Source organism: Kribbella sp. NPDC049174, from assembly GCF_043197365.1.
Taxonomy (GTDB): domain Bacteria; phylum Actinomycetota; class Actinomycetes; order Propionibacteriales; family Kribbellaceae; genus Kribbella.
Genome location: NZ_JBICSZ010000001.1, coordinates 1,418,772 through 1,473,562, shown reverse-complemented (window position 1 = coordinate 1,473,562; position 54,791 = coordinate 1,418,772). Strand labels below are relative to the sequence as shown.

Sequence of the window (54,791 nt, the reverse complement as noted above, 5' to 3'; positions counted from 1 at the left end):
CTCGTCCGGCGCACCGCCCACCAGCAGACCAGCACGCCTCCGACGGTGTCAATCGATTAAGGCATCTGCCGTAGCGCACCCAGGCCGGCACCTGTCTGCTCAACGGTTGACCTAGGCAAGCAAATGCCCGAAGAGCCGGGTGGCCAGAGCCTCTGCCTCGGGTTGGCTGATGATCTGTCCCGGTACGCGGCTGTGCTCAGCGACCCATGCCTCGGCGGACGAGCGGTCGGCGAGGAAGTTGAGGTAGTCGCAGCAACAGTCTGCCGACGGTCCCCCACCGACGTCAGCACCATGAACACCACCGCCTCGACGGGCTCGCCGCATCACAGCTGCCCGGACCGCCGTCGTGGAGGTGAAACAACTCCTCCAGCTCGTCGAGGGTGAACCCGAGTTCCTGCGCACGCCTCACGAACCGCAACAGCTCCACGGCCGCTACCGGATATTCGCGATAGCCCCCCGGCGTCCGCGGCGGCTCATCGAGCAGCCGCGCATTCCCGGCGACCTGTCCAGGGGCCGTCGCGACGATGTCCGTCACCAGTACGACGCACTCACTCGCGGACCCGAAACACGGCCCTCCCCCGTCGGCGGCCGCAGGCGCCACCTCGAGACGCAGACGCAGACGCAGGCTAGGCCCCGCCCGGGCCGAACAGTTCGGCCATCCGGCGCATCATCTCCTCCGGCGTCACGTCCTCGATATGCGACGCGACGGTCCACCGGTGTCCGAACGGGTCCACGATGTGGCCGTCCCGGTCGCCGTAGAACTGGTCCTCGGCCGGCCGTCGCAGCGTCGCGCCAAGCTCCACCGCGCGCGCGATGACCGCGTCCACGTCCCCCACATAGATGAACAGCGAGGCCGGAGAACCCGGCAACCCGCCGGCCGGCGGTCCGTTGGTCCCCCGCCGGGGATCCTCGTCCTCGACGATCACGACCGAGTCGCCGATCTGGATCTCGGCGTGGGCGATCGTCCCGCCCGGAGCGGGAAAGCGCATCCGCTCGGTCGCGCCGAACACCGCACCGTAGAACTCCAGCGCCTTCACCGCACCCGCCACGGTGAGGCAGGGCGTCACCCGGCGATACGAATCAGGGATCGGATTGGGCTTGGCTGCCGTTGTCATATCGTCCTTCCTCCGTCGGTGTTCCTGCTGTACTGCGGGCGGCTCCGGACGCCGCCCCCTACCAGTAAGACGATCGGCAGAAGCGCGCATGCGACAACCCCTCGGCTTTACAACCCGGCGACACCCCACGTGGCTGCTGGAGGGGCCGCCGAAAGGATGGGTCAGGTACGGCAGCGCTGCCTCCACAACGCCCGGATCCACCGGAGTGGTCGCGGTGGATCAGCTCGGCAACGAGCGCCGGCTTGGTCATCGGGAACTCCTGGGATGGGTCTCGTACATCCGCACGGCCACGATCAGGCCGGATACCGCGGTGAGCGCCGCGACGGTCCACACGGCGGCGGTGATGCCCCACAGGTCGGCGACAAGGCCGGCCAGGAGCGCCCCGACGGCGAACCCGCCGTCGCGCCAGAGCCGGTAGACGCCGACGGAGCGGGCACGCCAGGAGGGGTGAGCGACGTCGCCGATCACCGCGAGCAGGGTCGGGTACACCATCGCGGTGCCGAGCCCGAGCACTGTCACAGCGACGCCCAACGCCGTGAAGCTGGTGCCGATGGCAACCAGTGCCAGTGCCACGGCTTGCACCAGCATCCCGGTCGCGATCAGCCACTTGCGTCCGAGCCGGTCGGACAGGGATCCGGTCGCGAGCTGAGCGAAGCCCCAGACCGCCGGGTAGAGCGCGCCAAGGAGCCCGATCCTGGCGACGCTCAAGCCGTGGCTGGTGAACAGGATCGGGAACAGACCCCAGGCCAGACCGTCGTTGAGATTGTTGACCAGACCGGCCTGCGACGCCGACGAGAGCGCGGGTTCTCGGAAACTGGTCGAGACGAAGACCTGCCCGGTGGTCAGTCCGCTGTCCGGGGTCCCGGCCTCGTGACGGGCGTGACCGCGCGTTTCCTTGACCGCGAAAACGGACAAGCCGAGTCCCAGTGCGGCATACGCGGCGCCGAGCAGGAACGGTGCCGGGCGCAGCCCATGGGCGGCGGCGAGGTAGCCGGTGGCCATCGCGGTCCCGGCAACCGCCACGTATCCGGCGGCCTCGTTCAGACCCATTGCGAGTCCCCGGCGGGCCGGGCCGACGAGATCGATCTTCATGATGACCGTGGTCGACCAGGTCAGTCCCTGGTTGACGCCCAGCAGGACGTTGGCCGCGATCACCCAGCCCCAGCTCGGAGCCCAGATCAACAGCAGCGGAACCGGCAGCCCGATCAGCCAGCCGGCCACCAGTACTGGTTTGCGGCCGAAGCGGTCCGACCAGGTCCCGGCGAAGAAGTTCGTCGCGGCTTTGACCGCACCGAAGGCGAGGATGAAGGTGAGCGCGCTGGTGTAGGCGTCCAGGTGGAAGGCCTGCTCAGCCAACAGCGGCAGCACGATGCGTTCCTGGCCGAGCATGCCGCCGACCAGGGCGTTCACCGCGACCAGCAGCAGGAACTGGGCGAGGTTGGCCCGCAGTCCAAGCTGCGGCGTCCGCACGGCGGTCGTCATGCCAGGGGTTTGCCGGTCGTGTCGGCCCAGTCCCGCGGGCCGCCGATCAGAACACCGGCTGGGGTGTGGCCGGCGGCTTCGAGAATGCTGGCGGCGGTCATGGCGCGCTCGCCATGACCGCACATCACCACCACCGGTCCAGTGATCTCACCGGCCCGCGCGGGGAGGTCGCCAAGCTCGATGTGGGCGGCGCCAGGGATGTGACCGGCGTGGAATTCGCTGTCTTGGCGCACGTCGAGCGTCACGGCGTCAGCGAGCCGGTCGGGTGTGAGCAGTGGCGTCGCGGTGGTCGGCCTGTCCCAGCTCACCAAGCCGCCGGCCAACTCACCAACGGGCAGGCCGAACCCGATTTTCAGCGCCTGCCACACCAGGTCGGTCAGATCCTGATCTGCGTTGCGGACCACGACGTACGGCGTTGCCGGGTCGATCAGCCACCCCAGCCAGGACGCGAACCGCGCTCGCAGCGGAATCGACACCGCGCCGGGGACGTGACCGGCACCGAAGTCCTCGACCGGCCTCACATCGACCAGCACGGCACCGTCAGCCAGCAGCGCCGCGACTCGCCCCGCACCCAGGGCGGGCACCAGCGGATCTCCCTCGACGGTCCGGCCACGCCGGTTCACCTCAGCCAGGCGAAGGAAGTACGGCGGGAAACTGCCCAGGCCGGCCAGCAGTCGCTCGACGAACTCGTCCTCGTCCGGTGCGGCAAGCAGCGGGTTGGTCTCCTTCTCCCGCCCGATCGTCGAAACCCGCTCGCCGTCGATCGGCGCGGAGCAGAACGACCCGGCGCCATGGGTCGGCCAGACCGGCGTCTCGTCCGGCAGTTCGGCAAGCCGCCGCAGCGACCGGTACTGCGCCCTCGTCAGGTCCTCGGTCTGATCCGGACCGACCAGGTCCGTGCGAGCAGCGCCGCCGACGATCAGCGACCCGCCGGTGAACACCCCCACCAGCGATGCGCCATCGAACAACTGGAACGCCAAGTGCTCGCCCGTGTGGCCCGGTGTTGGGAGTGCGCGCAGCGTCAACCCGCCGAGATCGACCTCGTCGCCATCGTCCAGGCCTGTGTAGGCGAACTCACGCCCACCGGCCGCCGATGCCAGCAGTTGCGCACCGTCGACGGCGGCCAACTGCACGGCACCGGACACGAAATCGGCGTGCAGGTGGGTGTCCGCGGCAAACGCCACCGTCAACCCGCGCTGACGCGCCGCACCCCGCAGGGCTCGCTGGTCCAGCGACGCATCCACCGCGAGCGCCCGGCCGTCGCCCAGATCGACCAGGTACGACGAGTTGCCCAGTCCCTCGTCCACCACGGGAATGATCATCTTGCCTGCCTCGGCGGCCACTCTTACACTATTCCATGAATCTTTGGAGGAATGTCAATGGGTGACCCGGTCCGCAAGGGTGAGCTGTTCGAGGGGTTCGCGACGGTCGGTAAGGCACTGGGCAGCGCCAAGCGCCTCGAACTGCTGGATCTGCTGGCTCAAGCGGAACGGTCGGTCGAGGTGCTGGCCGGCCGGGCCGGGCTCGGCCTCACCACGGCGTCGAATCATCTGCAGATCCTTCGGCAGGCCGGGTTGGTCTCGACCCGGAAAGAAGGCACGAAGGTCTTCTACCGGCTCGCCGGAGCCGATGTGGCCGCGCTCTGGTCGCAGCTGCGAGGAGTGGCCTCGTCCCACCTCGCCGAGGTTGACCGGGCCCGGGACGCCTACCTGGGCGACGACGGCATCGCTGAACTGACCCGCGACGAGTTGCTGCTCCGACTGGACGCCGGCGATGTCACCCTGATCGACGTACGCCCTGCGGAGGAGTTCGCCGCCGGCCACATCCCCGGAGCCCTGTCCATTCCGATCGAGGAACTCCCGGAGAGGATCGGGGCCCTACCCGGCGATGCCACGATCGTGGCGTACTGCCGCGGCGCCTACTGCGTGATGGCACACGAAGCGGTCCGGGCACTCACAGCCGAAGGGCGGCAGGCAGTCCGGCTCACCGACGGAATGCTCGAATGGCGATTGGCGAACCTGCCTGTCGCGGTGTGATCCCCCACTCCAGCGCTGTCTGCAGCAGGTCAGCGCCACCGCGGTCAGTCCTTGCGGCAACCGTCGGCACAGTGGCCGTCGTTGCAGCCGCAGCTTGCACCGCCACCGGTGGCGGTGCCGGCGATGGGTGAGCAGCAGCCTTCACCGCGCCACGCCTCGAGGCCTTCACGGACGGCGACGGCGGCGATGACGAGGCCCGCGATCGGATCTGCCCAGCCCCACCCGAGGGTCGCGTTCAGCAGCAGGCCGACCAGCAGGACCGCGGACAGGTAGGTGCAGAGCAACGTCTGGGTGCTATCGGCAACGACCGCGTTGGAGCCGAGGGCCTTGCCGGTACGACGCTGCGCCCAGGACAGGAACGGCATCACGATCAGCGAGGCGATCGCCAGGCCGATCCCGACCGGGGACGCATCGGGATCGCTGCCACCGATCAGGGCGCGCAGGGACTCGAAGGTCACATAGCCGGCGAGCGCGAAGAACGACACCGCCAGCATCCGCAGCGCCAGGTGCTCCCGGCTTTCCGGGAGCCGGTGGCGGAACTGCCACAAGATGATCAACCCGCTCGACACCTCGACCATGGAGTCGAGCCCGAACCCGACCAGGGCGACCGATCCGGCGATCACGCCGGCCGTGATGGCGATGATCGCCTCGACGACGTTGTAGGTGACCGAGGCGCCGGCGAGCAACTGGGCCCGACGGCTCAGTCTGCGGCGCAGTTCGGGATCGGTGGTCCAGGTGCTCGGCGGCGTCGACGAGATCTGCAACGGCTGGATCCGCAACGGCTGCCGCTCACTCATGCCTGCGCCTCCACGCCATAGACCGGGCACAGGGCGACAGCGTCACCGGTCAGGCCGAGCAACTGCTCGGCAGCCGACAGCAACCGCAGAGTCGCCTCGGGGTGAGTCAGGCTGAACAGCGACGCCCGGCCCTGCGGCCGCGAGTCCACGAGCCCGCAGTCGCGCAAGCAGGCGAGGTGCTTCGAGACCGTCGACTGGGCCAGCCCGAGGTGCTCGGTCAGGTCCACCACTCGATGCTCACCAAGCGCGAGATGCCGCACGATCGCCAGCCGGGAAGCGTCACTGAACCCGTGGAAGAGACAAGCTGCCGCGGACAGGGCCGCGGCCTCGTCGACCTGCCCGATTGCGGTATCGACCGAACGTACTTTCATCGCCATGTGGCGATGTTAGCGTCACCGGTGCTGTTTGTGAACCGAAATCGCCGCGGCCGGCCTGGGGTTGCCGCTCCCGTCGGCTGCCACTGGTGTTCGGCGCCGGCCTGCGCCTGATGGAGGCCTGACGGAACGGAGCTCGTGACTCAGCGGGCGAAGACGCGTGGGAGGTTGCGGGTCGAGACAGCGATGCGGACAAGGCTCGCTGGGACTGCGAACGCGAAGGCTGTGGTGAGTGCGGGCCCGACGGTCAGGACCGTGGCGAGCATGCTCAGGTCCAGGACGATGAGTACGGCGCTGGCCGGGCCCGCGAGCCGGGTCCTCGCCGGGTTCTTGCTCGTGGCAACGATCAGGAGCGTCCCGGCGACGGCGACGAGCGCGACTCCGAACAGGACGACCAGACCGAGCGGGAGCGACCATCTCCACGCCTCTGCACCGATCAGCGTGATTCCCCACACGATCGCGAAGATCGGGGCTGTCGCGAGCATCGCCACCGCGGTACGACGCCCCGCGGACTGACGAGCGAACGCTGCTGAGACCTGCGCGGGCCGGCCGAAGTCGTCGATCGCCGCGGCGATCGCGGCCGGCGGGGCGAGGCCACGCGCAAGGTGATGGCGAACAGTCTCCTCGAGGCCGTCCGCGAGTTCTTCGACGACCTCCGGTGGAAGTCGTCGCGCGAGGTCGGCGAGGTAGCCGTCGATCAGGTCGTGGTCTGCCATCTGCCGGGCTCCAGCAAGGTGGTGACAGTCGAGGCGAACTCGCGCCAGTTGGCACGTTCGCCGGTGAGCTTGCGTTGCCCGTCGGCCGTGAGTTGGTAGCTGCGGCGTCGACGGCCGTCGACGACCGACCATGATCCAGCGATCAGTCCCGCACGCTCGAGTCGGTGCAACGCGGGATAGACGGTTCCGGTGGGCAGGTCGAATCGACCCTCGCTGCCGTCGCGCAGTGCTTCCTTGATCGCGTAGCCGTGCAGCGGCCCGACGGCCAGGGTGGCCAGCAGGAGTACGTCGAGGTGCCCTTTCAGCACTTGCGCATCCACCCTCATAAGTAGCTATGCTACACCAAGAGCATAGGTAGCAATGCTAGCCATGGGCGGTGGCATCATGAACGAGCCCGCAATCGAGATCGAAGGACTCACCAAGCAGTTCGGCGCGGCCACGGCACTGGACAGTGTCGAGCTGCAGGTACCGGCCGGCACGGTCTTCGGGCTCCTCGGGCCGAACGGAGCAGGCAAAACCACCCTGGTTCGCATCCTGGCGACGCTCCTGCGGCCGGACGCGGGAACGGCTCGGCTCGCCGGCTTCGACGTGGTCAGGCAGTCCAACGCCGTACGGCGAGCCATCGGCCTGTCAGGCCAGTTCGCCGCAGTCGACCCCTACCTCACCGGCCGCGAGAACCTGCGAATGATCGGCCGGCTGTCCGGGCTGAACCGCAGCCGTACCAAGCAGAGAACCGACGAACTGCTGGCGACGGTCGGACTGTCCGACGCCGCGGGCCGCTTGGTCCGCGGCTACTCGGGTGGCATGCGACGGCGACTCGATCTCGCGGCGAGCTTGATGCGGTGGCCGGACGTACTGTTCCTCGACGAGCCGACCACCGGTCTCGATCCCCGGGGACGGATCAGCCTCTGGTCGACAATCTCCACCCTGGCTTCGCAAGGAACGACTGTCCTACTCACCACGCAGTACCTCGAGGAAGCCGATCGGCTCGCCGACACGATCGCGGTCATCGACAACGGCCGGCTGATCGCGACGGGTACGGCCGACGACCTCAAGGCGCGCGTTGGCGGCGACCGGGTGGAAGTGCGAATCCCACCACACGCCGATCCGGAAACACTGGCCGCCGACCTCGCGGACCTCGGCTCTGCCGTAGCGGTGGTCGACACGGTCGAAGGCACGATGGTGCTGCCGATCTCGGACGGATTGGCTGCGCTTGAGAGGGTGGTGACCCGGCTCAGAGCCTCCGGCGTACCGGTGACCGACGTCGCCTTACGCCGTCCGTCCCTCGACGACGTGTTCCTTGCTCTGACCGGGCAGCCCACGACGGCCGAGGATAGCGTCACGATCCGGAGCTCTCGATGACCGCGACCTCGATGCGATCGGCCGACGACCACGTGCCCCACGGGCTGTCCCAACTGCTGGGCGACGTTGCCGTGATCACCGGGAGGAACCTCCGCAGGCTCGTCCGGGTGCCGACGCTGATCGCGTTCGCCACCGCACAGCCGGTCCTGTTCGTGCTCCTGTTCACCTCTGCCTTCGGCGGCGCGATCCAGCCGCCGGGCGTCACCAGGTACGTCGACTTCCTCCTGCCCGGCCTGTTCGTGCTGGCGATCGCCTTCGGCGCATCCCAGACCGGCGTGGCCATCGCCGACGACCTCACGACCGGCATGATGGACAGATTCCGCGCGCTTCCGATGACCCGTTCCGCTGTCCTGGCGGGGCGAACCCTGGCTGACGCGGTGCGGAACCTGTTCGTCGTACTGCTGATGATCGGTGTGGCATCGACCATCGGATTCCGCTTCCACGCCGGCGCAGCAGCCGCGATCGCGACGGTCGGTCTCACCGTGCTGGTTGGCGTCGCCTTCTCATGGATCAACGCGTTGATCGGTCTCCTGGTCCACGACGCCGAATCCGCCGGCCTCGCCGGCCTGATGCCGGTCATCGTCCTGGTCTTCACCAGCTCGACCTTCGTCCCCGTCGCAACGATGCCGGACTGGCTCCGGGCCTTCGCGGAGATCAACCCCGTCACGGTCATCGTCGACGCCCTCCGGGCACTCGTCCTCGGCGGCCCCACCGCCGAAGCCGTCGTGCATGCCGTTGCCTGGATCGTCGTCCTCCTGGCCGTCACCATCCCTGCGGCAGTCCTCCGATACCGCCGCGCCAGATGAACAGCTCACGCGCCACCAGACCGCCGGTGGTGTCCTGGCTACCTCGAGAATCTCCCACAGGACGGATCGTTCGCGCCCAGGTGATCAGCCGCTCGCTGACCCTGACCATGCCTGTCAGCCTGACGACCCCCTGTCATTGCCCTGACGAACGGCGAACCCTCGCTTGATGACTTGCAAAGTTCTTCAATTCACTACATGCTAATCCCGTCGGATGGCCGACGATGGAGGTGCGGTGAATACCAGCGAGTTCGCGGGCGATCTGCGCCGCAGGGTGCGTGAGGCGAAGCAGGCGTTGACCGAGGCGAGGAGCGAGGGGGATCTCTACGCGGTGGATGTCCGCATCGGCGAACTCGACAGCTTGCTGCGGCTGGCGATGGAGAACGGCGTCGATGTCGGCGAGGAGATCACCGATCGGGCGGGCGACCGGTGACCGCGCCGGTTCCGCTCTACCAGGCGAAGGCGGAGTTCTTCCGAATGCTGGGGCATCCGGTCCGGATCAGGGTGCTGGAGCTGCTGCAGGATGGGCCGAGGCCGGTGCGTGAACTGCTGGCCGACATCGGGATCGAGGCGTCCAGTCTGTCCCAGCAGCTGGCGGTGCTGCGCCGCTACGGCATCGTGGTGTCGCACCGGGAGGCGTCGAGCGTGGTCTACGAGCTCGCCGGCGGCGACATCGCGGAACTGCTTCGGACCGCGCGCCGGATCCTGACCGAGTTGCTCGTCGGCCAGAGCGAGTTGCTTGCGGAGCTGCGTGAGGCCGAGGCCGTTAGCCGATGAGCGCGGCATCTGGCGTCCGGGACCGGGCGCGAGCGTTGCTTCCTGCCCGCGACGACCTCGCTGCGATGCTCCATCAGCCACGGCGCGACCTGCTCGCGGGTCTCACGGTGGCGATCGTCGCCCTACCTCTCGCGCTGGGTTTCGGTATCTCGTCCGGGCTCGGTGCCGCGGCGGGGCTCACGACCGCGGTCGTGGCCGGTGCGTTGGCCGCTGTGTTCGGTGGATCCGGGCTGCAGGTGTCGGGGCCGACCGGGGCGATGACTGTCGTGTTGGTGCCGATCATGCATGCGCACGGCGCGGGTGGCGTGCTGACGGTCGGGCTGTTGGCCGGGCTGATCCTGATCGGTCTGGCGATCGCCAGGGCCGGTCGGTACATGGCGTTCGTTCCCGCGTCGGTGGTCGAAGGGTTCACCCTGGGCATCGCCGCTGTCATTGGACTGCAGCAGCTCCCTGCGGCGCTCGGCGTCGATACGCCGGACGGCGACCAGGTCGCCGTGGTCGCTGCCCGCGCCGTCGCGTCGTTCGCCGAGCAGCCCCGCTGGGTCGCGGTCGCAGTCGCGGCCGGTGTCGCGGTACTGATCCTGGTCGGGGCGAGGGTCCGGCCGGCGGTGCCGTTCTCGATCCTCGCGGTTGTTGCCGCAACCGTCATCGTCGAGGTCGCCGGACTCGACGTGGCACGCATCGGTGAGCTGCCCTCCGGCATCGCGGCCCCATCGATGTCGTTCCTTGACCTGTCAGCGCTCTGGTCGCTGGCCGGGCCGGCCCTGGCCGTCGCAGCGCTGGCCGCGCTGGAGTCCCTGCTGTCGGCAGCCGTCGCCGACGGCATGGGCGTCAGCCACAAACACGACCCGGACCGCGAACTGTTCGGTCAAGGCCTGGCCAACCTGGTCACGCCACTGTTCGGTGGCGTCCCTGCCACGGGCGCGATCGCCCGGACCGCCGTCAACGTCCGGTCCGGAGCAGGATCGCGTCTTGCCGCGCTCGTCCACGCCGCACTGCTCGCCGCGATCATCTACACCGCCGCACCCCTGGTCGGGCGGATCCCGCTGGCCGCGCTGGCCGGTGTCCTCATCGCAACGTCAGTGCGGATGGTCGAGGTCGGCTCGGTCCGCGCCATGGCCCGCGCCACCCGATCAGACGCAACCGTGCTCGCCCTCACCGCGATCGCGACCCTGGCCCTCGATCTGGTCAAAGCCGTCATCCTCGGACTCGTGGTCGCCGGCGCCCTCGCGCTCCGCGCGGTCGCCCGCAGCGCACAGATACGCCAGATGCCCCTGCACCCGGACCTGCCTGGCGACCACACCGCCGAAGAGAGAGCACTCCTCGACGAGCACATCGTCGCCTACCGCATCGACGGGCCGCTCTTGTTCGCCGCGCACCGGTTCCTGCTGGAACTGTCCGAGGTCGCACACGTCTCGGTGGTGATCCTGCGCATGTCGGCAGTCAGCGCGATCGACGCCAGCGGAGCCCTCGTCCTCAAAGATGCCATCGAGAAGCTCCAGCACCGCGGCATGACCGTCCTGATCTCCGGCATCCGCCCTGGTCACCACCGGCCCCTCGACGCCCTCGACGTCATCAACACCCTCCGCACCGAAGGCCGTGTCTTCCCCACCACCCCCGAGGCAATCCACGCCGCACGAACCCACCTACACCACAACGGCATCCTGCAAACCACCACCGACTGAGGCGGAACGAATCCCACGCCGGATGAACCATCACTCGAGGGTGATGCCGAGCACCTGGTAGCCAAGTAGTGCCATGGCTAGGAATACGAGGCTGGTGAAGATGAGGTCTTCGAACCAGTCGATGATGCCGGGCTTGCGGGCCGGCATGATTTTCGGGTTGTAGTACAGGATCGACACCGCGGTCACGCTCGCCGAGAAGATCAGGCCGGCCCAAGGCGCCCAGGGGAAGTCAGCGAACAGCGATCCGATCACCACGGCGGCTACGACGTACAGCGCGAGGTCGGTCTTCACGAAGGCCGCGACGGAGTCGTGAGGCGACGTACCGGCCTTGACCGTGGCGCGGTAGAGCTCATAAGTCAGAGAGAGCACGAAGGCCACGACGAGGACCCACGCCGCCTGGTCGACCAGATCTGTCATGCCGGCTCCAGGTCGAAGAAGTCGGCCACTGTCCTTCGGCCACGACGGCAAGGCGTCATCAAGGTGCCATCAGCAACGGACATCGCAGGGTTGCACACGCACTCCTTTATAGGTTGTCTGTCTACTTATCGTCAACTACCCTCGATCACGTGACGACTCAAGAACCAACTGAACCGGACCAGTCCTCGAACGCGGACGTTCACCACCTGGTGGGCATCGGCTTGCCGGGCTACGTCGTGCGAAGCGTCGTACGCCTCGGCGCGGGACTGGACAACGTCGCGTACGAGGTGAACGGCGAACTCGTCGTCCGGATCGCTCGCGAGCCCGGTTCGGTACGACGGGAGGCCGCCCTGCTGACCCGGCTCGGTCAGGTGAGTCCGCTGCCGGTACCCGAGCCGGTCTTCGCGCTGGCCGAGCACAACTGCATCGCGTACCCGAAGCTCGCAGGAACTCCGATCATCGACATCCCGGTTGCCGACCACGCGTGGTACGCCGTTCCCGTCGGCGCTGAGCTCGGCGCATTCCTCGCCGTACTGCACACGTCGGACCCCGACCAGTGGACCGACCTGGTCGACGTCGACGACGAGCCGTTGGCCGGCTGGCGCGAGGAAGCAGCTGAGTACTACGCGGACGTGGCCGCGGCGTTGGCACCGGGCCACCACCGCAGGATCGAGACATTCCTGCGCAGCCCACTTCCGGAACCGGCGCGGAAGCTCGTCTTCTCGCACAACGACCTCGGCACCGAGCACGTTCTCGTTGCTCCAAACACCGAGAAGGTCACCGGCATCATCGACTGGTCCGACGCTGCCGTCTGTGACCCGGCTCGGGACTTCGGTCTCGTCCTTCGCGACCTGGGTCCCGCAGCCTTGGACGCGGCGCTCGGTCAGTACCCCGGTGGTGACGATCTTCGTGACCGCGCAGGGTTCTACGCATGCTGCTCGTTGCTGGAGGACCTGCGCTTCGGCCTCGAAACCGGTCGAGCTCCGTACGTCGACAAGTCGCTGGCCGGCCTGGAGTGGGTGTTCTCACGGACGTAAGCGTGCGCAAACCGCGGAGAAAATGTCGCTTTCCAGCGACCAGGATGTCGCTTCTGGCGGGATGTCTGCCGGCCGCGCCGCTTCTACGGTCGACGTCATGGTGAACGTTGCATCCAATCCGAAGACCACGCTGGGGCGCCCGTTGTGGCAGCTCGCCGCACTGTCGCTCCTCGCCGCGCCCCGTGTCGCGCTGCACGACCTCAGCCTGATCCCGAACTCCGCGGTCGCCGCCGCGCTGGTGTTCGCGCCGGCGGCCATCTGGATCGCGGCGACGTTGCGGTCGCCCGCCCGATCGCCCCTGCTGACACTGCTGGTCATCGGCATCTTCTACGGCGTCATCCTGGCGCTCGGGCACAACCTGTTCTGGGACGAGGTCTTCACGACGGTGACGCCCGGTCTCGGTGGCAATCTCGAAGGCACGTTGTCTCCAGGCACCGAGGAAGTCGTACTGCGCGGTGCAATGAGCGTCAGCAGTCTCTTCACCGGCGCAGGTACCGGGCTGGTGTGCGGCCTGGTCGCCGTACTCATCCAGTTCCTGCGCGGACGCGCCGCCCGTCGATGAGCCCGGCGCTCCGCTCGGCCCAAGCCTTGTCGGTCAACGACCGACAAGGCCCCAGCGGTGCGCCAGGACGATCAACTGGGCGCGGTCGCGCGCTTGCAGTTTGCTCAACAGCCGGCCGACATAGGTCCGGGCGGTCTGAGGGCTGATGAAGAGTGCGCGGCCGATCTCGTCGTTCGACGAACCGGTGCCGATTTCGGTGAGGACCTCGAGTTCCCGCACGGTCAACGCGTCGATCCTCGGGTCGCGTTCGTGCGGTCCGGCCGACTGTGCCACTTGCTCCATCAGGAGCCGGGCAACAGCAGGCGCCAAGACCGCGTCGCCCCGTGCAGCAGCGTGGATCGCGCGCCGCAGCTCGCCTGGTTCGATGTCCTTGAGCAGGTAACCGGTCGCACCGGCCCGAACCACCTCGAGGATCTCGTCCTCGTCGTCGAAGGTCGTCAGCACCAGAACCGGAACGTTCTTGAGCACGGGGTCCGCGCGGATGGCGAGCGTGGCCTCGACTCCTGACATCACTGGCATCTTCAGGTCCATGAGGTACACGTCGGGCCGCAGTTCACGACCCACGCTGAGTGCCTGCCGGCCGTTGCCTGCCTCGCCGACCACTTGAAGCGTGGCGCACGCGTCGATGAGGGCTCGGAGACCGGCTCTCACCAGCGCCTGGTCGTCGACGAGAAGTACGCGGATCATCTCGAACCTCCAACCGGGATGCTGGCGCTGACCCGCCAACCGTCGCCTGCGTGGACTTCCAGGACTCCCGCCAGCGCGCGGATTCGTTCCTGCATTCCCGTCAGCCCGTTGCCGAACTGTGGTACCGCTGTCGATTGATGCGACGCGCTGCCGTTGTCGGTGACGGAGACCTTGATGTTCCCGTCGCCGTCGGAGCCGATGTCCACTCGGATGTGAGAGGCATCCGAGTGCTTCAACGAGTTCGTCACCGCCTCCTGGACGAGGCGGAACACCGTTTGCTGGATCTCCGGGCCGGCCCCGAGATCGGTGTCCATGCGCAGATCGATCGCCACGCCGGCAAGCGCGGGATCGTGAAGCATGGAAGGGATGTCGTCGAGGGTGAGATCCGCCCGCCTCTCGGTGTTCGACGACCTGAGCAGCGTCACAGTGGACCGCAGATCGGTCAGCGCGTCGATCAGGGCGGCTCGCACCCGGTCGAGTGGGTCATCCCTGCCGTCACCGCCAGCAGCGTCGGCTTCACCGGCGCCAAGCGCGTCGCCGTACCTCTCCTTGGCGACTCCAGTGAACAGTACGGCGACCGACAGCGCATGGCCGAGGGAGTCGTGCAGGTCGCGAGCGAGTTTCAACCGTTCTTCGCGGCCTCGCGCCTCGGTCTCGAGCTCGCGCTCGCGCGCTGTCAGGTGCGCCAGCAGGCGGCCGCGCTCGGCGACCTCGCGGCGGGTCCGGACGCTGTACCCGAGAGCGATCACGGCTGCGATCAACGTCGCGTGCGACACCAGTTCGTAGCCGAGCACGAAGGCCACCGGCTGCCCGGCCGCGAGTCGGTAGCCGGTCGAGGCAAGCAGAGCGACGGCTCCGGTCACGACGGCGGCTCCGGCGTGCCGCGCTTCGGCGGCGGAGTACAGGGCGGCGGCGATCGGCACGGCGACCCCGATCGCTGGAAAGCCCGCTGCGTAGTACGTGAAGAACCCGACCGCGGTCATGGCCAGCACGAGGGTGGGCGCCTGCCGGCGCAGCATCATCAATGCGCCCAGGCCAAGAGCCCACACATAGGGCATCGGGTCGACCGGCCGGGAACTGGCTTGGGTTGCGACGACGAGCGAGACCGTTCCGGTCACGGTTAGGCACAGCGCCGCGTCGATTGCGCGTGGGCCCGCTCCGCCTCTCCGCCGGCGGCCATTGTCCGCATCCGACAGAGCCGCTGCGTCGACTGTCGACATGTCAGGCGGGCGTTCCGAGCGCGAGCGCGAACCTGAGGATGCGATCCCGCGCTCGTGTGTATCGGCGTACTTGGCTCAACTTGCCGGCCCACAAGGCCATCCGGGCGATGCGTTGCGTCGCCCGGCGTCGCCGACGGTCGTACTCGGCCAGTCCCTCGGCGACCGTCGCCGCCGCGCCGAGGCACTCGGCCAAGGTCATGCCATCGATCAGAGCCTGGCAGGCCCCCTGCCCGAGATCGGGAGTCATGGCGTGGGCGGCATCTCCCAGCAGTGCGACTGTACCGCGCACGTACCTGCGCAGCGGCGGGTCCAAGTAATGCAGGTCGTGGCGCAACACCTCCGAGGCGTCGTACTGGCCAAGGATCGACGGGATGGGGTCATGCCAGTCGCCGAAGAGCCTGCGGAGTTCGGTGATGTCGTCACCCGGTGGTCGATAGCCCTCGGGCGCGGTCAGAACGGCGTACCAGTTGGTCCTGCCCGGCTCCTGTGGTGTCAGTCCGAACTTGACCCCTGCTCCCCACGTCTCGCCGCCCTCGGGGCAGTCGACATCGGCCACACCGCGCCACACCGTTGCACCCGCGAACCGCAGTCGGGAGACGTCGCCGAACACCTTTGTCCGGACCAGGCTGCGAATACCGTCCGCGCCGAGCAGGACGTCGTACTGACTACGCAGTTCCTCAACATCTTTGACAGGCGAGTCGAATCGAACGACACCGTCCGGTAGGGCGTCGGCGAGCAGGCCGAGCAGCGCGGGACGTGACAACAGGTAGACGGGTTCTCCATGGCGTTGCTGTATCCGGGCGACGTCGAGCGTGGCGAACGCCGTACCGTCAGGACGTCTGAAGACGCCGTTGCCTTGCAGTCTGCCCACGTCCCGCGCTCGAGCTCCGACGCTCAGCGCGTCGAGGGCCCGCAGCGCACTCGGCCACATCCCAAGTCCGGTGCCTGTACGAGGCAGTCCGCTGGACCGTTCGAAGACCACTACGTCCCAGCCGGCCTGACGCAGTCCGATGGCGGCGGCCAAGCCACCGACCCCGCCCCCAACGACGGCGGCAGCACGTTTCGCCCTCAGCACGAAATCTCCTTCCGGGCACTAGCAGAACGGACAGGGACCACTCTAGATCAGCTACATGTAGTCAGGCAACTTATGCCTTGAAGTCGTGAGCCGGTCTCCCCTGCCGCAGATCAGACCAGCCCGTGCGCCAATGACCGACCGGCGCGCACTCCCGCAGGGATCGCGAAAATTCCGCTCCCCGTGGACTGCAGGAAGCGGTTCAGATCGTCCACGGTGGCCAGAGCGTGCTGCGCCTGGACGAACTGCCGGGCCGGATCCTGGTTGAAGGTCAGGAACAAGAGACCGGCGTCGTAGCCATCGTGCCCGGCGTGATCGTGCCCGTGCCCGTGTCCGTGACCGGCGGACGCTTGCCCCTCCGTCCCGTGACCTGCCGCCGTATGGGGATCAAAGCCTCGGTCGTAGTTGTACGAGCGTCGGTACATCTCGAAACGATGCATCTGTCGCACGTGGGCCCGCGCCGGAATCGCCGGGCCGCCTGCAGCATCCGTCGCGTCGAGGTCGAGCGGCGTGGACGGGTCCGCCCCGGGCGCCGCCGAGAGAGGCGATCCGTCAGCGCGGCGTCCGACCGCCTGGTCCTGCTTGGCGACCGGGGTCAACGACCACTCCGGCAGCCGCAACCGGATGCGCCGGAACACCAGGTAGGTGCCCCCGTGCATCCAGGCGGGTTCCGCTGTGTCGTCGACCCAGACCAAGCGATCCCGGCCAGGACCAGGCGCCGGGTTCGCCGTACCGTCATGCAGTCCCAGCAGATTGCGAGGATCTCGCCCGCCGGCGGGCCCGCTGACGAAACCCGTATCCGACCAGCGAAGCTTCGCCAGTCCCACGGTGGTCGCCCGCAATTGCAGAAAGGCATGACTCAGCACCTGGGGGTCGTCCGCACAGAGTTGCACGATCAGATCGCCACCACTGCGCAACGGATCGAGCGCGTCGCCCGGAAACGAAGGCACCGGGTCGAGCTTCGCCGGTCGATGCGCGGTCAGGCCGAAACGGCGATCGAAGAGGCCCGGACCGAAGCCGACGGTCATCGTGAACCGCGCCGGAGCAAGCCCGGCGGCGATCCCCGAGTCAGCCGCCAGATCGGTCGGCCGTTGCTCGCGTGCGGGGGCCGGCCTGCCCTGACTCAGCGCGACGCCGAGTGCTGTCCAGTCGTCGAGGAGCCGGCGCAAACCGGATCGGTCGGCGGTGACGTCGAAGGCCGCCAGTACGACGTTCGACTGCTGCTCGGTGACGATGCCTGCCTGATGGTCGCCGTGGAACGGCACCACCGGGCTCGGCGCCGCGGCGGCGTCGGTGGAACGGAGTTGTGTGCCCACGCTTGCGCCGACGGCGGCCGCGGTGGCCGCCGCAGCGCCGTGCGTGAGAACAGCACGCCGCGTCGGCTGGAAGCGTTTCGCAGGAGGTCTCGAGTCGGAGAGCATGGAAGCCAACCTACAGGGTCCCTGTAGGCTGGAGTGGGACGGCTTAGGCCGTGCGTTCGACGGTGGCTCGCACGACCTTCCCCAGCAGGGATGCGAGTGTCCGGCGCTCGTCCGCATCCAGCGGGAGCCAACTGTCGGACACCGCGGCGATCGACTGGTCCACGGCCGCGAGGGTCTGCTGTCCGTGCGGCGTCAGCAGAAGCCGCGCCGCCCGACCGGCCTGGGTGGGATTGCGCGGCGCGATGTGGCCGCTGGTCTGCAATGCCTTGATCGAAGCCGTCATGGTTTGGACCGTGACATTGGAACGGCGCGCCAACGCGGAGTACGACAGATCGGGTTCGGCCGCGATATGCGCCAGGATGCCCAATCCCCGCATCCCGATGCCGAACGCGGACAGCACCTCTTCAACCCGCACCCGGGCCGACCCGCCCGCCATCGCCAGCAGGAACGTCAGGTTTCCCAGCATCGCGGGCGGCTGCGAGCCCCCGAGTTCATCAGCCATGAACGCATCGTCCCACGACGCGGGACCCGCGCCGCGATCGCTGAACCACGTGCCGTCATTGCCTTCCGACGCGGCGAACGCCGCAACTCCGGCCAGCCGAGCACCCGCCAAACTCGCAACCACAGCCCAGTCGACAAATCGCGCCATACGGGAGCACGCAGAGCCCCGGCGGATCAGCACCAGTCGTTTGACAGATGCGGACCTCCCTGCCCGCCTCCTAGCCTCACCGGCATGGGAAAGGTCATCGTCCACAACCAGATCACCGTCAACGGCGCCTTCGAGGCACCCACGCCCGAGGAGTGGCTGGAGCTCGACGCCGACAGCAGCGACGCCGGCCTCGAGCAGCTGATCCTGGCCGACGCGCTGCTCCTCGGCCGCAAGACGTACGAGGGGCTGGCGGCCGTCTGGCCGCACCTCGGCGAAGATCCGTCGATGGGCCACTACGCCGAGCGGGTCAACGGCATGCCCAAGTACGTCGCCTCCCGCACGCTCACCGGGCGACTGGATTGGAACGCCACCCTCATCGAAGGCGACGTCGTCCAGACCGTCCCCGAACTCAAGGACAAGCACAAGGGCAACCTGATCGTCTCGGGCTGCGGGGAGCTGGCGCACACCCTCGCCCAGGAGGACCTCGTCGACGAGTTCTGGTTCTGGGTGAATCCGCACCTGTGGCCGGCCGGGCCGCGGATCCTCGACGGCGTCGGCCCCATCCGCCTCCAACTGATCGCGGCCACGCCCTATCGATCCGGAGTCATCTGGCTGCGCTACCGGCCCCACGTGAAAGCGGATTGAAAGGTCGCCATGGTCCGCTGTGTGACGGCCGGGGCCTGAAGGGAGAAACGATCATGGTGAAGACGATCATGTACGCCGTCGTACCGGGCGCCGACCCAGGGTCTGTGGCATGACGCATTTTTCAGCAGGCATCGGCGGAGCACTTGGAGGTGCAGCGATGGACACGTCCGCGTACTTGAACTCTGTTGTCGAACAGACGAGCATGTTCGCCGATTGGGTGCACGGCAAGGATGCGTCTGCCCCGGTGCCGACCTGTCCGAAGTGGACGCTGGCCGATCTTGTCGACCACGTCGGCGCGACACAGCGCATGGTGGCAATGCTCGTGGGCGAGCGGATGACCGAGCCGAGCAGCGCGTACGCCAGATACGTCCCGGCCCCGACCGATTCGGCCCAGTGGCACGAGTGGCTGACCGACGCCGCGGCCGAGGCGAAGCACGCGTTCGAATCGGTCGACGATGACACGCCGGTGTGGGATCCGTCCGGCGGCGCCGCAGGCGTGCCGTTCTGGTCACGTCGGCTGTTCGGCGAGGCTTGCGTGCATCGCGCGGACGCGGCTGCCTCGCTCGGCACGCGGTACGAACTGGCGCCGGAGCCTGCCGTTGCGGCCACCGAGGACTGGCTGGACACGATGACTTCCCGCGGTTACTGGGAGAACAAGCCAGACTTCGCCAATGCGATGCGCGGCGACGGCCAGACCCTCCACTTCCACGCAACCGACGCGCCCGGTGAGTGGCTGGCACGCCGGGAACCGGACATGGTCGTCCTGGAACACACGCACACCAAGGCGGACGTCGCGGTCCGCGGCCCAGCCGCCGACCTACTGCTCGTGCTCAGCAGGCGACGCCCGCTGGATGCGGCTCCTTCGCTGGAACTGCACGGGGATCGAGCACTACTCGACCACTGGATCGACCACATGGACTGGGTCACCGGCTGACCCACACTTGGGCGCAGGCGCCTTGACCTTCTCGCCGGCGCCGTCTAGATCAGACAGCTCGTTTCAGGAAGATCAGGGCCGTCTCGGCTACCTCTTGCCAACCATTGTCGATGGTCAGGGCATGGCCGCGTCCTTTGAGTTCTGCTATCTCGGTGATGCCGGGGTTGTCTTGTTGTTGTTTGTAGGAGGCGTTTGCGATCGCCCAGGGGACGGTGTTGTCCAGTTCGCCGGAGATGATCAGCACCGGACCGCGCGGCGCTGAAGCCCAAGCGCCGCCACCAGGAGTTCCTCGGCTTCCTGCGCCAGATCGGGCGGACCTACCGCGACGCCATCGATCCGCAGACCCGGGAGCCGGTCGAGCTGCACCTGGTCATGGACAACTACGCCGCCCACAAGCACAAGAACGTCCGCCAATGGCTGGCGAAGAACCCGAGGTTCAAGGTCCACTTCACCCGACCCACGCCTCATGGATGAACCTCGTAGAGGTCTGGTTCGGCCTGGTCGAACGCCAAGCAGTGCGACCGGGCTGTTCAAATCGGTCCAAGACCTCAACGGCAAGCTCCGCGCCTACATCGAGGGCTGGAACAAGCACGCCCACCCATTCATCTGGACCAAAACCGCCGCACAGATCCTCAACAAGGCCAACCGTCCAACAACTTCAAATCCGCGCCACTAGAGCTCGTCGTCAACCAGAGCGATCCTCATGGCGAAGAGTGCCATGCACAATGTGGCCGTCGTACGCACGCCCACCAGAATAGGTCGCCGGAGCAACGGGTTGGAACCGTACGGCGGCGCAAACCGGCGGAGTTCGCCGTACTGACCACAATTGACCGCAACCGGTCATGCCTCGGCCGCGTCGAGCCTCAGCCGACGAACGCGATCGCGTTGCCGTCCGGGTCGCGCACGATGAAGTCGGTGCCGCCCCACGCTTGTTTGGTCAGCTTCTGCACGATCTCGGCGTCAGCGGCTCGATATTCCGTGTAAAGTTCGCGTACGTTCGGCGTATCGATGAACGCCATGATGAGCCCTTCTCGTTCCGCGGCACCGGCCGCGAACACCGGCTCGTCCACGAGCTTCAGGTGCAAGCTCGCGCCGTCGCGCGACACCGATCCGTAGAACGGCGGGTTGCCGTGCAAGAAGTCGATCCGGAAGCCGAGCTGGTCCCGATAGAACGTGGCCGAGGCATCGACGTCTGCGACGTACAGCACCGGTTTGGCGCTCGCGACTGCCGTGTCCTGAGTCTCCGGCTGCTCGCTGGTGGGCGGGGCCGCTTCCGTGCTCGCCTTGAGTTCGGCCCAGCTGGCGCAGCCCGCTTCGAGGGCGATGATCTCTTGGGCTTCGGTGAGGGGAAACTTCAGCGCGAGTGCTTCGCGGTCGGACAACGTGCGATAGCGCGCGAGCTGACGGATGCGACCGCCAATCGAGAAGTTCCCTTCGCGGTGCCAGCGAACGAGCAGTTTCGCCTGCTTCTTGTAGGTTTCGAGCTTGGGCATGGCGCTCCCTCTTCGGTCTTGAAGTAGGTGGGCCTTGCCCTTTCGGCTGCTGTGCCGCTGCGCCCTACGACCGGGTCTGAACCCGCGCCTGCGACATTGAGATTACCACAGCGAATTGGTCCCCCGGCCGCGTGAGCGCCGTCCTTTCTCCGGTTCCGCGGACCGTGGCGCGCTGTCGGTGGCGGGACGTACGGTGTCGACCATGAACGATCAGAGGCCGCGCGGGAACCGACCTTGCTGTGGAGTTGCGGCGCTACTTGCAGGCGTCGAGAAATCGGTTGGTGTCCGTGCTGGACGGGCTCGACGAGCATGACGTACGCCGGCCGTTGACGCCGACCGGCACCAACCTGCTGGGGCTGGTCAAGCACCTGACCGGCATCGAGCTCGGCTATCTCGGTTCCCGATCACCATCACCCAACACCACCGCAGGAGCAGCACAATTCGCCATACCCCATGATCTCAAGAACCCAACCGTTCAGGAACTAACGGCACGCGACACTAGCTCGCTCCCCCACGTCAGACGTCCATGATCGGCACGATCAACTCCCGCAGGCCCCAACCCCGTCCTCGCCCTCCCCGACAAGAACCACCCACGCGCCCAAATATCGCGGCGGGCCACCAATCCGTTACGTCGCGCAGCAATGAACCGGCGACGAGCGGCCCGCTCAGCCAACCCCATTCCATCCCATCCATGTGGCCGCCAGGCGGCCGAGGTCGGCGTGCTGGATCCAACCGTCCGCCAGCTCGCAGTCGACCACTAGCCGGATGACGACCCGCGCTGGTCCCTCCTCGATCGGCACCCGAGCGCAGCCTGAGCGCACATACGGCTACAAAGGAGTATGAGAGCAATCAGGTACGTGCGAAGCGGCGATCCATCTGTGCTCGAAATGGTGGATCTGCCGATCCCCGACCCGGGGGACGGCGAGGTGCGCATCCGCGTGATCGTGTCGGGTGTGAATCCGACCGACTGGAAGTCACGCAGCGGCACATTCGGCGGAGCACCGGCGGAGGCAACGACTCCGAACCACGACGGCGCCGGAGTGGTCGATGCGCTCGGCGCCGGTGTGAACGGCCTCGGCGTGGGCGACCGCGTCTGGGTCACCCTGGCCGGTGACGGACGACCGGCGGGTGGAACCGCGCAGGACTACACCGTCGTACCCGCTGAACGTGTCTTCCCGCTGCCGGCAGGCGCGGACTTCGAGCTGGGAGCCGCCATCGGGATCCCGGCGATCACCGCCCACCGGGCGCTGACGGTCGGCGAGGACGGTCCAGCCCGGTTGACGCCGAACGCACTGGCCGGCCGAAAGATTCTGGTCGCAGGTGGCGCAGGTGCCGTAGGGAACGCGGCGATCCAGCTCGCTCGCTGGGCGGGTGCGGAAGTCATCGCGACCGTCAGCCAGGAGGCGAAGGCGCGACTCGCGGCGGCCGCCGGGGCACACCACGTGCTCAACTATCGGCAGCCGGACACGGCCGAGGCGATCAGGCGGATCGCTGCCGATGGCGTCGACCTCGTGGTCGAAGTCGCTGCCGGCGCCAACGCACGGCTCGATCTGGCCGTCCTCCGCCCGCGCGGGACGATCTCGATCTACGCGAACGACGGCGGTGCTCCAGTCGAACTGGAGGTAGGGCGAAACATGGGGCTCAACGCGCGCTACCAGTTCGTCCTGCTGTACACCGTCGGTTGGGACCGGATAACGGCCGCGGCCGCCGACATCAACCAGGCGATCGAGGACGGCGCACTCCGTGTCGGCGAGGAGGCCGGCCTCCCGCTCCACCGCTACTCGCTCGAAGACACAGCGGCCGCGCATGCCGCCGTGGAGAGCGGCATGGTCGGAAAAGTCCTGATCGCCGTCAATCCCACCTGAAACACCCTCCATCCAATGTCACCACGGGCCTCATCGACCGCCATCTGATCGATGGTCCTTGGAGGTGAAAAGCATGTACGTCGCCTGTGCCCACAGGCACCCGTCTCGCGCTCTGCCTTTGTGAATGCAGAGCGCGAGCCCAGCAAATGCTGTGCGCTGACGCCTGCCCGGGCGCGCCGACGTGCGTTTCTGGATGCAGCCGCGGAGCTGAACGCATCACGTCAGCCGGCAGGCCGCGCGGACATCGGATGGGAGGCGACGGTCCTTGGCTAAGCCCAATGCCGCAACCCTGTTTGGAACCTAACCAGACACCTGCGAGCCTAGCCAGTATCACCTACGCGACGTCGGGCCGTGTCATCAGCGGCGACCGCAGATGCAACGCCAGACTGGGGCCGGTCAGGGGCACGGTGGTCCACGTCGCCGACGCTGTCCCCGCGTCGGCGTCGACCACCAGCCGGACCCGGTGCGGGGTGGTGATGACGTAAAGCTCTGCGACGAAGGTGTCGCCCTGCCAAGCACCAGTCGCGACGACAGGGCGGCCGAGCGGCGAGCTTTCCCGCCATGCGCCGTGGCCGACCTCGACGTCGAGGGACGACCCGAGCCGCAGCAGCCATCCACCGTCCACGGGATCGACGATCACCGTTGTTCCGTCGGGCAGCGCCGAATCCTCGGTGGAGGCGTCCAGTCTCGCGTTGACGGAACGCTGCGAGGCGGCCGAACCCGGCACCGGCGCGAATGACAGCCGCCGCAGCCGCTCGGCGAGGATCTCGTCGTCCTGGGCGCTTCCCGCGTCATCCAGGCCGGGCAGCAGGCAGTCCCAAAAGACGCTGGGCAATGCGTGTCCCTCATCGACGGCGGCGGTCACGACGACCACGAGATCGTGGGACGGGACGACCACGCATTGCTGGCCAAAGGCACCGTTACCGAAGTAACCGTGACGCGACATCCAGAACTGGTAGCCGTACCCGAAAAGAAAGTCGGGGCTAGCCGAGTCGTCCTCGAGTTGCAGGGTTTCGATATGCCGTCTGGTCGCGAGCTCCACCCATTCGCGCGGGATGAGTCGTCTGAGCCGCCGGCCGTCGTCTCGCGGGCGGACGCGTGCCTCAGGCAACCAGGAACCTCGGTGCTGCTTCGCAGAGCGCTGTGACGTCGCGGCCGGCCCACAACACCGTGAAGTCCGGTCGTACCAGTGCGGCCGCAGCCTTGCCGTCTGCGAGCCACTTGTACAGGGCTGAGCCGGGTGCCACCTCGAGCACCTCGGTCCCGCGGTCGGCTAGCACCGCATGCTGCTCGAGCGAAAGCGGTACGCCGGTCACCAACACGAACCCGCCACGGGTTACGTCGTCGTACCGGGTGTCATTCGTCAGGGGCGCGTTCGGACACAGCCGTCCGTTGAGGGACCCGCGGAATCTGCGTCGATCCACCAGATCGGACCGGCGCAGCGGTGGTGTCTCGCTGTCGAGGAGGCGGTCACGGAGGCCGGGGACCAAGTGCAGTCGCGGGGCGATAGCCCTGCGGAGCAGGCCACCCGCCCTACCGCCCTGCGTCATGGAGACGCCGACGAGCTTGGCGAGCCTGATGAGGGCCCGGGAGTGTGGTTTGCGCTCCACCTCGTAGGTGTCGAGCACCGATTCGGGCAGGTCTCGGGAGAGGACGCCGGCGATCTTCCAGCTGAGGTTCATCGAGTCGCGGAGTCCGGCGCACAACCCCTGTCCGATGAAGGGGGGCGTCAGGTGGGCGGCGTCGCCGAGGAGGAACACATTGCGGTCTCGCCAGCGGTCCGCCAACTGGGCCCGGAAGGTGTACTCCGCGACGCGCACCAGCTCGAGCTGGTCGCTGGGGATGCCCTCGACCCACGGTCCGATGAGGGGCCGGACGGCTCCGATGGATTCGAAGTCAGCGGCGGTCTCGCCCGCCTGCAGCCGGAACTCCCAGCGATAGCGGGCATCGCCGATGCGCATGTACGTCGCCGCGCGCTCATGATCGCAGACCTGGTGCACGCCTTCCCACTGGTCGAGCTCGACCGTGCTGGCGACGTCGATCACAAGCCAGCGCTGCTCGAACTTGAGATCCTCCATCGTCGAACCGATCGCCGTGCGCACCACGCTGTTGGCTCCGTCGCAGCCCAGCACATAGGTGGCCAGCACGGACTCATGCTCGCCGGTGAGCCCGTCGGCAAAGTCCACCCGGACCCGACCCTGGCCGTCCTGGGCGACGTCGGTGACCTCGACGTTCCCGCGCAGGCTGACCGTGGTCTGGTTCTTGAGGTTGGTGCGCAGCAGGTGCTCGAGCTCGGGCTGGTCGAACATGTTGGCTCTGGGGTGCCCGTGCCGGCCGTAGTCGCCGTCGCGGTCGAAGACCGCGAACACGCGGTGGTTCCGGTCGATCAGCTGCAGCCCGCGAGTAGGCCGGGACACGGCTGCGAACTGCTTGGCTATGCCGAGCCGCACGAGGACCCGGTAGATCTCGTCGTCGAGGTGGACAGCCCGCGGCTGGGGGTAGACGCCGTCCCAGCGGTCCAGGACGAGGCAGTCGACGCCGTACTGCCCGAGAAGGGTGGCGGCGGTGACGCCGACGGGGCCGGCCCCCACGATGACGACGGGAACCGGGTCGGCCCTGGTTCGCTGAGAGCGGTTCATCGCAGGTCTCCGACGACGAGAAGCAGAAAGCTCAGGGCCACCAGGCCGAGGACGACGGCCGGGGCGATCTCGCGCAGGCCGTCGCGGTTGCGGAGGTGGGCCACGGCTGCCCCACCGAGGAGTATCAGGAGTCCCGCGGCGGCCAGGGCACCGATCACCGGGACGAACGCGCCGACGAGCAGGCCGACGACGGCGAGGACCTCGAGAAGGCCGATCCGGCGGTACGCCGAGACGCTGAAGCCGACGTGTTCCGCCTTTGCGCGCATGGCGGGTACGGCGGCGAGCTTGGCGGAGCCGAGGGCCGCGAAGGCGACGACGAGGATTCCCGCAAGAATCGATGTGGTGGTCATGACAGTTCCAATCTCCAGGTGATGGCGAAACGCTCGAGTACTTCCCGGACCGACGTCTTGTCGGCGCCAGGGGACAAACCGACGATGGCGGCGACCGCACCGTCCTCGACGACTCCCCGGACTCCGGTCACCGAGGGGATGCCGCGGAGCGCGTCGGTGACGGCCTCTCGGGTGGCCTCGGCGCGCAGGGCGGGTTTGAACGGCTTGCCCACTAGGGTGACGGGGAGTGCGTCCAGCACCGTGACGGCCTTGGGCGCTGCAGCCTGCTCGGGCACGTGGTCCCCGGCCCAGGCACGCAGTTCGTCGGGGGTCGCGCCGACGCCCGGGACGAGCGTGACGAACGCGACTGGCACCTCGCCGGCGTGCAGGTCCGGACGACCCACCGCCTGCGCGGCCGTGACCGCCGGGTGTGCCAGCAGCACGCTCTCGATGACCGCCGGGTCGATGTTGTGACCGCCGCGGATGATCAGGTCCTTGGCTCGGCCGGCGAGATGAATGAAGCCGTCCGGGTCGACCCGAGCCAGATCCCCGGTGTCCAGCCAGCCGTCGCGCAGCTTGCCCATGCCGTCCAGCACAGGTCCGTCGGGAGTCCGGCCTGTGACGTAGCCGGGGAACACGGTCGGCCCGCTGACGGCGAGCACCCCGACCTGACCGGGAGGCAGGTCGATCCACTCACCGTTGGCGGCGATCTGGACGGCCTTTACGTGCTGGTACGGCAGGCGTTGGCCGACGGACCCCGGACGCGGATGGTGGGGAAAGCTCAGTGCGCTGACGCACGTGGCCTCGGTGAGGCCGTAGCCCTCGACCAGCCGGATGCCGGTGGCGGATTCAAAGCCGTCCCGGACTGCCTGCGGAAGGGGCGAAGCGCCGACGACGGCGAAGCGGAGGCTGCTGATGTCGGCGTCGATGGGACAGCCGGCCAGGACGGAGTACACGGTGGGCACGGCGCTCATCGTGGTGACCCCGTAGCGCTCGACGAGCTTCCAGAAGTGCGTGTACAGCACCTGGTCGCGGTAGCCCAGCGGGCCTGCCCAGATGACCTGGAGGCCCCTGAACAGCGGGGCCAGAACGGTGACGAGGAGTGCGTTGACGTGGAAGAGCGGCAGCGCCGCGAACACCACCGAGCCGTCGTGCAGCAGGCTGTTGGCAGCGGTCATCCAGGCGTCGCTGACCTCGTTGGCGTGGGTGTGTGCGGCAAGTTTCGGCGTGCCGGTCGTGCCGCCGGTGTGGAAGAGAGCGGCGAGGTCGGTGGCCAAGGGTGTTTCACCCACGAAGGCGTCGTGCGGCTGCTCCACCGACAGGGCGGACAGGTGGCCGACGCGCACGCCGTCCAACCAGTCCAGCTCCGCCTCGGCGGGGCCGGGCCGCGCCGGGCCCAGGGCGAGGAGAGCTTCCATCCCGGCCTCGACGGCGAGCTTCCGGGCACTCTCCCACACCTCCGGCGCGAGTTCGGGACCGGCAGCCACGAGGACCCGGGCGCCCGACCTGCGCAGGAGCTCGGCAATGTGCGTCCCGGAGAGCCCGGTGTTGATCGGCGCTGCGATCCCGGCGAGCTGGGCAGCCAGGGTTGCGGTGACGAGCTCGTCGCAGTTCGGGGCGAGGAGGGCGACCCCGTCAGTTCGACGCACCCCAAGCGTGTGGAGCACGTTGGCGTAGCGATGCACGTCCATCAGCAGCTCGGCGTACGTTCGCTCCGCCGGCTGCTCCCACCGTTCGCCGTCCGGCAGCACGGACAGGGCGACGCGGTCCGGCCAGAGGCCGGCGGCACGGCCGAGGAGCTCGTACGTCGTGCCCGGAAGGCCGCGGTCGGCAAGCGGCACGGCCTCGATCGCGGCGACGTCACCGGGCCCGTCGTACGTCGGCCAGAGCAGGTCGCCCATCAGGCGGTCCTCACAACGGTGCGCTGCCGACCGAGGTCGATCGCGCCGTCGTCGGTGCCGACGGCAACCTCTACGACGTCGCCGTGCTTGAGGTACTTCGGGTTCTGGGCCTGCCGCTGGAAGAAGAGCTTCCACTTCAGCGCTGGGGGCAGGAACGCCGCGATGATCTCGACCGGCTTCGGCGGTGCGCTGAGGGCGGTGCCCGCCGGGGTTCCGGTGAGAAGCAGATCACCGGCGTCCAGCCGTTGGAACCGGCTCAGCGCCTGCAGGGCCTCGAGCGGTGAGTAGACCATGTCGTCGTCGACCACCGAGTCCTGGCGCAGCTCGCCGTTGACCCACAGGCGCAGGCGGAGGTCGCCGAACCGCTTGAGCTCGTCGTCGTCGAGCAGGACCAGCGACGGCCCGACCGGCGTGAAGGTCGGGTACGACTTCGACTCGAAGAACTGGGTCTTCGGCAGCTGCACGTCCCGGGCCGAGACGTCGTTGGTCACCACCAGGCCGGCCACAAGAGAGGTCCAGTTGTCGGCGGTGACCTGCGTGCCGACCGGCAGCTCCCGGCCGATCACCAGGCCGATCTCGACCTCGTAGTCGAGGTAGCGCACGTGACCGGGGCGGACGATGTCGTCGAACGGGCCGCTGAGCGAGCCTGACGTCTTGCGGAAGAACGTCAGCGGGACGGTGTCCGGGTCGAGCCCCGAGTCCTTCACATGGCTGGTGAAGTTCGTCATCTGCGCCACCACCCGGCAGGGCGCCGTCACCGGGGACACCAGGTCGAGGGTGGCCGGGTCGACGGTCGTCCTGCTCCCCAGGGCGGCCTCGATCTGCTCGTGCTCGGCGAGCAGTCCGCTGGTGGTCGTGGCTTCGGTGTCGATGCGTGCGGCGCCGCCGGGAGTGCGGACCCACCAGGCGTCGTTCGTACGAAGGATCGTGATGCTCATGAACTCGTCACTTTCAGGAGTCCGCGAAGGCGGGTCAGGTCGAACTCGTTGTCTTCGCGCAGCGAGCGAGCCATCGACAGCAGCTCGTGCAACGCGTCTCGGCCCGGTGTGAGCCCCAGGAAGTCCTTGGTGGCCTGTGGTCCCCACTGGGCCAGCCCGGACGCCGTCATCGGTGACCAACCAGGCTCCAGGGTGGAGTCGAACAGGTCACCGTCCGCGAAGTGCTCGACCAGGAGCCCGTCCGGGTCGCGCCAGTAGTCGAAGATCTGGCTACCCTCGATGTGACGACCGATCCCCCACGAGCGGTAGAAGCCGAGCTCGCGGAGGTACTCTCCGCCGGCGGCCAGCGCGTCGAGGCCTCCCACCTGGTACGCCGAGTGCACATAGCGGTTACTGGGACCGAGCATCATCGCCAGCGTGTGGTGGTCGGTGGGAGTCATGCCTCGGTCACAGCGGATGAAGCTCATCGTGGGACCGCGCTCGCGCTGCCCCTCGTAGTACTTGAAGTCGCTGACGATGAGACCGAGGTGTTCCAGGTACCAGTTCAGGGACTCGACGTACCTCGTTGTCTGGAGCACGACGTGACCCAATCGCTGGATCTTCGCGGGGGCACGTGGCAGGCGCTGCACGGTGTTGGCGCGCCCCACGTCGTGCCCGAAGTTGAACACCTGCTTCGGCTGGGGCGGCAGGGTTGCGAGCTCGTGGGTGTCGGCGACAACCCGGACCATGACCCCACTCGGGTCGGTCAGATCCACGGTGAGCCCGCCCAGGTGCTCCGGCAGCTTCTCGACCTTCGTCCCGGTGGCGTCGGCGAGCCGCACCACGTCGGTGGAGTCCGCGGCCCGGAAGGCCGCACCGAGGTACCTCGAGCGTAGTCCGCGCCGGACGATCACACAGGGCGCGCCGGCGTCGGTCCCGCGCAGCAGTAGCTCGTCCGCCGTGCGGCCCACTGTGGTGAACCCGAACGCGTGCGCGAAGCGCTCCGAGGCGACCAGGTCGGGCTTGACGAACTCGAGCCAGGCCAGGTCGAGCACCTTGATGACGGGGTTCTTCGCACGCCCCGGATGCTCGGCGCGCAGCTCACCCTGCTCGCTGTGCAGGTCGTTGTGAGTCCCATGGTGACCGCTCATTGCTACTCCTCAGGCGATTAGCTGACGTAATCGTCATTCATGAGCCTATCATCAGTCAAGTGCTCTTTGAGGTTTTCGTCATTTCTGACTGGGTCCCGCTAGGATGGGTGGCACACAACCCGAGACGAAGAGGCAGAGGAGCGGTCTTGAGCAACGCACCGACTCAACAGGTCAATCGGCTGGACCGTCGCAAGGCCCGCACACGAGCCGCCCTCATCCGGGCGGCACAGTCCCTCATCGCCGAAGGCCGGACCAGCGTGCCGATCCTGGAGATCACCCAGGCCGCCGACGTCGGGATGGGCTCCTTCTACAACCACTTCGAGACCAAGGAGCAGCTTTTCGACGCGGCGGTCGAAGCCGCGTTGGACGCCTACGGACAGCTCCTGGACCGGGTCACCGCCGGCATCGAGGACCCGGCCGAGGTCTTCGCGTCGAGCTTCCGGCTCACCGGACGCCTTCACAGGCGCGAGCCCGAGCTGAGCCGGGTCCTGCTCAGCAACGCGCTCCGGCTGCTCAGCGCTGACAACGGCCTGGCCCCACGCGCCCGGCGGGACATCGCGGCGGCCGTGGATGCCGGCCGCTTCGACGTGGCCGACCTCGACGTGGCGGTCACGATGACGGCCGGTGCGCTGATCGCTCTCGGTCAGCTCCTCCACGACGAGCCCGGCCGGGACATGGAGGCGACCACCGACCGAGTCACCGAGGACCTGCTTCGCATGTTCGGAATGACGCGACGGCAGGCACAGAGGATCTGCTCCCTACCGCTGCCGGATCTCGACGCGGCTGGGAACACCGGCCCAGCAGCCTGAGGCACTCCTGCTCAGGCTGGGCCACTGTCGGCCGCGGCTACACGAACTCCTTCTTCACCAGGGATTGCGGCGCCTTGTACTGCGCGAACGCAGCCATTCACCGAAAGCCTTCGCCTGCGTCCAGCCGAAGCGTGGACGTGGCACCGGCCCGAGGAGTCCCCGGATCACGAAGTTCACCGCGCCGAGATTGGGCAGCTCGTAGCGCGAGCAGCCCGGGACGGGAAGCTGATCGCGGCGATCAGTGCGGCCATCGACCGCTCCGGAGCCCGACTACCAGCTCATCTGTCCAGCGCTCCGACACGCTTGCGACCCACAAGAGCGGCAGATCACATGATGAAATCGTCAGTACCGCCGGTATTGTTCACCTATGGGCGTAGGTGGCCCCACCAAGGGTCAGCCCATCACCGTCGTCATGTGTGACCGCGAGGAGATCTTCCGATGAGCAGCGCCACTACCTCCAGGCTCGCCGAGACCGCCGCTCCGCTCGACGCGCTTCTGGTCGGTGCCGCGCTGGGCCCGGTCCGCCGATTCGTCCCCGACATTTCCACGGCGAAGTGGGCGGCCTCCCTCGCCCGGAAGCCGGGAACCACCGCTCGGCGACTGCGCGAACTGGGCACCGAAGCCGGCCGGGTCCTCAGCGGGACCTCGACCTTGGCGCCCCAACGCGGCGACCGCCGCTTCACCGATGTTGCCTGGACCGAAAACCCGCTGCTGAGACGGCTGGTCCAGCTCTACCTCGCAGGGAGCCGGACTGCCGGGGAGCTGGTGAGGGAGGCCGACCTCGAGCCGCGCGACCGCACGCGCCTGCAGTTCGTCCTCGAGAACATCGCCGAGGCGCTCGCCCCGAGCAACGTCCCGTTGGTGAACCCGGGCTCCGCCAAGGCGGTGATCGACACCGCAGGGCTCAGCCTGGCGCGCGGGGGGAGGCAGCTCGTGCAGGACCTGGCCACGGCCCCCCGAGTGCCGCAGATGGTCGACGGCAGCGGCTTCGCGCTGGGCGAGAACATCGCCGCGACGCCCGGTGGCGTCGTGCTCCGCACCGAGGTGCTGGAGCTGATCCAGTACGCTCCGCAGACGGACGAGGTCTACGAGGTACCGGCGCTGGTGGTGCCCCCGACGATCAACAAGTTCTATGCCCTCGACCTCGCACCGGAGCGGAGCCTCGTCGAGCACGGCGTGCGCCAGGGACGGCAGATGTTCGTCATCTCCTGGCGGAACCCGGACTCGCGGCACGCTTCCTGGAACGTCGACACCTACGTGCGCGCGATCCTCGAGGCGCTCGAGGCCGTCGAGGAGATCACAGGCAGCGCGCGGACGGTTCTCGGCGGCGTCTGCTCCGGCGGCGTCCTGGCAAGTATGGCGGCGGCGTACCTGACCGGGATCGGCCGGCAGGACCGACTCGCGGCGCTCTGCCTGGCGGTGACCGTCATCGACAACCACGATGCCGGGACGGCGTCAGCCCTCGTCGACGAGCGGTTGGCGAGCCGGGCCAAAGCCACGTCGGCACGCAAGGGGTACCTCGACGGACGCGCCCTGGCCGAGGTGTTCGCGTGGCTGCGCCCCGGCGACCTGGTGTGGAACTACTGGGTGAACAACTACCTGCTCGGGAAGCGGCCACCGGCGTTCGACATCCTGTTCTGGAACTCCGACACGACCCGCATGACCGCCGCACTGCACGCCGACTTCATCGACCTTGCGATGCAGAACTCACTGACCAGTCCCGGAGCACTCACGGTGCTCGGCGTGCCGATCGACCTCGGGACGATCACCGTTGACTCCTACGTGGTCGCCGGCATCACTGACCACATCACCCCGTGGGAGAACTGCTACCGCAGCGCGCAACTGTTCGGCGGGACCACGCTCTTCGTGCTTTCCACCAGTGGCCACATCGCTGCCCTGGTCAACCCCCCGGGCAATCCGAAGGCGTCCTACCACACCGGCGACGATATGGCGCCCGACGCCAAGATCTGGCTGACGGGCTCAGACGTCCACCAGGGCACCTGGTGGACCGACCTCGGGCTGTGGCTGGACGACCGCTCGGGTGAACGGAAGCCGGCTCCCGAGGATCTGGGCTCCCCGGGCCTCTCGATGCTGGCCGAGGCACCCGGCACCTACGTCTTCGACAAGTGACACCACACCGATGACCGAGTTCCGGCGAATCCGTGTGCTCGGCCACGAGGTGCGGGTGACGGTGCGGCCGGGCACCGGAGCCGGCCCGCCGTTGTTGGTCTGCAACGGCATTGGGGCCAGCCTCGAACTGCTCCAGCCGTTCGTCGACCGGGTCGATCCCCGCATCGAGGTGGTCCGGTTCGACGTACCTGGCGTCGGTGGATCCCCGACACCCAAGTCCCCCTACAACTTCGCACTGCTGGCATACTTCGTCGGGCGGCTCCTCGATGAGCTCGGCCACGACAGGTTCGACGCCCTCGGGATCTCCTGGGGCGGCGGCCTCGCCCAGCAACTGGCCTTCCAGAATCCGCGTCGTTGCCGGAGGCTGGTACTTGTCAGCACCGGAACCGGCATGCTCATGGTGCCCGCCCGCCTCAGCGTGCTGAGCAAGATGCTCACACTGCGGCGCTACCGTGACCCGGAATATGCCAAAGCCATCGCGCCCGAGCTCTATGGAGGGCGGATGCGCCGGCAGCCCGACGACGTGAGGCGCGTGCTGTACGAGCCGGAGCGCCTCGGAGCCAGAACCGGCTACTACCTCCAACTCCTCGCCGGCATCGGCTGGACAAGCCTCCCGGCCCTGCCACTCATCCGGCAACCCACCCTGATCCTCGCCGGGAACGATGACCCCATGATTCCGCTGGTCAACGCACGGATCATGCACTCGTTGTTGCCCAACGGGTCTCTTCACATCTTCGACGACGGCCACCTCGGGCTCCTCACCGCCGCCGACGAGCTAGGCCCGCTCGTCTCGCGCTTCCTGACCTCCCCAGGAGACGAGCGGGCGACCTCGAGAAGCTGACGCTCGCCATCCCGTTGCGCAGAGGTCGAGCGCGATGTCCACGATCATGTCGCCCTGACCGCCGCAACCGCGAACGACCAAGTCAACTGAGGATTCCGTCACATCTTCGCTCTAGAGGATTGACCGATCTGCAGTACTGACGATATCGTCACTACTGCAGATACATTACAAGTGCCCTCCTCGGGCCGGAATCCAAAGGTGATACCTCATGACGCAGCACACGAACTTCTCCACGCGGCTGGACGACCTGCAGAAGCGGGTTGTGACGGCCAGGTCGGCGGTGCAGACGGCCGCGACCGAGTCCGATGCACAACTCAAGGAGCGGATCGATCAGGCCCAGTCCCACCTGGACCAGTCAGTCCAGAACGCACGGCAGGAGGTCTCAGAGAGCGCTGACAGCGCTCGGGCCAAGTGGGCGCAGGTTAAGACCGACGCCGCGGCCAAGATGAGCGATGTCAAGGCGAACATGGACAAGCGGGCCGACCACGTGGACGCCAAGATCGCCGCGAAAGACGCGGACTGGGCAGAAGCTGACGCGGCCGAAGCCCTCGACTTCGCCGACTGGACGGTCGAGAACGCGCAGCTCGCCATCCTCGACGCCATCCACGCCCGCACCCACGCCGACAAGCTCGCCAAGGCCGCAGACAACTCGTAGTCCCAGTCGGACTGGTGGTCAGGAAGCCCGAGTCCTCCTTACAGCACTCGCTCCGCCGCGGGCAGGAATGGTCGACGACCTGCCCGCGGCGGCATCTCTCAAAGGAAGGTTCGCAATGACTGACCATCTCAAGACCCCGGACCCGCTACCCGACACGATCCGGGCCGGTGCCCGGGAGTCATCGGCGGCCTGGTGGTGGATCGTCGCCCTGGCCCTGGGGGCACTATGGATCCGGTTCGGCATGTTCGTGCTGTCGTACAAGGGGGGGCGGTCTGGTAACGCTGGTGACACTGGTCGGAGTGTGGGCCATCAGCCGCGGGTCACCGAGATCTTCGCCGGCTTCACACTGCGCCAGGTCGGCAAGCAGGCGGACCGGCTGGTCGCATGACCACCTTCCGAGCGGCGTTCCGCCGGCGCTCTGCGCGACGCGCGACCGGACGAGGCCGCGGACTTCCAACGCCCTCGCGCCGGCTCGCGCCAGGCACGGAGCAAAGGAGCAGACATGAGAGCTACTCATTCGGTACCGGTCAGCCCGGCGCTGCTGCGGCATCTCCGCGAGCGCAGCACGCGCCGGGAGAACCGGGTTGCCGACCAGATCACGCTGTTCGCAGGCTCGATGAAGTTCGTCTACATCCACGCCATCTGGTTCAGCCTGTGGATCGGCCTTGGCCTCGAGGACTACCCGTTCGGACTGCTGACGATGATCGTGTCGCTGGAGGCCATCTTCCTGTCAACATTTGTCATGATCAGCCAGAACCGCGCCGACGAGAAGCGCCAAGTGATCGCGGACGAGGCCTGGCGGACAGTCCAGGAGGAGGAGCAACAGAACGAGAGGCTGCTCCGCCTGTCCAACGAGATCCTCGATCTCACCAAGGAGATCCACGCGGCGAGCGCTGCAGCCACGCCGGCGATTCGTCCCCAAACTCAGTGAAGGGCGGCAGTCGCGACGGTGAGGTGCGAGACGGCGCCTGCTTCCGTTGTCCGGCGCGGGGAGCATTAGAGGCTCCGCCGTCAGGGTCGCTGTGACAGCCAGGGCACGACCCCGGGGAGAAACCGACGTTGGCTTCGCCCGGACTCCACGGGGTCCCCGGGCGTACGTCGCCACGGAGAACGACCATGAAATCCGCCATGAAGGGAACAGAGACATGAACCATCCGCCGCATCCCGCGCCGCGGCTCTCGACACCGATGAGTCGTGGCTGGTGCCCGGTCAAGCCTCCCCGACGGCCTGTGCTGCTTGTCAACCCCAGGTCTGGTGACGGTGCGGCGACCCGCAACGAGATCGTCGAGCGGGCACGCGAGCGCGGAATCGAAACAGTGACCCTCGGACCCGGCGACGACCTGAGGACCCGCGCCCTGGCGGTCGTGGCCGATGGTGCAGATGCGCTCGGAATGGCGGGCGGCGACGGGTCGCTCGCGGATGTAGCAGCAGTCGCTGCTGCGCACGGGCTGCCCTTCGTCTGCATCCCAGTCGGGACACGGAACCATTTCGCCCTGGACCTCGGTGTGGACCGGCAGGACGTGCCCGGGGCTCTTGACGCGTTCACTGATGGGGTGGAGCGCCTGATCGACGTGGGCGAAGTGAACGGCCGGATCTTCCTGAACAACGTCTCCCTTGGCATCTACGGAGAGGCCGTCCAGCAGGCCAGCTATCGCGACACGAAGGTCCGCACCTTGGCGGAGACGGCGCGCAGGGTGCTTGGTCCTGGTGGGCGAATGCCGGCGCTGCGCCTCATCGACGACACCGGACGAGAGCATGCACATCTTGCTGTGCTGCTGGTCTCCAACAATCCGTATGCGTTGAACGGTCCTGGTCTTGGCACTCGACCGACGCTCGCCGGCGGTCGATTGGGGATCCTGGTGCTCGACACACCAGACGAGAGGCAACACCCTCCGGAGCGAGCCTGGAGCGCTCATCAGCTGGAGGTCCAAGCCCCAGCGACTGTGCATGCCGGCATCGATGGCGAGGCAGTCGAGCTTGTTGCCCCACTGGAATTCGCCGTCCGCCCTGCAGCATTGCGGGTCCGGATCTCCGCGCGCCATCCCGGCGCTTCGCCGGCAGCCCGGATCCCTTCCCCCAGATCACATCGAGCTGGTGCGCAGCCCTCTCCCCCGACCGCCGAGTAGTCAGCCGAGCCTCACGGACTTCCTGCCTCGCTGAACCTCCGCTCGCACGCCGCTCCGACCATGACCGCAATCCAGGCCCCACGAATGGCGCCGATCACCACATCTCCCGAGAAGTGCACACCGGCGTGCAGACGTGCCTTCGAAGCTGGTGTAGATCTTCTCCAGCCTGACTGGCAATCATCGACCAAGAGCACAAACATGCCCCCCACGGCCGAAGGCAAGGAATCCGTGGCCGATCGAACTCGCAGGCTCCTGTACGTCTGCGCCTCGCGCGCCACCGAGGAACTGGCCATCGCACTCTACGCCCGCGACGTTCCCAAAGCGCTCGAGGCTCTGCGCGCATCCGGACTCCCAGGGACGGACGCAATCATCACAGCCGAAGATCTCTCCCTAACAACCGGTTCCTAACATCGGGCCTCGGTCTATGACGCTCACCGCCCAGAGTCCGTGCGTCAACGCATCTCGTAGAAATGGAGCCAGCCATGAGCTGGCGAAGGCGCGGGGCAGATATCCCTCACTCGACCGGTTCCCCATCGGGCCCCGCGGGCGGTCGCTGTGCGAGACACACCGGGTGACGGCTGACGGGCGGAACGCACCTACGTGTAGCGACGCCAGAGTTCGTTGACGCCGGATCTGAGGGTTGCTAGGCGGTGTGCGTGGACCCTGGCGATGTCGGGGCGGTCGCGGAGGTCTGTGATGACGCTGGTGACGAGGACTAGCTCTCGGATGCGGCTGAGGGTTGGCCAGGAGGGGAGGGTGGTGACGTCTACGCCGTAGGTGGTGGCTAGGGCTTCGTGGTCTTGGATCGCGCCGAAGCGTAGAGCGCTGACAGCGGCGACAACCAGGTCGTAGGCGAGCGGGCCGATGCTGGTGCCGTCGAAGTCGCAGAGGACGAAGCGGCCGGTGGGTTCTCGTAAGAGGTTGCCGATGTAGGCGTCGCCGTGGAGTAGGCCCATCTGGAGGTTGGGCGTGAGGGCTCGGTAGTCGGCTTCGATGTCGGCCCATTGTTGGCTGAGCCAGGCGTGGTCGTCGGCCGTGAGACCGTCGGCCATCGCGAGACGGCTGCGCGCGCTGCTGAAGGGGTCCCAGGGCTTGAGGCCGGACATGGGCTCGAGTTTGTGCCAGCCGAGCAAGGGTGCCGCCAACTCGGCGCCAGTCCATGCGGGGTTGCCGCCTTCGAGGAGCTGCCAGATTGTTGCCGAGTAGTTCTCGAACAAGACGGGCTGGATCAGACCTGGCGCCAGCCTGACAGCCGGCGCGTCGTGAAGCTCCAGCCAGGCCGCGATTCGCGCGACGTGGTCGGCCCGCTGGCTGGCCAGGTCGCCGGCACCGAATCTGACAACTACGCCCTGGCTTGGAAGCCGGTATACGGCGTTGTTCGTGTACTTGATCAGCTCGGCTTCGTCTGGCAGAAGGCTGGCCTCTTGGCAGATGCCCTTGAGTGCGTGCTTGAGCCGTTGGTCGAGCTCTGGGGACAGGTTGGTCATGCGGTGAGTGCCTTCGGCGCGGTTGTGCGGACGGATTCGAGCTGGCGTAACAAGTCCACGGCGTCGGAGTTGCCAGAGTGTTCTGATGCTGCGGTGCCAATCTCGGCCAGGCGGCTGAGTCCGCGGCCGCTGCGGAGATGCTGCGCTTCGTTGATCACGTCACGAGCTACGTCGATGCCAGCGTCCACCTCGTTGGTACGCAGGAGGTTCGTCGACAAGATGATCCGATCGAAGGTCCGGCTTCGGCGCGATCTGTCGGGGCCGGATTCGGTGATTGCTTGCTGCGCGAATGAGACGGCGCGTACGGCGTACTCGCGGGCTTGTGCATTGTCTTTCGCATAGGCCGACAGGGAGTTGTACACCAGCGCCTGATGCCCGGTGTAGTCGCCTGGTGTGAAGTACAGCGTCGTCCACGGGGAGACACGACGCTTGTCGGCAAGTCCCATCTCGTGTTCTGCACGAGCGAGCGCATCGACGACGTGGTCGTGTTTGCCGAGCATCGCGTATGCCAGTGCTTCGTTGGCGTGCAGCCTGGCGACTTCAGCTGGATCGCCTGCGTCCTGCGCGGCGAGCTGGCCTAGTTGCAGCATCTTCAACGCCTCTACGGGATGAGCTTCCTGCATGCTGACCCGACCCAGGCGGTACAAGATCGACGCAGCCAGCGATGGTTCATCCGCGTCCTTGGCCAAAACGAGAGCGTTCATCAAGAAGCGTCGGGCAGCGGCTTGATCGCCGATGTCATGGAACGACCAACCGAGCATGCTGCTGAAGTCTGCGAGGGACACTTTGAGGTCCCGGTGCGTGCGCTGATCGGCGGTGGAGTGGATCATCCGCCGTGCGTAGCCGTAGAAACCACGGGCAGCGTCAACCGCTGCTCCCCCGCCGTAGCGCTGATCGAGTTTCCGGAACTCGGCTGTCATCGACACGACTTGTTCCACGTCGGTCTCGGTAATGACCGACGGCACAGCGGCCACACTGTTGGGCAGCTCGGGTAGCCATTTCTGAGCCTGATCGTTCACCGAACCGAACGCCACACTAGCCACCGCGCCGGCGAAGTTCCTGCGATCGTCGCTCGTCAGCCCATGGGACTTCTCGCTCTCGCCGGGCCCCGCTGAGCTGTACGCAAGCCCCATCCGCCCGCGCGGAATCTCGAACGCGTCGGCGACGCGTTCTAGGACGTCGTACGCCTTGACTTGGCGTCCATTGAGGATCTCCGAGACCTCGCCTTGGGACTGATACGTGCCGGCACCGATCTGCGTCTGGCTCCAGCCGTGCCGCTGCAACCAGCCGAAGATGCCGGCCACGTCACGTGACGCCAAGACAGGACGCAGCTCGGGCCTATCCCACCACGAGGAGTCGAGCAGCGGCTGCGGTGCCGTCATCGTCACTCCTTGTCTCTAGGCGGCTCTGTGAAGTTAGCCCGAGTGCATCCGGTGCGTCTATCGGCACCGCCGATAGGTCGGCTCGATGAGTACCGCCTGTAGTGGGGAAGGCGGTCACAGCGCCATGGTGTGGATACAGAGCGTTACAACAACCGATAAAGGACGCCCACCATGACGACGCCACTGTTCATCGTGATCTGTGACCGCGAGCCTGACTATCGCAATGATCACGGACCTGGTGCGAGACCTCTCTGGCCGCAACGAATGACACGGCGGTGGGACAGATGACTAGCACGCTGCCAGATACGGATCACTACGAGCGGGGCGACGCCATGCGGGCGTACGGCTACATCCGGAAGCACTTCCTCATGAACGAAACCGAGCTGGCGAAAGCTCGGCAGCTCATCGTCGATGCAGCTCAGACTCGTGGAGTGCAGCTCATGGCGATTCACGTCGAGGAGATCGAGACATCGCCCGAGGCCTTCCACGATCTGCTCGCAGTCGTGATGCAGGAAGCACAGCGAATGATCATCACGCCCGACGTCCAGCACCTCGAGGTCGCCGGCGACCCAACCTCAGTACGACAGCGACTTGAGTCCAACGGCATCACGATCGTGGTCGGCGGCTAGCCATCGCGACCGTAAGGAACGTGTGGTGCACATGCCGGCTACCCCAGCCCTCGGGTTCATCTCGATGTCCTTCGTGCGCAACACCGGCGAACTGCTCGCCGTCCACCAGCGACTGAAGGCGTACGCGACGGAACACGGGCTACAGCTCACCAAGGTGTCCGTCGAAGAGCCCGGACCGCCCAATGCAGCCTTCGACCTCCTCGCATCGCTCCTGGACTCTGACCGGCAACCGCTCGTCGTGCCGACAATGCACCACCTCGCCGTACTCGGGCACCCAGCCAAGATCAGAGACCACCTCCGCCACTGCACTCACGAGGTCCTGATCGCCACCAAGCCGGCGGAGCGGACGTGCTGAGGGGACGTCCCTCGTTCTCCTCAAGTCCCCTGCACCCCGCGTCCGTTCCGCCGTTCCACCTGGAGCGACTCGCCGATCACCACCGTCGTCAAAGGACCAGCCTCGCACTTCGATCGCGGTGTAGTCGATGAAGTGGGCGGCAGCACTTGCCCGAGAGGGTCGGCGTAGGAACGATCAACCACAGTGGGCTGCTGTGTCCACACTGCCCCGGTGAGGTCGGCCGCGCGGCAGCGCGTAGTGCGGGCGGCAGCCCGCCAACGTCGGCGGTAGCCGACCAGGGTGCACCGGCGAGAGCCGGGGGTGGGGTGGGAGCGTGCGTAGCGGGCGCGTCGAGGAGCGGAGCGACGACGAGCGCCCGCGTAGCACGCGTGGGTCGTCCTACCTGATCCGCATCCCGGAGATGGCTCGGGCGATGACGAGGCGCTGGATTTTGGAGGTGCCTTCGAAGAGGTGTAGATCTCCTCCAGCCTCACGCCGAGTGAGTCGAAGGACACCACATATGGCGTCTGACCTGCGGGTTTGCGTCTCATTGCTGATCAACCGTGATCGTGGTTTGTCAGCGTCCCACGGAGCTGTGACGGAGCAGGAACTTGCCCATAGCAACGTGGTTTGACGCAAGAACCATCTACTCAGGAGCTACTTGGGTAAGGCCCGATCCGGCGCTCCGCGTACCATTCCCCGGCATCGCGATCGCCGGCCCAGTAGCGAGTCGGTCGTCGTGCACTGGGCGCACGCGCCGGCGGTCGATGCCGTGACGACGCCGTTGCGCACGTTGGTCGAATGCGCGCGGACCCTGTCGTTCGGGCCCGCGCCCGCCATCGCCGACTCGCCCGCCCGGGCCGATCGGTCAGTCGCGCCGAACTGCTGGCCCCGCTGGTCGGCAGCTGGGCCGTGCGGGTTGCGGCGCCGCACTCCGGGTCGCCGAGCATCTGGACGGACGCAGCGAGTCGGTTCTCGAATCGATACTGCGAGCGGTGTTGATCGAAGCCGAGCTCGACGGATTCGTTCCGCGGGTGCGGAGCGGCGACGATCGTTTCCATGCCCGGGTCGACCTGGCGGACACCGGCCGGCGGCTCGTCATCGAGGCGGACAGCATGGCCGCCGCTTCGCCGTCCGCCAGCGGACCCGCGGCGCACGAAGGATTCGTCCCGGCTCGCTCATCGCTGGCTTTCCTCACACGGTCGGTCGGGCGTGGAGCCCGGACCGTGCGCTTCGTCGATGGGACGAACCGAGACGGATCCCTGGTCGTGCGTCAGTTGGGCTGGGTGCCCGTCACCGTGACCTCGGCCAGGCTGATCACACCGGCGCTGGTGACCGGCGACTGCACCTTGACGTAGCGGGCCACGGTGTTGGTCGGCAGACTGGTGACCGCCCCCGGCGTCGCCCCGAGGTTCAGCTTGGTCACCGTGGAGTCGGCCATCAGCTGGGCGTAGGTCCGGCCCGACATGCTGGCGGTGGAGAGGAACACCACCGCGTTGTTCAGCTTGTCGGCCGAGGCGTCGGTCCGGTTGTGCACCGTGACGTTGCCGACCCGGGAATTGGTCAGCAGGTCGACCTGCCACCACGGCTGTGAGCTGGACGCCGTCCGGCTCACCGACCCGGCGGCGAAGACGCCGTTGGTGTTCCCGTCCACGGCCCGGGCGGCGGTGCCGACGTCGGTCGACGACTGCGTGGCCGGCCGGTTGGTGGACAGGTTCACGGCGCCGGTGGTGCCGCCGACCTGCACCTCGGCCAGGTTCAGGGTGGTGAAGATGCTTGACAGCTGCACCCGCACGTACCGGCCGGTGGCACTGCCCGCGTTCAGGGTCAGGCTGTTGGTGGTGGACGAGAACGCCGAGAACGACATCTCCTTCACCGAGTCGTCGGCCCGCAGCGAGGACATCGACCGGCCGTTCATGTCGGTCGAGGAGATGAACACCGAGCCGCTGCCCATCCGGTTCGAGTCGGTCCGGCTCCACACCGTGACCGTGGAGACGGCCGCCGCGGAACCGAGGTCGACCTGCCACCACGGCTGGGTGGAGGTGTTGGTCTGGGTCACCGAGCCGCTCGCGAACACGCCGTTGGTGTTGCCGTCCACCGCCCGGGCCGCCACCGCGGTACCGCTGGTGCTCGACTGGGTGGCGGTCTTGCCCCGGGCCAGGTTCGGACCGGTGACGGTCACCGTGGTGGTCGACACCGCGCTGTCCACCTTGCCGTCCCGCACGACCAGGCTGAAGGTCAGCGTGGCCGGTGTGGCCGGGGCGGTGAAGGTCGGCTTCGCCGCCGTCGTACTGGACAGCGTCACCGCCGGCCCACCGGTCTGGGTCCACGCGTAGGTGAGGTCGTCGCCGTCGGCGTCGGTGCCGGATCCGTCCAGCGTCACCGTGGTACCCGTGTTGACCGTCTGCGCCGTACCGGCGTTCGCCACCGGCACCTGGTTGGCCGGGGTGGTGGTCACCGTGGTGGTCGCCGCCGCGCTGTTGGCCCGGCCGTCTCGCACCACCAGGCTGAAGGTCAGCGTGGACGCCGAGGACGGGGCGGTGAAGGTCGGCTTCGCCGCCGTCGTACTGGACAGCGTCACCGCCGGTCCACCGGTCTGGGTCCACGCGTAGGTGAGGTCGTCGCCGTCGGCGTCGGTGCCGGACCCGTTCAGGGTCACGGTCGTACCAGCCACGACCGACTGCGGCGCACCGGCGTTCGCCACCGGGAGGCGGTTGTTCGACTCCGAGAGCGGCCGCGGGGTGCAGTTGCTCACCGAGACCGTGAAGGGCTCGACGTCGTTGTCCGTCTCGATCATGGCGCCGTCCTCGGAGCCGCTGAGCGAGATGGTGTACGCCTGGCCGGCGTTCACGCGGGTCTCCCGCCACTCGTCCGTACCGCGCTCCCACTCGACGATCAGGACCCGGCCGGTGACCACGCGGACGGTGCACCCGTCGGCCCAGGCACCCATGTACGGGTAGAGCGGAACGCCCGACTCCGAGTAGACGGTGCGCGCGTTGTCGCCGGAGCGGCCGTTGTCCTGGTAGGCCGTGCCGACCGGCCAGGTGATCACGCCGCCGTACCAGTCACCGGGGTTCTCGCCGGTGCCGGCGTAGCGCCAGCGGGCGTTGACCCAGGAGACCGGGTCGCAGGTGGTGGGGTCGGTGCAGGCGGAGGGCGGCGGCGGGACCGGCGGGCCGGGCACGAAGGCGTACTCGAACGGCGAACCGCTCTGCACGCTGACGATGCTGCTGCCGCTCAGAGTGGTCGGCACGGTGTAGCTCTGGCCGGCCGACAGGTTGGCCAGCGACGCGTGCGAGTCCCCGACCGGGCCGGAGAACACGGTGGCGCTGCCCGAGGTGACGGTGATCTTCCAGTTCGCCACCTGCGGGGCCGGCGCGTAGACGTCGTGCGAGGCGGTGTAGCCGTAGCGGGCCCGGCTGGGGTCGGTCTCGGCCGGCCAGACGGCGGCGTACCCGCTGTCCGACGGACCCCACGGGCACGGGCTGCTGGTGCAGGTCCAGGTCACCCGGGCCGATTCGCCGTCGCCGGCCGGCGGGGGTGTGACCGGCTCACCCGGGGTGAACGTGTACTCGAACGCGGCGCCGCCCTGCACGCTGACGATGCTGCTGCTGCTCAGGGTGCTCGACACGGTGTAGCTCTCGCCGGCCGACAGCGCGGCCAGCGACGAGTGCGAGTCCCCGACCGGGCCTGCGTACACGGCGGCGCTGCCGGAGGTGACGGTGATCTTCCAGCCGGCCACCTTCGCCGCCGGGGCGTACACGTCGTGGGAGACGGTGTAGCCGTAGCGGGCCCGGGTGGGCTCGGCCGTCGCGGGCCAGACCGCCGCGTTGCTGGTGTAGCTCGTACCCGACGGGCAGGGCGTGCCGGTGCAGTTCCAGGTGGCCAGCACCGAACCGTAGCCGGACGCCGGCGGCGTGGTCGGATCGCCCGGAGTGAAGATGACCCGGAACGCGCCGTCGTCCTGCACGCTCACGATGCTGCTGTTGCTGAGCGTGCTGGACACGGTGTAGGTCTCGCCGGCCGACAGCGCGGCCAGCGACGAGTGCGAGTCGTCGGCCGGGCCCGCGTAAACCGTGGCGCTGCCGGAGATGACGGTGATTTTCCAGCCGGCCACCTTGGACACCGGAGCGTAGACGTCGGCGGAGACGGTGTAGCCGTAGCGGGCCCGGACCGGCTGGGCCGCGGCCGGCCAGACGCCCGCGTTGCTGGTGTAGCTCTGGCCCGACGGGCAGGGGCTGCTGGTGCAGTTCCAGGTGGCCAGCACCGAGCCGTCACCGGAGGCCGGCGGCGGGTCGGTTGGGGCGCCGGGGGTGATCGTGTACTCGAACGACCCACCGTCCTGCACGCTAACGATGCTGCTGCTGCTCAGCGTGCTGGGCAGGGTGTAGCTGTCGCCGGCCGACAGCGCGGCCAGCGACGAGTGCGAGTCGTCGGCCGGGCCGGCGTACACGGTGGCGCTGCCGGAGGTGACGGTGATCTTCCAGCCCGCCACCTTGGGCGCCGGGGCGTACACGTCGTGAGAGACGGTATACCCGTAGCGGGCCCGGACCGGCTCGGCCGCGGCCGGCCAGACCGCCGTGTTGCTGGTGTCCGACGGGCCCCACGGGCACGGGCTGCTGGTGCAGGACCACGTCGCCACAACGGAGGACGCAGGATCACCCTCGGCTGCCAGCGCGGGCGCGGCGGCGAGGCCTAGCACCATCGCGACCGCAGTGGTGAGAACGAAAAATGCGGTCGCGAAACGTTTCTGCATACCGGCCCCCCGGATTGTGACTCTCCCCTTGCGGCAAACCGTAGCCCAAGTCGCTCTCTGTCAACCGAAAAAGAAGCGAAAAGATGCAACCACGAACCATTTGTTACGGACTTCATCACGCTACGGAAAAACCCCATTACTCATTGATGAGAAATGGGGAGATCGCGGGACTGAAGGGCTCGCGGCGGGTGCAGAGCGTAGTGGTCATCAGAGGGGGCGGCCGGCTAGCCAGGTTTGGGTGATGAGGGGTACGCCGGGGCGGTAGGCCAGGTGGAGACAGGAGGGGGCGTCGAGGACGGCCAGGTCGGCGCGAGCGCCTACGGTCACGCGGCCGATGTCGTCGCGGCGGAGCGAGCGGCGCCGCCTGCGGTGGCTGACCAGAGGGCTTCGGCCGGGCTCATGTGCATTTCGCGGACGGCCAGGGCGATGCAGAGCGGCATCGACGAGGAGTAGCAGGAGCCCGGGTTGCAGTCGCTGGCCAGCGAGACGGTGGCGCCGGCGTCGAGCAGGCGGCGGGCGTCCGGGTAGGGCGAGCGGGTGGAGAACTCGACCGCGGGCAGCAAACCGGCGACGACCCCGGATGAGGCGAGGGCGTCGGTGAGGTGGGTGCAGTGGTCGGCGGCCGCGGCACCGAGCTCGCAGGCCAACTGGACACACCCGGGCCGGGGCCGAGCTGGTTGGCGTGGACGCGGAGGCCGAGGCCCTTGGCGGCGCCGGCGGTGAGGATCGCCCGGGCCTGGTCCGCGTCGAAGGCGCCTCCCTCGACTGCGATCAAGTACGAATCGGCGCTGCGGTTGCATGTAGCACCGGTGTTCGGACGTCGGCAGTTGAGGACGATCAAGCCCTCGGAGATTGCGGCGTGGGTCGCGGACTTGGATGCGCGGTTCGGGTCGTCTACGGCGCGTACGGCGTACTTGGTCCTGCACGGGACTCTCGATCTGGCGGTGGATGACGAGAGCATCAAGAAGAATCCGGCTAAGGCTCGGGTGGTCAAGGTGCCCGCGTCCAGAGGCGGGCGGGTCGTTGCTTGGGCGGATGACGTCGTACTGCGGATTGTTGACGGGCATCCGCCGGAGTACAGGCCGATTGCATCTGTGGGAGCGGCGTGCGGGCTGCGGCAAGGTGAGTTGTTCGGGCTCGCGGAGAAGGACGTCGACTTCGACGAGATGGTCATTCATATGCGGCGGCAGATGAAGAAGCTCGGGCGGGAGTTCGTGTTCGCGTTGCCGAAGAACGACACCGAGCGGACCGTGCCGATGTCTGACGGGACGGCGCTGATCCTGAAGGAGCACATCGAGGCTCACGAGCCGCGTCCGTACACCTTGCCCTGGGAGAAGACCGACGGGGAGGCGCGGACCGTCAATCTCCTGTGCCGGTGGACCGATGACAAGCACATTCGGGCGCGGACGTACGACGAACTGGTGTGGAAGCCGGCGTTGTACCACGCGGGTGTGATCAATGAGCCGAAGACGGACCGGCGCGGGCGGCGGCAGTACATCTCCAGTCGGGAGAACGGGATGCATGCGCTGCGGCACTACGCGAGCATCGCGCTGGCTGATCGAGTCACACATCAATTGTCCTGACCACACCGACCCGGCGGCGGTCACCCGCGCGGTAGCGCGCCGCGGGCGGCAGCCCGCACCTGCCGGCGGCAGCCGGTAAGGATGCACCGGCGATGAGCCGGGGGGTGGGTGGGAGCACGCGTAGCAGGCGCGGGAGGAGCGGAGCGACGGAGTGCCTGTGTAGCGGGCGTGGGACGGTTCACCTCGGTCTGGACCCGATCGATTCTTTGATCGAGCTCCCGGCGCTCGGAACCCATCCTGCTTTCCAACGCCAACAGACGCTCGCGGACAAACCGCATCTGTACATCTACTGGTGCGTTGCTCGGCGGTGAAACGTAGCCCGCAGCCGATGCCGTGACGCCCCACGCCGCGCTCGCCGTGCCCGTGACGCTGTGGACCTCCGGCCTCCGCCTCAGGACATTCCGTACGAGCCATGTCCGCGCCCGCCCAATCAGCGGAATCAGTGGTTGGCCGCCACCATGGTCGCGCCAGTCGCCGATCAACGCCGCGCCGGCCAGCACCGTCCCCACGAGCGTCAGTATCAGGCCGGTGATCGCGCAAATCGTCCCCACACTTCGAGGCTAAGGATCGGACGGGCTGAGAGGCCGCAAGGCACGCCGTACGCACAGGCGAGGGGACAGCTGACCTCAGACGTTGAGCTGCCGCGCATCAAATGCGACGAAGGGTGCGGCGCAGTGGCATATGTGAAGGATCAGTGGACTCGGCCGGTCAAGCAGGCGGATGGGGCGACCGTGCGGGTGCAGAATGCGAGGTGGGGAAACGGCAAGCGGTGGCTGGATGGTTGGGTTGATCCGGAGGGACGGGAGCGGACGAAGGCGTTCAGTACGAAGGGGCCGGCTGAGCGGCATGCGAATGCAATGGAGACGGATCGGGAGCGTGGGGAGTACATCGATCCGGGGGCCGGGAAGGTTCGGTTTGAGGAGGTTGCGGGGCGGTGGTTGGCGGCGCGGGTGGTGGATCCGGCTAGTGCGATCAAGTACGAGTCTGCGCTTCGGTTGCATGTGGGTCCGGTGTTTGGGCGGCGGCAACTGAGGGCGATCAAGCCGTCGGAGATCGCGGCCTGGATTGCTGACCTGGACGCAAGATTCGGGTCATCGACGGCGCGTTCGGCGTTCCTCGTGTTGCACGGGACGCTGGATCTGGCGGTGGATGACGAGACGATCAAGAAGAATCCGGCAAAGGCACGGGTAGTCAAAGTGCCCTCGTCGAAGGGCGGGAAGGTCGTTGCTTGGCGCGATGACGTCGTACTGAAGATCGTTGAGAGGCATCCGCCGGAGTACCGGCCGATCGCGTCCGTTGGGGCGGCTTGTGGGCTGCGGCAGGGTGAGCTGTTTGGGCTGGCGGAGGAGGACATCGACTTCGAGGAGATGGTCGAGAGTTCGTGTTTGCGTTGCCGAAGAACGACACCGAGCGGATGGTTCCGATGTCTGACGGGGCAGCGTTGGTTCTCAAGGAACACATCGAGGCTGTCGGGCCGCGGCCGTACACGCTGCCGTGGGAGAAGGTCGACGGGGAGCCGCGCACCGTCAAGATTCTGTTTCGCTGGACTGATGACAAGCACATCCGGGCGCGGACGTACGACGAGATGGTCTGGAAGCCGGCGCTCTTTCACGGCGGCGTCATACAAGCTCCTACGAAGGACGCGCGTGGTCGGCGGCAGTACGTGTCCAGCCGGAAGAACGGCATGCATGCACTGCGGCATTACTACGCGAGCATCACACTGGCAGACGGCGTGAACATCAAGGAACTGGCCGAGTACCTAGGGCACGGCGACCCAGGCTTCATCCTCAGGATGTACACCCACATGCTGCCCTCCTCGCACCAGCGGGCGCGGAAGGCTGTGGACTCCAGACTCGCTCGTCTGTTCTCTCTGAGATCTCACGTAGCAGTCACGGAGCAGGCCGCCGTGCGCTCCCCCACTACCTCCTGGGAGCCGGACGGTGGCCTGTACCCCGATGACCCTGAAATAGCCCTCTGACCTGCGGGAACGTCAGCGGATTCTCATCCCTGAGATCGCCCTTGCGATCACCAATCTCTGGATCTCCGACGTGCCTTCGAAGATGGTGTAGATCTTTCCGGTCCCGCAACCGGTTCGCGCCCGGGCGGCCCGTTGGCCTCTGGGTGCGGTAGGTCTGGAGGTCGGAGAGCGGTCGCGGATGCGCCGTGCCTGTCGGCTCGGTAGAGGACTTTGCCTTGACGTCGGGAGGTGACCACACCCCCGCGGCGGCGGAGGAGGTCGGGTTGCTGAGAAGCCGTGGATTGGCCGATGCCGGCCTGTTCGGCTACCTCGTTGAGTCGCCCCAACGATCCATGCCGCGGACGTGTCCACACCGCAAGCGACTTGACGAGCGACGCAGACATCGCGCGTAGCGCCGGCGTGGGAAGAACTGACCGCGTTGGGCCAAGGTGACCACGCCGACGCTTCGATCACGTCGCAGTCGATTCAGCGGGCGGCAGCACGCGCGCACAAGGGCGGGCGGGAGCCGGCGGCGAGCACGCGACGAAGGATCGAGCGTAGCGCCGGCGTGGGAACGATCAACCACAGTGGGCTGCTGTGTCCACACTGGCCCGGTGGGGTCGGCCGCGCGGCAGCGCGTAGTGCGGGCGGCAGCCCGCCAACGTCGGCGGTAGCCGGCGAAGGAATGCATCGGCGCTAAGCCGGGTGGGAGCGTGCGTAGCGGGCGCGTCGAGGAGCGGAGCGACGACGAGCGCCCGCGTAGCACGCGTGGGTCGTCCTACCTGATCCGCATCCCGGAGATGGCTCGGGCGATCACCAGGCGCTGGATCTCCGACGTACCTTCGAAAATCGTATAGATCTTGGCGTCTCGGTGCATGCGTTCTACTGGGTATTCGCGGGTGTAGCCGTTGCCGCCGAGGATTTGGATGGCTTCTTCGGTGACGCGCACGGCTACCTCGCCGGCCTTGAGTTTGGCCATGGAGCCTTCGCCGTGGCGGTAGTCGGGGGTTTCGCCGCGCATCAGGGCCGCGGACATGTTGGCGGCGCGCCAGACGAGCAGGCGGGCGGCGTCGATCTCCAGGGCCATGTCGGCGAGTTTGAAGGCGATGCCCTGGTTGTCGATGATGGGGCGGCCGAACTGTTCGCGGGTCTTGGCGTAGTCGAGGGCGACCTCGTAGGCGGCGCGGGCGATGCCGACCGCCTGGGCGCCGACGATGTGGCGGGTCATCTCGAAGGTCGCCATCGAGGCGTTGCGCACCTGGTCCCCGGCAGCGGCAGAACCGGTGGCAGCTGAGCGGGCGCGGGCCAGCCGCTCGTCCAGCTTCTCCTTGCCGCCCAGCACGTTGGCAGCAGGGATCCGGACGTTGTCGAAGAAGACGTCGGCGGTGTGCGACGCCCGCAGTCCGTGCTTGCGGAGCTTGGTGCCCTGCACGAGGCCGTGCACCTCACTCCGAGGTACGACGAACGCGGCCTGCCCCTTGGTCCCGAGCGAAGGATCGACCGTCGCGACCACCACGTGGATGTCGGCGATCCCGCCGTTCGTCGCCCAGGCCTTCTGTCCGTTGATCACCCACTCGTCGGAGACCGCGTCGTACGTCGCTCGCGTACGGATCGCGGACACGTCCGAACCCGCGCCGGGCTCGGACGAGCAGAAGGCGGCCACCTTGACGTCGTCGGGCGTGCCGTAGCACCGCCCCATCCACTGGCTCCACTGTTCCTGCGTGCCGTTGGAGAAGATCGCGGACGACGCCAGGCCGGTGCCCTTGAGGGACATCGCGATGCCGGCGTCGCCCCAGAAGAGTTCCTCGTGGACCAGCGGCATCAGCAGGCCGGACGGGTCGATGAAGAGGTTGACGTTGGCGTCCAGGCCGTAGAGGCCGATCTTGGCGGCCTCCTGGATCACCGGCCAGGGGGTCTCCTCGCGCTCGTCCCACTCGGCGGCGGCCGGGCGGATCACGTCGGCGGCGAAGGTGTGGGCCCAGTCCCGGATCTCCTGCTGCTCGGTGTTCAGAGCGAGCGAGAAATGGCTCCAGCCCGGCTTGGAGCGCTCGGCGGCGAGTTCACCGGCGAGCGCCATCACATCGGCCGAGACGGCAGGCTTCGGATCAGTCATCAACATCCTCACAAGGCAAACCATGGGAACGGCGAGCAGCCAGATGTTACCCACGAGTGTAACCGTCGTTTGCACCAGGGGGTACCACTGTGGCTAAGATCGATCCATGAGCTCCGCGCTGCTCGCGATCGGACGCCGCCGGACCACGGCGGAGCGTCGCCGCGACCGGGAGCGGGACATCATCCGGGCCACCCGCGAGCTGTTCGACGAGCGGGGCACGATCGACGCCCAGATCGACGATATCGCCAAACGGGTCGGCATCAACAAGGCACTGATCTATCGTCACTTCGCCGGTAAGGAAGAGCTGTTCGCGCTCACCCTGGTCGACTACCTGGGCGAGCTGGACCAGAAGCTGGCCCAGGTCGACAGCCCGAGAAGAGCACCCCTCAACCGGCTCAGAGCGCTCAGCGAGGTGTTCGTCGACTTCTGCCTCGAGTACCCGGCCTTCGCCGACTGCGCCATGAGCCTGTTGAGAAGGACCGGTGAGGAACTCTTCGGCGAGATCACCGAGCCGGTGATGATGAAGCTCGGTACGGCGATGGCCTCGGCGCTGGAGCGGATCGCGGCGATCCTCAAGGCCGGCCAGCAGTCGGGGGTGTTCGACGAGGTCGACGCCGACTACCTGGCCAACCACCTCTACACCCAGACGCTCGGGTCGTTGCACATGGCAAGAGTCGGGTTGATCGTGTCGAGCGGGCAGCCGGGGCATCCGGTCGTGCATCATGCCGATATCGCCACCGTCCGGGCGACCGCGATCACCGCCACCCTCGCGACCGCGGTAGGCCGTAAAGCCCTTCCCACGGCCAACGGCAGGCCGACGGTCAACAGCAAGCCCAAACCCAACAGCAAGTCCTCGCGGTCCAGCAGAGCAGGAGAGAAATCGTGACCGAGACCCGCAAGGTGGCCGTTGTCGCCGGCAACAGGATCCCGTTCGCCCGGCAGGACAAGACCTACCGGCACGCGTCCAACTCGGACATGCTCACCGCCGCCGTCAACGGGCTGGTCGACCGGACCGGCCTGGGCGGTCAGGAGCTCGGCGAGGTGGTCGCCGGCGCCGTGCTCAAGCACGCCCGCGACTGGAACATGGTCCGCGAGGTCGTCCTCGGCTCCAAGCTCGCGCCGACCACCCCGGCGTACGACATCCAGCAGGCCTGTGGCACCGGGCTCGAGGCGGCGATCCTGGTCGGCAACAAGATCGCCCTCGGCCAGATCGACGCGGGGATCGCGGGTGGGGTCGACACCGCGTCCGACGCCCCGATCGCAGTGAACGACCGGCTGCGCAACATCCTGCTCGACCTCAACCGGGCCAAGACCTACCCGGATCGCCTCAAGGTCCTGGCGCGCGTACGCCCGAAGGACGTCGTGCCCGAGATCCCGCGGAACGCGGAGCCGCGGACCCGCAAGTCGATGGGTGACCACGCGGCGCTGACCGCGCTGGAGTGGGGTATCACCCGGGAGGCGCAGGACGAGCTCGCGTACCGCTCCCACATCAACCTGGCGGCGTCGTACGACCGCGGCTTCCAGAACGACCTGATCACGCCGTACCTCGGCCTGGAGAAGGACCAGAACCTCAGGCCCGACACCTCCCTGGAGAAGCTGACCAAGCTCAAGACCGTCTACGGCAAGGGCGAGACCGCGACCATGACGGCCGGCAACTCGACCCCGCTCACCGATGGTGCGTCCGCTGTACTGCTCGCCACCGACGAGTGGGCGACCGAGCGCGGGTTGCGGCCGCTCGCGTACCTGACCCACTCGCAGACCGCCGCGGTCGACTATGTGAAGGGTGCCGAGGGCCTGCTAATGGCTCCCGCGTACGCCGTACCACGCATGCTGGCCCGGGCCGGACTGACGCTGCAGGACTTCGACTACTACGAGATCCACGAGGCGTTCGCCTCCCAGGTGCTGTCCACCCTGAAGGCGTGGGAGGATCCGATCTTCTGCAAGGAACGGCTCGGTCTGGACGCGCCGCTGGGCGAGATCGACCGGGACAAGCTGAACGTGAACGGCAGCTCGCTGGCCGCGGGCCACCCGTTCGCGGCGACCGGCGGGCGGATCGTCGCCGCGCTGGCCAAGCAACTGGACGAGAACGGCGGCGGCCGGGGCCTGATCTCGATCTGCGCCGCGGGCGGCCAGGGTGTCGTCGCCATCCTCGAGAAGTAGGAGCTGAGATGACGGACCGCTACCAGACCTTCACCCGGACGCCGCTCGGCCAGACCCTGGTGAAGAACCTGGGTCTGCCCGACCCGACTCCCCTGCCGCGCTGGACCGACGGCTCGCCGGTGATCGACGGGCCGGTGGTGTTCGGCGCGATCTCCGAGAGTGACACCGGGAAGGCGATCCAGGCCCTGCTGCGGGACATCGGCGCGTCCTTCAGTACGGCGACCGAGGGCATCGCATCCAGCGAGATCCGGCCGAAGGCACTTGTCTTCGACGCGACCGGCGCGACCTCGACCGCCGAGCTGACGAGCCTGCAGCGCTTCTTCTCCCCCGTCATCCGCCAGCTGGCTCCGGCCGGCCGGGTGATCGTGGTCGGCCGGACGCCGGAGCTCGCGCAGTCGCCCGAGCAGCAGATCGCCCAGCGCGCCCTCGAGGGCTTCACGCGAAGCCTCGGCAAGGAGGTCAAGCGCGGCGCGACGGTGAATCTCGTGTACGTCGCTCCGGACGCACACGAGCAGCTGGATTCGACCCTCCGCTTCTTCCTGTCGCCCAAGTCGGCGTACGTCGACGGCCAGGTGGCCAGGATCGGGATCGGGCCGCTGGTCAGCAACGACCCGGATCACCCACTCGCCGGCAAGGTCGCCCTGGTCACGGGTGCCGCCCGCGGTATCGGTGCCGCGATCGCCGACACCCTGGCCCGTGACGGCGCGACCGTGATCGGCGTCGACGTACCGCAGAACGCGGACGCCCTCCGCAAGGTGATCTCCAGGATCGGCGGCAGCGAACTGCTGCTCGACGTCACCGCGGTCGACGCGCCGCAGCGGATCGCCGCGCACGCGCAGGAGCAGTACGGCGGCCTCGACATCGTCGTCCACAACGCCGGGATCACCCGCGACAAGCGGTTGGCGAATATGCGCACCGACGCGTGGGACGCCGTACTCGATGTGAACCTGCGCGCTCCCGAGCGGATCACGCAGCATCTGCTCGAGTCCGGCGCGCTGCGCGACGGCGGCTCGGTCGTCGGGGTCGCGAGTATCGCCGGGATCGCGGGGAACAACGGCCAGACGAACTACGCCACCTCCAAGGCCGGTGTGATCGGTCTGGTCCAGGCGCTCGCGCCGAAGCTGGCGGAGCGGCAGATCCGGATCAACGCGGTCGCCCCGGGCTTCATCGAGACCGAGATGACCGCGAAGGTCCCGTTCACGATCCGCGAGGTCGGCCGCCGGATCAACTCGCTGCAGCAGGGCGGGCTGCCGATCGACGTGGCCGAGACGATCGCCTGGTTCGCCGACCCGGCCTCGGCCGGAGTGACCGGCAACGTGGTCCGCGTCTGCGGCCAGAGCATGCTGGGTGCGTGAGATGGCGACTCGCAAGTACGACGACACACCGAAATTCGGTGCGCTCTACGCCCGGACTGTGAAGGCCACGCTGCGACGCGCCGACTACGAGCCGGACGCCGACGGCCTCACCCTCGAGCTGCCCCGATCCGCGATCGATCAGGACCACCTGACGGCGTACCGGGACGTCACCGGTTTCACCGCCGGACCGGCGCTCCCGGTGACGTACCCGCACATCCTCGCGTTCCCGCTGCACCTGGACCTGATGTCCGACCCCTCGTTCCCCTACAAGCCGATGGGGATCGTGCACCTGTCCAACACGATCACTCAGCTGCAGCCGATCCCGATCCACGCCGAGCCGGCCATCCGGGTGCACAGTACGGCGGAGCGCCCGCATCCGAAGGGCACC

Annotated in this window: 56 protein-coding genes and 2 pseudogenes (1 of these 58 only partly in view); 30 read left to right on the top strand and 28 right to left on the bottom strand. The window is 67.7% G+C overall.

From position 1 onward, the window contains the following. Positions 1-111 precede the first annotated feature (111 nt). The 5 genes from merB to ACGFIF_RS06845 all read right to left on the bottom strand — a co-directional run bounded on the left by merB (position 112) and on the right by ACGFIF_RS06845 (position 3,919). The gene (gene merB, locus ACGFIF_RS06865; RefSeq protein ID WP_393152236.1) at positions 112-324 is read right to left on the bottom strand and encodes an organomercurial lyase; all 213 of its coding nucleotides are present in this window, start codon (positions 322-324) and stop codon (positions 112-114) included. Beyond that, the gene (locus tag ACGFIF_RS06860) at positions 284-535 is read right to left on the bottom strand and encodes a MerR family DNA-binding protein (RefSeq protein WP_393152234.1); all 252 of its coding nucleotides are present in this window, start codon (positions 533-535) and stop codon (positions 284-286) included. Before ACGFIF_RS06860 ends, merB begins: the two co-directional genes overlap by 41 nt. Before the next feature lie 91 nt (positions 536-626). Continuing rightward, positions 627-1,115 (bottom strand): VOC family protein, encoded by a 489-nt coding sequence (locus tag ACGFIF_RS06855; RefSeq protein WP_393152232.1) that lies wholly within the window; start codon positions 1,113-1,115, stop codon positions 627-629. A gap of 246 nt (positions 1,116-1,361) precedes the next feature. Then, positions 1,362-2,597: an MFS transporter gene (locus tag ACGFIF_RS06850; protein ID WP_393152230.1), complete on the bottom strand. Its 1,236-nt coding sequence runs from the start codon at positions 2,595-2,597 to the stop codon at positions 1,362-1,364. After that, positions 2,594-3,919 carry a rhodanese-like domain-containing protein gene (locus ACGFIF_RS06845; protein WP_393152228.1) on the bottom strand — a complete coding sequence of 442 codons (1,326 nt, stop codon included), beginning with the start codon at positions 3,917-3,919 and terminating at the stop codon, positions 2,594-2,596. The genes ACGFIF_RS06850 and ACGFIF_RS06845 overlap by 4 nt, the downstream gene beginning before the upstream one ends. A 57-nt stretch (positions 3,920-3,976) precedes the next feature. On the opposite strand from ACGFIF_RS06845, the gene ACGFIF_RS06840 reads away from it, so the two are divergent. Continuing rightward, positions 3,977-4,633, top strand: coding sequence for an ArsR/SmtB family transcription factor (locus tag ACGFIF_RS06840; RefSeq protein ID WP_393152226.1), 657 nt, complete (start codon positions 3,977-3,979; stop codon positions 4,631-4,633). A gap of 44 nt (positions 4,634-4,677) precedes the next feature. On the opposite strand, the gene ACGFIF_RS06835 is transcribed toward ACGFIF_RS06840, so the two are convergent. The 4 genes from ACGFIF_RS06835 to ACGFIF_RS06820 all read right to left on the bottom strand — a co-directional run bounded on the left by ACGFIF_RS06835 (position 4,678) and on the right by ACGFIF_RS06820 (position 6,846). Continuing rightward, positions 4,678-5,430, bottom strand: a complete 753-nt coding sequence (locus ACGFIF_RS06835; protein ID WP_393152224.1) for a cation diffusion facilitator family transporter — start codon at positions 5,428-5,430, stop codon at positions 4,678-4,680. Further along, positions 5,427-5,801: an ArsR/SmtB family transcription factor gene (locus ACGFIF_RS06830; RefSeq protein ID WP_393153663.1), complete on the bottom strand. Its 375-nt coding sequence runs from the start codon at positions 5,799-5,801 to the stop codon at positions 5,427-5,429. Before ACGFIF_RS06830 ends, ACGFIF_RS06835 begins: the two co-directional genes overlap by 4 nt. Before the next feature lie 146 nt (positions 5,802-5,947). Continuing rightward, positions 5,948-6,520 carry a permease prefix domain 1-containing protein gene (locus tag ACGFIF_RS06825; protein ID WP_393152222.1) on the bottom strand — a complete coding sequence of 191 codons (573 nt, stop codon included), beginning with the start codon at positions 6,518-6,520 and terminating at the stop codon, positions 5,948-5,950. Beyond that, the gene (locus ACGFIF_RS06820; protein WP_393152220.1) at positions 6,502-6,846 is read right to left on the bottom strand and encodes a PadR family transcriptional regulator; all 345 of its coding nucleotides are present in this window, start codon (positions 6,844-6,846) and stop codon (positions 6,502-6,504) included. Before ACGFIF_RS06820 ends, ACGFIF_RS06825 begins: the two co-directional genes overlap by 19 nt. A gap of 58 nt (positions 6,847-6,904) precedes the next feature. On the opposite strand from ACGFIF_RS06820, the gene ACGFIF_RS06815 reads away from it, so the two are divergent. From ACGFIF_RS06815 to ACGFIF_RS06795, 5 genes are all read left to right on the top strand, one after another. Continuing rightward, entirely contained in the window at positions 6,905-7,882 is a 978-nt protein-coding gene (locus tag ACGFIF_RS06815; RefSeq protein ID WP_393152218.1) for an ATP-binding cassette domain-containing protein, read from the top strand. Continuing rightward, entirely contained in the window at positions 7,879-8,688 is an 810-nt protein-coding gene (locus ACGFIF_RS06810) for an ABC transporter permease (protein ID WP_393152216.1), read from the top strand. The genes ACGFIF_RS06815 and ACGFIF_RS06810 overlap by 4 nt, the downstream gene beginning before the upstream one ends. Positions 8,689-8,920: 232 nt before the next feature. Next, positions 8,921-9,118: a hypothetical protein gene (locus ACGFIF_RS06805; RefSeq protein ID WP_393152214.1), complete on the top strand. Its 198-nt coding sequence runs from the start codon at positions 8,921-8,923 to the stop codon at positions 9,116-9,118. After that, the gene (locus ACGFIF_RS06800) at positions 9,115-9,462 is read left to right on the top strand and encodes an ArsR/SmtB family transcription factor (protein WP_393152212.1); all 348 of its coding nucleotides are present in this window, start codon (positions 9,115-9,117) and stop codon (positions 9,460-9,462) included. The genes ACGFIF_RS06805 and ACGFIF_RS06800 overlap by 4 nt, the downstream gene beginning before the upstream one ends. Next, the gene (locus ACGFIF_RS06795) at positions 9,459-11,147 is read left to right on the top strand and encodes a SulP family inorganic anion transporter (protein WP_393152210.1); all 1,689 of its coding nucleotides are present in this window, start codon (positions 9,459-9,461) and stop codon (positions 11,145-11,147) included. The genes ACGFIF_RS06800 and ACGFIF_RS06795 overlap by 4 nt, the downstream gene beginning before the upstream one ends. A gap of 30 nt (positions 11,148-11,177) precedes the next feature. On the opposite strand, the gene ACGFIF_RS06790 is transcribed toward ACGFIF_RS06795, so the two are convergent. Next, a complete protein-coding gene (locus ACGFIF_RS06790; RefSeq protein WP_393152208.1) occupies positions 11,178-11,564 on the bottom strand; it encodes a hypothetical protein in 387 nt (128 codons plus the stop codon). Positions 11,565-11,713: 149 nt separating this feature from the next. On the opposite strand from ACGFIF_RS06790, the gene ACGFIF_RS06785 reads away from it, so the two are divergent. Both ACGFIF_RS06785 and ACGFIF_RS06780 read left to right on the top strand, forming a co-directional pair. Beyond that, complete coding sequence (locus ACGFIF_RS06785; protein ID WP_393152206.1) at positions 11,714-12,601, top strand: phosphotransferase family protein; 888 nt, start codon at positions 11,714-11,716, stop codon at positions 12,599-12,601. A 97-nt stretch (positions 12,602-12,698) separates the two neighbouring features. Next, positions 12,699-13,163 carry a hypothetical protein gene (locus tag ACGFIF_RS06780; RefSeq protein WP_393152204.1) on the top strand — a complete coding sequence of 155 codons (465 nt, stop codon included), beginning with the start codon at positions 12,699-12,701 and terminating at the stop codon, positions 13,161-13,163. Positions 13,164-13,196: 33 nt separating this feature from the next. Here ACGFIF_RS06780 and ACGFIF_RS06775 read toward each other — a convergent pair whose 3' ends face one another. The 5 genes from ACGFIF_RS06775 to ACGFIF_RS06755 form a co-directional block, all read right to left on the bottom strand. After that, on the bottom strand, positions 13,197-13,850 hold the full coding sequence (locus tag ACGFIF_RS06775; protein ID WP_393152202.1) for a response regulator: 654 nt from the start codon (positions 13,848-13,850) through the stop codon (positions 13,197-13,199). Continuing rightward, a complete protein-coding gene (locus ACGFIF_RS06770) occupies positions 13,847-14,968 on the bottom strand; it encodes a sensor histidine kinase (RefSeq protein WP_393152200.1) in 1,122 nt (373 codons plus the stop codon). Before ACGFIF_RS06770 ends, ACGFIF_RS06775 begins: the two co-directional genes overlap by 4 nt. Positions 14,969-15,071: 103 nt before the next feature. Then, the gene (locus tag ACGFIF_RS06765) at positions 15,072-16,145 is read right to left on the bottom strand and encodes an FAD-dependent oxidoreductase (protein WP_393152198.1); all 1,074 of its coding nucleotides are present in this window, start codon (positions 16,143-16,145) and stop codon (positions 15,072-15,074) included. Positions 16,146-16,255: 110 nt separating this feature from the next. After that, entirely contained in the window at positions 16,256-17,563 is a 1,308-nt protein-coding gene (locus tag ACGFIF_RS06760) for a Dyp-type peroxidase (RefSeq protein ID WP_393152196.1), read from the bottom strand. Between the two features lie 43 nt (positions 17,564-17,606). Then, complete coding sequence (locus ACGFIF_RS06755; RefSeq protein WP_393152194.1) at positions 17,607-18,176, bottom strand: MarR family winged helix-turn-helix transcriptional regulator; 570 nt, start codon at positions 18,174-18,176, stop codon at positions 17,607-17,609. Between the two features lie 120 nt (positions 18,177-18,296). Between ACGFIF_RS06755 and ACGFIF_RS06750 the strand changes: the two genes are divergently transcribed. After that, a complete protein-coding gene (locus ACGFIF_RS06750; RefSeq protein ID WP_393152192.1) occupies positions 18,297-18,857 on the top strand; it encodes a dihydrofolate reductase family protein in 561 nt (186 codons plus the stop codon). 157 nt (positions 18,858-19,014) lie between these two features. Next, complete coding sequence (locus ACGFIF_RS06745; RefSeq protein WP_393152190.1) at positions 19,015-19,791, top strand: maleylpyruvate isomerase family mycothiol-dependent enzyme; 777 nt, start codon at positions 19,015-19,017, stop codon at positions 19,789-19,791. 49 nt (positions 19,792-19,840) lie between these two features. Here the strand turns inward: ACGFIF_RS06745 and ACGFIF_RS06740 are convergent, their stop codons facing one another. After that, positions 19,841-20,035 carry a hypothetical protein gene (locus ACGFIF_RS06740; RefSeq protein ID WP_393152188.1) on the bottom strand — a complete coding sequence of 65 codons (195 nt, stop codon included), beginning with the start codon at positions 20,033-20,035 and terminating at the stop codon, positions 19,841-19,843. A gap of 14 nt (positions 20,036-20,049) precedes the next feature. Between ACGFIF_RS06740 and ACGFIF_RS06735 the strand changes: the two genes are divergently transcribed. Next, positions 20,050-20,265, top strand: coding sequence for a transposase (locus tag ACGFIF_RS06735; RefSeq protein ID WP_393153661.1), 216 nt, complete (start codon positions 20,050-20,052; stop codon positions 20,263-20,265). A gap of 389 nt (positions 20,266-20,654) precedes the next feature. On the opposite strand, the gene ACGFIF_RS06730 is transcribed toward ACGFIF_RS06735, so the two are convergent. Beyond that, positions 20,655-21,284: a glyoxalase superfamily protein gene (locus ACGFIF_RS06730; protein ID WP_393152186.1), complete on the bottom strand. Its 630-nt coding sequence runs from the start codon at positions 21,282-21,284 to the stop codon at positions 20,655-20,657. 239 nt (positions 21,285-21,523) lie between these two features. Here ACGFIF_RS06730 and ACGFIF_RS06725 point away from each other — a divergent pair, with 239 nt between their 5' ends. Together ACGFIF_RS06725 and ACGFIF_RS06720 are read left to right on the top strand one after the other, a co-directional pair. After that, entirely contained in the window at positions 21,524-21,814 is a 291-nt protein-coding gene (locus ACGFIF_RS06725; RefSeq protein ID WP_393152184.1) for a DUF664 domain-containing protein, read from the top strand. Positions 21,815-22,123: 309 nt separating this feature from the next. Continuing rightward, complete coding sequence (locus ACGFIF_RS06720) at positions 22,124-23,149, top strand: NADPH:quinone reductase (protein ID WP_393152182.1); 1,026 nt, start codon at positions 22,124-22,126, stop codon at positions 23,147-23,149. Positions 23,150-23,483: 334 nt separating this feature from the next. On the opposite strand, the gene ACGFIF_RS06715 is transcribed toward ACGFIF_RS06720, so the two are convergent. Genes ACGFIF_RS06715 through ACGFIF_RS06690 form a run of 6 tightly spaced genes read right to left on the bottom strand, consistent with a single transcriptional unit; the run spans position 23,484 to position 30,086 of the window. Beyond that, positions 23,484-24,260, bottom strand: a complete 777-nt coding sequence (locus tag ACGFIF_RS06715; RefSeq protein ID WP_393152180.1) for a hypothetical protein — start codon at positions 24,258-24,260, stop codon at positions 23,484-23,486. Next, positions 24,253-25,788, bottom strand: a complete 1,536-nt coding sequence (locus ACGFIF_RS06710) for a bifunctional 3-(3-hydroxy-phenyl)propionate/3-hydroxycinnamic acid hydroxylase (RefSeq protein WP_393152178.1) — start codon at positions 25,786-25,788, stop codon at positions 24,253-24,255. The genes ACGFIF_RS06715 and ACGFIF_RS06710 overlap by 8 nt, the downstream gene beginning before the upstream one ends. Next, entirely contained in the window at positions 25,785-26,138 is a 354-nt protein-coding gene (locus ACGFIF_RS06705; RefSeq protein WP_393152176.1) for a DoxX family protein, read from the bottom strand. Before ACGFIF_RS06705 ends, ACGFIF_RS06710 begins: the two co-directional genes overlap by 4 nt. Then, a complete protein-coding gene (locus ACGFIF_RS06700; RefSeq protein WP_393152174.1) occupies positions 26,135-28,018 on the bottom strand; it encodes an acyl-CoA synthetase in 1,884 nt (627 codons plus the stop codon). Before ACGFIF_RS06700 ends, ACGFIF_RS06705 begins: the two co-directional genes overlap by 4 nt. Further along, positions 28,018-28,956 (bottom strand): fumarylacetoacetate hydrolase family protein, encoded by a 939-nt coding sequence (locus ACGFIF_RS06695; protein ID WP_393152172.1) that lies wholly within the window; start codon positions 28,954-28,956, stop codon positions 28,018-28,020. Before ACGFIF_RS06695 ends, ACGFIF_RS06700 begins: the two co-directional genes overlap by 1 nt. Then, positions 28,953-30,086, bottom strand: coding sequence for a VOC family protein (locus ACGFIF_RS06690; protein WP_393152170.1), 1,134 nt, complete (start codon positions 30,084-30,086; stop codon positions 28,953-28,955). Before ACGFIF_RS06690 ends, ACGFIF_RS06695 begins: the two co-directional genes overlap by 4 nt. A 146-nt stretch (positions 30,087-30,232) precedes the next feature. Between ACGFIF_RS06690 and ACGFIF_RS06685 the strand changes: the two genes are divergently transcribed. The 7 genes from ACGFIF_RS06685 to ACGFIF_RS06655 all read left to right on the top strand — a co-directional run bounded on the left by ACGFIF_RS06685 (position 30,233) and on the right by ACGFIF_RS06655 (position 36,647). Further along, positions 30,233-30,895 (top strand): TetR/AcrR family transcriptional regulator, encoded by a 663-nt coding sequence (locus ACGFIF_RS06685; protein ID WP_393152168.1) that lies wholly within the window; start codon positions 30,233-30,235, stop codon positions 30,893-30,895. A gap of 438 nt (positions 30,896-31,333) precedes the next feature. After that, positions 31,334-33,025 carry a PHA/PHB synthase family protein gene (locus ACGFIF_RS06680; RefSeq protein WP_393152166.1) on the top strand — a complete coding sequence of 564 codons (1,692 nt, stop codon included), beginning with the start codon at positions 31,334-31,336 and terminating at the stop codon, positions 33,023-33,025. A gap of 10 nt (positions 33,026-33,035) precedes the next feature. Continuing rightward, complete coding sequence (gene phaZ / locus ACGFIF_RS06675) at positions 33,036-33,866, top strand: poly(3-hydroxyalkanoate) depolymerase (RefSeq protein WP_393152164.1); 831 nt, start codon at positions 33,036-33,038, stop codon at positions 33,864-33,866. A 208-nt stretch (positions 33,867-34,074) separates the two neighbouring features. After that, positions 34,075-34,521, top strand: a complete 447-nt coding sequence (locus ACGFIF_RS06670; RefSeq protein WP_393152162.1) for a hypothetical protein — start codon at positions 34,075-34,077, stop codon at positions 34,519-34,521. Positions 34,522-34,636: 115 nt separating this feature from the next. Continuing rightward, a complete protein-coding gene (locus ACGFIF_RS06665) occupies positions 34,637-34,909 on the top strand; it encodes a hypothetical protein (RefSeq protein WP_393152160.1) in 273 nt (90 codons plus the stop codon). A gap of 114 nt (positions 34,910-35,023) precedes the next feature. Further along, a complete protein-coding gene (locus ACGFIF_RS06660) occupies positions 35,024-35,452 on the top strand; it encodes a DUF1003 domain-containing protein (protein ID WP_393152158.1) in 429 nt (142 codons plus the stop codon). A 214-nt stretch (positions 35,453-35,666) separates the two neighbouring features. After that, a complete protein-coding gene (locus ACGFIF_RS06655; RefSeq protein WP_393153659.1) occupies positions 35,667-36,647 on the top strand; it encodes a diacylglycerol/lipid kinase family protein in 981 nt (326 codons plus the stop codon). Between the two features lie 596 nt (positions 36,648-37,243). Here the strand turns inward: ACGFIF_RS06655 and ACGFIF_RS06650 are convergent. Continuing rightward, positions 37,244-38,134, bottom strand: coding sequence for a phosphotransferase (locus tag ACGFIF_RS06650; protein WP_393152156.1), 891 nt, complete (start codon positions 38,132-38,134; stop codon positions 37,244-37,246). Beyond that, a complete protein-coding gene (locus tag ACGFIF_RS06645; protein WP_393152154.1) occupies positions 38,131-39,516 on the bottom strand; it encodes a helix-turn-helix domain-containing protein in 1,386 nt (461 codons plus the stop codon). The genes ACGFIF_RS06650 and ACGFIF_RS06645 overlap by 4 nt, the downstream gene beginning before the upstream one ends. Before the next feature lie 284 nt (positions 39,517-39,800). Between ACGFIF_RS06645 and ACGFIF_RS06640 the strand changes: the two genes are divergently transcribed. The 3 genes from ACGFIF_RS06640 (at position 39,801) to ACGFIF_RS06630 (ending at position 41,837) form a co-directional block, all read left to right on the top strand. Beyond that, the gene (locus ACGFIF_RS06640; RefSeq protein WP_393152152.1) at positions 39,801-40,145 is read left to right on the top strand and encodes a hypothetical protein; all 345 of its coding nucleotides are present in this window, start codon (positions 39,801-39,803) and stop codon (positions 40,143-40,145) included. A 31-nt stretch (positions 40,146-40,176) separates the two neighbouring features. Continuing rightward, entirely contained in the window at positions 40,177-40,500 is a 324-nt protein-coding gene (locus ACGFIF_RS06635; protein ID WP_393152150.1) for a hypothetical protein, read from the top strand. 974 nt (positions 40,501-41,474) lie between these two features. After that, complete coding sequence (locus ACGFIF_RS06630) at positions 41,475-41,837, top strand: hypothetical protein (RefSeq protein ID WP_393152148.1); 363 nt, start codon at positions 41,475-41,477, stop codon at positions 41,835-41,837. On the opposite strand, the gene ACGFIF_RS06625 is transcribed toward ACGFIF_RS06630, so the two are convergent. Beyond that, entirely contained in the window at positions 41,753-45,235 is a 3,483-nt protein-coding gene (locus ACGFIF_RS06625) for a discoidin domain-containing protein (protein WP_393152146.1), read from the bottom strand. The two genes, ACGFIF_RS06630 and ACGFIF_RS06625, sit on opposite strands and share 85 nt — an antisense overlap. 207 nt (positions 45,236-45,442) lie before the next feature. Further along, positions 45,443-45,998 (bottom strand): annotated as a pseudogene (locus ACGFIF_RS06620) (amidohydrolase family protein); the annotation flags it as partial. Here ACGFIF_RS06620 and ACGFIF_RS06615 point away from each other — a divergent pair. The 3 genes and pseudogenes from ACGFIF_RS06615 (at position 45,955) to ACGFIF_RS06605 (ending at position 48,796) form a co-directional block, all read left to right on the top strand. Next, the gene (locus ACGFIF_RS06615; protein WP_393152144.1) at positions 45,955-46,818 is read left to right on the top strand and encodes a tyrosine-type recombinase/integrase; all 864 of its coding nucleotides are present in this window, start codon (positions 45,955-45,957) and stop codon (positions 46,816-46,818) included. The pseudogene ACGFIF_RS06620 and the gene ACGFIF_RS06615 sit on opposite strands and share 44 nt — an antisense overlap. A gap of 458 nt (positions 46,819-47,276) precedes the next feature. After that, positions 47,277-47,882: pseudogene (locus tag ACGFIF_RS06610) on the top strand (hypothetical protein); the annotation flags it as partial. 317 nt (positions 47,883-48,199) lie between these two features. Next, a complete protein-coding gene (locus tag ACGFIF_RS06605; RefSeq protein ID WP_393152142.1) occupies positions 48,200-48,796 on the top strand; it encodes a tyrosine-type recombinase/integrase in 597 nt (198 codons plus the stop codon). A 757-nt stretch (positions 48,797-49,553) separates the two neighbouring features. Here ACGFIF_RS06605 and ACGFIF_RS06600 read toward each other — a convergent pair. Then, positions 49,554-50,888, bottom strand: a complete 1,335-nt coding sequence (locus ACGFIF_RS06600; RefSeq protein ID WP_393152140.1) for an acyl-CoA dehydrogenase family protein — start codon at positions 50,886-50,888, stop codon at positions 49,554-49,556. Positions 50,889-50,994: 106 nt separating this feature from the next. On the opposite strand from ACGFIF_RS06600, the gene ACGFIF_RS06595 reads away from it, so the two are divergent. The 4 genes in view from ACGFIF_RS06595 to ACGFIF_RS06580 are tightly spaced (at most 8 nt apart) and all read left to right on the top strand, a layout consistent with a single transcriptional unit that may run on beyond the window. Beyond that, entirely contained in the window at positions 50,995-51,774 is a 780-nt protein-coding gene (locus ACGFIF_RS06595; protein WP_393152138.1) for a TetR/AcrR family transcriptional regulator, read from the top strand. Beyond that, positions 51,771-53,048: an acetyl-CoA C-acetyltransferase gene (locus ACGFIF_RS06590; protein WP_393152136.1), complete on the top strand. Its 1,278-nt coding sequence runs from the start codon at positions 51,771-51,773 to the stop codon at positions 53,046-53,048. The genes ACGFIF_RS06595 and ACGFIF_RS06590 overlap by 4 nt, the downstream gene beginning before the upstream one ends. Before the next feature lie 8 nt (positions 53,049-53,056). Next, positions 53,057-54,403, top strand: a complete 1,347-nt coding sequence (locus tag ACGFIF_RS06585; protein ID WP_393152134.1) for a 3-oxoacyl-ACP reductase — start codon at positions 53,057-53,059, stop codon at positions 54,401-54,403. Between the two features lies 1 nt (position 54,404). Continuing rightward, on the top strand, positions 54,405-54,791 hold the 5' portion of the coding sequence (locus ACGFIF_RS06580; protein WP_393152132.1) for a MaoC family dehydratase. It continues 471 nt past the right edge of the window; only the first 387 of its 858 coding nucleotides appear in the window; its start codon is at positions 54,405-54,407; its stop codon lies beyond the right edge, outside the window.

Excerpts from the sequence above, each read along its gene's own strand:
- merB (WP_393152236.1), bottom strand. The coding sequence starts at position 324 with ATGCGGCGAGCCCGTCGAGGCGGTGGTGTTCATGGTGCTGACGTCGGT.
- ACGFIF_RS06855 (WP_393152232.1), bottom strand. The coding sequence starts at position 1,115 with ATGACAACGGCAGCCAAGCCCAATCCGATCCCTGATTCGTATCGCCGG.
- ACGFIF_RS06850 (WP_393152230.1), bottom strand. The coding sequence starts at position 2,597 with ATGACGACCGCCGTGCGGACGCCGCAGCTTGGACTGCGGGCCAACCTC.
- ACGFIF_RS06845 (WP_393152228.1), bottom strand. The coding sequence starts at position 3,919 with ATGATCATTCCCGTGGTGGACGAGGGACTGGGCAACTCGTCGTACCTG.
- ACGFIF_RS06840 (WP_393152226.1), top strand. The coding sequence starts at position 3,977 with ATGGGTGACCCGGTCCGCAAGGGTGAGCTGTTCGAGGGGTTCGCGACG.
- ACGFIF_RS06835 (WP_393152224.1), bottom strand. The coding sequence starts at position 5,430 with ATGAGTGAGCGGCAGCCGTTGCGGATCCAGCCGTTGCAGATCTCGTCG.
- ACGFIF_RS06830 (WP_393153663.1), bottom strand. The coding sequence starts at position 5,801 with ATGAAAGTACGTTCGGTCGATACCGCAATCGGGCAGGTCGACGAGGCC.
- ACGFIF_RS06825 (WP_393152222.1), bottom strand. The coding sequence starts at position 6,520 with ATGGCAGACCACGACCTGATCGACGGCTACCTCGCCGACCTCGCGCGA.
- ACGFIF_RS06820 (WP_393152220.1), bottom strand. The coding sequence starts at position 6,846 with ATGAGGGTGGATGCGCAAGTGCTGAAAGGGCACCTCGACGTACTCCTG.
- ACGFIF_RS06815 (WP_393152218.1), top strand. The coding sequence starts at position 6,905 with ATGAACGAGCCCGCAATCGAGATCGAAGGACTCACCAAGCAGTTCGGC.
- ACGFIF_RS06810 (WP_393152216.1), top strand. The coding sequence starts at position 7,879 with ATGACCGCGACCTCGATGCGATCGGCCGACGACCACGTGCCCCACGGG.
- ACGFIF_RS06795 (WP_393152210.1), top strand. The coding sequence starts at position 9,459 with ATGAGCGCGGCATCTGGCGTCCGGGACCGGGCGCGAGCGTTGCTTCCT.
- ACGFIF_RS06790 (WP_393152208.1), bottom strand. The coding sequence starts at position 11,564 with ATGACAGATCTGGTCGACCAGGCGGCGTGGGTCCTCGTCGTGGCCTTC.
- ACGFIF_RS06780 (WP_393152204.1), top strand. The coding sequence starts at position 12,699 with ATGGTGAACGTTGCATCCAATCCGAAGACCACGCTGGGGCGCCCGTTG.
- ACGFIF_RS06775 (WP_393152202.1), bottom strand. The coding sequence starts at position 13,850 with ATGATCCGCGTACTTCTCGTCGACGACCAGGCGCTGGTGAGAGCCGGT.
- ACGFIF_RS06760 (WP_393152196.1), bottom strand. The coding sequence starts at position 17,563 with ATGCTCTCCGACTCGAGACCTCCTGCGAAACGCTTCCAGCCGACGCGG.
- ACGFIF_RS06750 (WP_393152192.1), top strand. The coding sequence starts at position 18,297 with ATGGGAAAGGTCATCGTCCACAACCAGATCACCGTCAACGGCGCCTTC.
- ACGFIF_RS06745 (WP_393152190.1), top strand. The coding sequence starts at position 19,015 with ATGGACACGTCCGCGTACTTGAACTCTGTTGTCGAACAGACGAGCATG.
- ACGFIF_RS06730 (WP_393152186.1), bottom strand. The coding sequence starts at position 21,284 with ATGCCCAAGCTCGAAACCTACAAGAAGCAGGCGAAACTGCTCGTTCGC.
- ACGFIF_RS06720 (WP_393152182.1), top strand. The coding sequence starts at position 22,124 with ATGAGAGCAATCAGGTACGTGCGAAGCGGCGATCCATCTGTGCTCGAA.
- ACGFIF_RS06710 (WP_393152178.1), bottom strand. The coding sequence starts at position 25,788 with ATGAACCGCTCTCAGCGAACCAGGGCCGACCCGGTTCCCGTCGTCATC.
- ACGFIF_RS06705 (WP_393152176.1), bottom strand. The coding sequence starts at position 26,138 with ATGACCACCACATCGATTCTTGCGGGAATCCTCGTCGTCGCCTTCGCG.
- ACGFIF_RS06700 (WP_393152174.1), bottom strand. The coding sequence starts at position 28,018 with ATGGGCGACCTGCTCTGGCCGACGTACGACGGGCCCGGTGACGTCGCC.
- ACGFIF_RS06695 (WP_393152172.1), bottom strand. The coding sequence starts at position 28,956 with ATGAGCATCACGATCCTTCGTACGAACGACGCCTGGTGGGTCCGCACT.
- ACGFIF_RS06690 (WP_393152170.1), bottom strand. The coding sequence starts at position 30,086 with ATGAGCGGTCACCATGGGACTCACAACGACCTGCACAGCGAGCAGGGT.
- ACGFIF_RS06680 (WP_393152166.1), top strand. The coding sequence starts at position 31,334 with ATGAGCAGCGCCACTACCTCCAGGCTCGCCGAGACCGCCGCTCCGCTC.
- phaZ (WP_393152164.1), top strand. The coding sequence starts at position 33,036 with ATGACCGAGTTCCGGCGAATCCGTGTGCTCGGCCACGAGGTGCGGGTG.
- ACGFIF_RS06670 (WP_393152162.1), top strand. The coding sequence starts at position 34,075 with ATGACGCAGCACACGAACTTCTCCACGCGGCTGGACGACCTGCAGAAG.
- ACGFIF_RS06665 (WP_393152160.1), top strand. The coding sequence starts at position 34,637 with ATGACTGACCATCTCAAGACCCCGGACCCGCTACCCGACACGATCCGG.
- ACGFIF_RS06660 (WP_393152158.1), top strand. The coding sequence starts at position 35,024 with ATGAGAGCTACTCATTCGGTACCGGTCAGCCCGGCGCTGCTGCGGCAT.
- ACGFIF_RS06655 (WP_393153659.1), top strand. The coding sequence starts at position 35,667 with ATGAACCATCCGCCGCATCCCGCGCCGCGGCTCTCGACACCGATGAGT.
- ACGFIF_RS06650 (WP_393152156.1), bottom strand. The coding sequence starts at position 38,134 with ATGACCAACCTGTCCCCAGAGCTCGACCAACGGCTCAAGCACGCACTC.
- ACGFIF_RS06645 (WP_393152154.1), bottom strand. The coding sequence starts at position 39,516 with ATGACGGCACCGCAGCCGCTGCTCGACTCCTCGTGGTGGGATAGGCCC.
- ACGFIF_RS06640 (WP_393152152.1), top strand. The coding sequence starts at position 39,801 with ATGACTAGCACGCTGCCAGATACGGATCACTACGAGCGGGGCGACGCC.
- ACGFIF_RS06635 (WP_393152150.1), top strand. The coding sequence starts at position 40,177 with ATGCCGGCTACCCCAGCCCTCGGGTTCATCTCGATGTCCTTCGTGCGC.
- ACGFIF_RS06625 (WP_393152146.1), bottom strand. The coding sequence starts at position 45,235 with ATGCAGAAACGTTTCGCGACCGCATTTTTCGTTCTCACCACTGCGGTC.
- ACGFIF_RS06600 (WP_393152140.1), bottom strand. The coding sequence starts at position 50,888 with ATGACTGATCCGAAGCCTGCCGTCTCGGCCGATGTGATGGCGCTCGCC.
- ACGFIF_RS06595 (WP_393152138.1), top strand. The coding sequence starts at position 50,995 with ATGAGCTCCGCGCTGCTCGCGATCGGACGCCGCCGGACCACGGCGGAG.
- ACGFIF_RS06585 (WP_393152134.1), top strand. The coding sequence starts at position 53,057 with ATGACGGACCGCTACCAGACCTTCACCCGGACGCCGCTCGGCCAGACC.